Genomic DNA, 57,671 nt, shown 5'->3' on the forward strand with positions numbered 1-57,671 from the left:
TAACAACGGGCAGTTTGCCCGCGTGGTAGAACCCGGCAACCCGGCGCTTGCGCGCCGCATTCAGGAGGCCCAGGCTATGCGCGACCGCGGAAACCCGACCGTGCCCAGCTCCCTCGCCGAGGAACTCCAGACCAACCCCTTCCTGCGGGTCGACGCCCCCGGCGTGCTGGCGAGCCTGTCCGCCCACCTGGGTCGTCCGCCGATCGACCGGGTCGACGCCTTCGCGCAACTGCGCCTCTGGAAAGACGGGTTCGTCGCATGATCCGCCGGACCGGCGTCCTGTGGCTGGCGATGGCGCTGGCCGCGCCCGCCTGTGCCCTGGAATCAGCCCCCGACGCCGCTGCCCCGGTCGCCCCGATGGGCGCCGCGGCCGACGAGGTCTCCGCCGCGCCCGTAGCGGCTGAAGTCGAGGCCTCCGCCGGCAGCCGGAGCGGACGCGAGATCTACCAGCGTTTCCGCGAGGGACTGGCCGAGCCCGGCTGCGATGGGGGAGCCTCCAGCGCCCGCTGGCGCGCCCATTTCGCCCATGCCCCGCGACAGCTGGCGACCCATGATGGCGATGTACTGCCGCTGTTCGGCTACGTCGTCGACGCCCTGCGCGCGGCCAGCCTTCCCACCGAGTACGCGCTGATCCCGTTCGTCGAGAGCGGCTACAAGCCCGGCGCGCGCAGCCCGCAGGGGCCGGCCGGCCTGTGGCAGATGATCACGGTGACGGCGCGCAACCACAGTGTCTCCATCCGCGCCGGCTATGACGGGCGGCTGTCGCCAGTGGAATCCACCGCCGCAGCCGTGAAGTACCTCAAGACCTTGCATGGCATGTTCGGCGGCAACTGGCGGTTGGCGGTGATGGGCTACAACGCCGGCGAGTACCGCGTCCTGGGCGCCATCAAGCGCAACGGGCAGACGGTACGTACCGCCCGGCCGGAATCCCTGCCCGGCCTGTCGCCGATCACCCAGGCGTACGTACGCAAACTGCACGCCCTGTCCTGCCTCATGGAACAGGCCCACGCGCGCGGCGAATGGGCCGGCGTGGAAAACAAGCCGGTCCCGCGCCTGGAAGAGGTGACCCTGCCCGAGGCCACCCAGGACGTGGCCGAATGGGCACGCCGCAACGGCCAGGATGCGTCGCGCCTGCTGCGGCTCAATCCCGCCTATCCGCAGGGACGGATCTCCCGGGTCAATGGCAAACCCGCGCGACTGCTCGCGTATGGGGTCGTCGACAGCCTGCCCGCCTCATCGGCCGCGGTGGGCGCGGCCGAACTCGCCGCGGACGCCTCGGTCAGCGTGGCCGCCGTCGAAGACGCCCAGCCGTTGATCCTTGCCGATGCCTCGGCGCCGCTCGTCACCGATGCACCGGCAGCGGACGCGCCGGGCCCACGCCGCCATACCGTGGTGCGCGGCGAGAATGCTTCGCGCATCGCCGGCCGCTACGGGATCCGGGTGGCCGAACTGCTCGAGCGCAACCGGCTCGCCCCACGCAGCGTGCTGCAGCCGGGCACGGTCCTGCTGATCGATGCGGACGTGGTGGCCGGCGTCCCCGCCGCGGGCACGCGCTGACAGTCGCCGCCGCCGCGCCCGCCGGCACGCGGCACGCCACCGCGCCCAACGCGGGCAGCCGGACCCTGCGCGTCACCCGGTACACTAGAGCCTTTGCTCAGCCGCCCCCACGCGGCCCACTACGAGGATGAGGCAATGGGTTTCCTGCAAGGCAAGCGCGCCCTGATCACCGGCATCGCCAGCGACCGCTCGATCGCCAGCGGCATCGCCGAGGCAATGCACCGCGAAGGCGCGGAACTGGCGTTCACCTACCAGACCGAGAAACTGAAGTCGCGCGTGGAAAAAGCCGCGTCCGAGTACGGCAGCAACATCGTGATCCCGCTGGACGTGGCCAGCGATGAGCAGATCGAGCAGTGCTTCCAGCAACTGGGCCAGCACTGGAGCGACGGCTTCGACATCCTCGTGCACGCCATCGCCTACGCGCCACGCGAGGCCATCGCCGGACAGTTCCTGGACGGCCTGACACGCGAGAACTTCGCCATCGCCCACGACATCTCGGCCTACTCGCTCGCCGCCATGGCCAAGGCCGCCCGTCCGATGATGCAGGGCCGCAAGGGTTCCATCCTGACCCTCAGTTACCTGGGCGCCGAACGCGCGCTGGTCGGCTACAACGTGATGGGCGTGGCCAAGGCCAGCCTGGAATCCACCGTGCGCTACCTGGCCTACAACCTCGGCCCGGAAGGCACGCGCGTCAACGCCATTTCCGCCGGTCCGATCAAGACGCTCGCCGCCGCGGGCATCGCCGGCTTCCGCAAGATCCTGGGCCACGTCGAAGAGAATGCACCGCTGCGCCGCACGGTGACGATCGAGGACGTAGGCAACGTCGCCGCCTTCCTGTGCTCGGACCTGAGCGCGGGCGTGACCGGCGAGATCACCTACGTGGATGCCGGGTACAACATCCTGGGCATGACCGGGCTCGACACCGCGGAGTAACCGCGGCGCTCACGCAAGCAAGCGAAGGCCTGGCCCATGCCAGGCCTTCTTGTTTGCGCGGGTCGCGTGCTACGGCAGTGGCGTTCCCTGGTCGGCGATCGCGAGCCAGCCGTTGCCGTCGTGGGTGTAGGTGACGCCGGTCATGGCGCGCTGCCGATAGCCGATGGAAGGCAGCTCGTAGACGGTTTCGTACAGGATGAAGGCCGAGCGGCAGCCATCGACCACGCGATAGCGTTCCGTCCAGATCCAGACCCCTTCGCGTCCGCGGAAGTGCGAGGCCAGCGCGGCCATCACCGCCTCCAGGCCCTGCCGGCGGGCGCCGCTGGCGAACACGGTCACGGCGTCCTGGTGGTGCACGGCGCGGAAGGTCTCCGCGTCGTAGTCGCGGAAGGATTCCATGTCCATGCGCTGGGCACGATCGAACTGCCGCGCGCAGCCTGCGGCATCCTGTGCCCGCGCGTCCATGGCCCACAGCGCCAATACGGCGCACGCGATCATCGTCCTGCTCTGCATCGTCGACTCTCCGATCCCGGGATGATTCCCGGGCCCGATGCTGCGCGCGCGCCGCGAAGGCCGGGAGGTCCACTGCGATGCAATCGGCGAAGGCCACTTGCCTGCATGCCGCCAACAAAGAAAAAGCCCGGCCGGAGCCGGGCTTTCGGAGAATCCTGTCGCCGCCGGTCAGAGATTGCTTTCGACGCGCACGATCTTCATGCGCTTGCGCAGTGCCTGCACGACAGTCTTGATCTCGTCGTCGGCCGCCAGGCGACCGAGCTGCTGGGTCATCATCTCGCGCTGCGCCGGCGGCATCTGCGTGGCGTCGCCGGCAGTGACCTTGTCGACGGTGAACAGCACGATGTTGCCGCCCGGCAGCGGCGCCTTGCCCGGCGTCGGCTTGCCCGCGGCGGGGGGAGCGACGGTGAAGATCGCCTCGGACACGCTGGGATCCGGGATCGGCATGCCGCGCTGGATGCCGGGGTTGACGCTCGGCGGCGGCAGTCCCTTCTCCGTTGCGATGGCGGTCAGCGTCTCACCCTTGCGCAGGCGTTCGAGCAGCGCGTCGGCCTGCTGTTCGGCGGCCTTCGCGGTGCGGTCGTTGCGGACGGCGGCGATCACCTGCTCGCGGACCTGCGCCAGCGGACGCGGCGCCTCCGGCGTGTGGGCGACGACGCGGATCAGCACGCTGTGGTTGGTACCCAGTTCGATCGGATCGCTGACGGTGCGGTCGCGCACGCGCACCTCGTCGAAGGCCTGACGCTTCACCAGGGGCGAGGCGAGGATGCCTTCGTTCGCGTTGCGTGCGACCGGGCCCAGGCGCTGCACCGGGAGCTTGAGCTGCTGCGCCGCCGGGGCGAGCGAGGAAGGATTCTTGAGCACGAGGTCGACCAGCTGTCCGGTGACGTCGTTGAAGGCGCGCTCGCGGTCGGCCTCGGTCTGGTCGCGCGCCAGCTGCTCGCGCACCTGTTCGTAGGGCTGCTGCTGAGCGCCCTTCACTTCCCGCAGCTGGATCACGTGCCAGCCGAACGAGGTCTTCACCGGCTCGCTGACCTGGCCCGGCTGCAGCGCGAACATGGCGGCGTCGAACTCCGGCACCATCACGCCCTTGGCGTTCCAGCCCAGGTCGCCGCCGTTGGCCTTGGAACCCGGATCGTCGCTGTTGGCCCGCGCCAGGGCGGCGAAATCCGCGCCCGGCGCCTTGGCCTTTGCGGCCAGGTCACGCGCCTTGGCTTCGGCGGCCTTCTGCGCGGCGGCGTCGGCCTTCTCGTCGACCTTGATCAGGATGTGCGAGGCCAGTCGCTGCTCCTGCTCGGTGAAGTTCTTCTTCTGTTCCTCGTAGCGCGCCTGCAACGCCTTCTCGTCCGGCGCGGGAACGGCCAGGTCGGCGGCGTTGAGTTCGACGTATTCCAGCGTGACCGTTTCCTGGGCGCGGAAGTCGGCCGGGTGAGCGGTGTACCACTGCTTGATCTGCGCCTCGCTGACCGGGGCGGTGTCGGGCGCCGGCGGCGGCAGCATGACCAGGCTGGCATCGCGGGTTTCGAACATGAGGCGGATCAGTCGATCCATCTCCGAACCGGTGACGAAGCTGCTTTCGGCCAGCGCGCCGGCGACCAGCGTCTCCTCCAGCCTGTCGCGCTGCATCGCCTCGTACTGGCGCTCGCTCTTCTGCTCCGACGCGAGCGCCAGGCGGTAGCGGTCGATGTTGAACTTGCCATCGGCCTGGAAGGAGGGATCTTCGCTGATCGTCTTCTTGAGCAGCGAGTCGCTGATGACGACGCCGGCGTGGCGCGAGGCGAGCTTCTGCACGCGCAGGTCGATCAGCTGCTCGAGGACCTCCCGCTTGTTCTCCAGCGTGTCGAACTGGCGAGGATCGTAGGCTTCACCCTGCTGCCTGCGGACCTGCTGGCGCGTGCGCTCGAACGCGGTCTTGAATTCCTGCGCGGAGACTTCCTCGCGGTCCCACAGCATCGTGACCGGCCAGAAGGCGGGCGCGGACGGCCACCACGCGGGGGGGCGCTTCGACCTTGGCGGCGAAGCTGTCGGACCGCTGGTAGATGTAATCCTGGATGCCGAAGAACGAGAAGGAAATGATCACCACGCCGAGAATGGCGGCGGCGATCCAGCCTGAGGTCTTGTCGCGGAGTGCTTGCAGCATGGCGGCCGGGGAGTCGATTCGATAGCCGCGCAGTTTAGGGCCGGTCTCGACCCCGCGTCGAGCGCCCTGCCCTGGACGCGCCGCCCGGGGGGCCGCGACGGGCGGCGGCGGTGGCCGGACGGCAAAAAGCACAACGCCCGCAAGGTGCGGGCGTTGTGCTTGAAAAAATGGCGGAGTGGACGGGACTCGAACCCGCGACCTCCGGCGTGACAGGCCAGCATTCTAACCGACTGAACTACCACTCCGCGCTGAGAAACGAAATCATACAGCCCGATTTACGATCGCGCAACACCTCGACAGTGACCGCGCAATGGTGGGTGCTGAGGGGATCGAACCCCCGACCCTCTCCGTGTAAAGGAGACGCTCTACCGCTGAGCTAAGCACCCCGGGTCAGGGCGAAATTATATATGCCCTCACGCAAAAAGCCCGGCTTGCGCCGGGCTTTTCGTTGCAATCGTGGCAGTCGCCCGGGTCAGTTGACCGCATCCTTGAGCGCCTTGCCGGCCTTGAACGCAGGGTTCTTCGACTTCTTGATCTTGATCGTTTCGCCGGTCTTGGGATTGCGACCCTGGCGGGCGGCGCGCTCACGCACCTGGAAGGTGCCGAACCCGACCAGCGTCACGGTATCGCCCTTCTTGAGCGACTTGGTGATGACGCTGATCACCGCGTCGACGGCGTTGGCGGCGTCGGTCTTGGACAGTTCCGCGGCCTCGGCGACGGCGGCTACAAAGTCGGCCTTGTTCATTCGTATTGACTCCATTTGCGGCGGGAACGCCGCAGTGTGCAGATAGCCGGACCAGCGCCTGGGTGCGGGCGGGATCCGGATCGAGGTTGCCGCTCAAGCGCGCGCCGGAACCGGCCGCGTTGCGGGTTGCGAGCGTTATACCAGTGGCATTTTGCGGTCGCAAGGCCGAAAGCCTGCAATGGCAAGGCTTTCAGCGCAATGGGCCCATGTGCGCGGACGTGCGGTGTCAGTGCTTGACGTCCGCCTGGGTCGCTGCCTGCACGCTGTCGGGTACCGGCAGCTCGCCGGGAGGAATGGCCGGCGTGGGCGATACGGGGCGCTCGAGCGCGAGGTCGAGCACCTCGTCGATCCACTTGGCACTGACGATCTTCATGCCCTGGCTCACGGCCTTGGGCAGGTCGACGAGGTCCTTCTTGTTCTCGTCGGGAATGATCACCGTACGGATGCCGCCACGCAGCGCGGCGAGCAGCTTTTCCTTCAGTCCGCCGATGCCCAGCACCTTGCCGCGCAGGGTGATCTCGCCGGTCATGGCCACGTCGGCACGAACCGGGTTCTTGGTCAGCATCGACACCAGCGCGGTCACCATCGCGATGCCGGCGCTCGGACCGTCCTTGGGCGTGGCGCCCTCGGGCACGTGCACGTGGATGTCGTGCTTCTGCAGGAAGTCCAGGTCGATTCCCAGGCGCTCGGTCCGTGCCCGCACGACCGACAGCGCCGCCGACGCGGATTCCTTCATGACGTCGCCCAGCTGGCCGGTGAGCAGCAGTTGTCCCTTGCCCGGGACGAGCGTGGCTTCCACCTGCAGCAGGTCGCCGCCCACTTCCGTCCAGGCCAGTCCGGTGACCAGGCCGATTTCGTTCTGCTCCTCGGCGCGACCGAAGTCGAAGCGGCGCACGCCCAGGTACTTGTCCAGGTTCTTGGAGGTGATGGTGATCGGCTTGGGCTTGGTGGGCTTCTTCTTGGGACCGCCCAGGGCGATCTCCTTGACCACCTTGCGGCAGACCTTCGACACCTCGCGCTCGAGGTTGCGCACGCCCGATTCGCGGGTGTAGTAGCGCACGATGTCGCGCACGACGTCCTCCCCCACCTTGATCTCGTCGGGCTTGAGGCCGTTGGCCTTGATCTGCTTGGGCAGCAGGTAGCGCATGGCGATGTTGAGCTTCTCTTCCTCGGTATAGCCCGGGATCCGGATCACTTCCATGCGGTCCAGCAGCGGACCGGGGATGTTGAGCGAGTTGGAGGTGGCGACGAACATCACCTCGCTCAGGTCCAGGTCCACCTCGAGGTAGTGGTCGTTGAAGGCGGTGTTCTGCTCGGGATCGAGCACTTCCAGCAGGGCCGAGGACGGATCGCCGCGGAAGTCCATCGACATCTTGTCGATCTCGTCCAGCACGAACAGCGGGTTCTTGCTGCCGATCTTGTTGAGGTTCTGCACGATGCGGCCGGGCATCGAGCCGACGTAGGTGCGGCGATGGCCGCGGATCTCGGCCTCATCGCGCACGCCGCCCAGCGACATGCGCACGAACTTGCGGTTGGTCGCCTTGGCGATCGACTGCCCGAGCGAGGTCTTGCCCACGCCGGGCGGGCCGACCAGGCACAGGATCGCGCCACGCATCTTGGTCACGCGCGACTGCACGGCCAGGTATTCCAGGATCCGTTCCTTGACCTTCTCCAGGCCGAAATGGTCGGCGTCGAGCACGTCCTGGGCGGCCTTGAGGTCCTTGCGGATCTTGGTGCGCTTCTTCCAGGGCACGCCCAGCAGCCACTCCAGGTAGTTGCGCACCACGGCCGCCTCGGCGGACATCGGCGACATCTGCTTGAGCTTGTTGAGCTCGTTGCGCGCCTTGGCTTCCACCGGCTTGGGCATGCCGGCCTCGGCGATCTTGCGGGCCAGTTCGTCGACGTCGTTGGGCGCGTCGTCGATCTCGCCCAGCTCCTTCTGGATCGCCTTCATCTGTTCGTTGAGGTAGTACTCGCGCTGGCTCTTCTCCATCTGCGACTTCACGCGGCCGCGGATGCGCTTCTCCAGCTGCTGCACGTCGATCTCGCCGTCCACCAGCCCCACCAGCTGCTCCAGCCGCTTCCCGATCTCGTGGGTCTCCAGCAGCTTCTGCTTGTCGCTCAGGCGCACGCCCAGGTGCGCGGCGATGGTGTCCGACAGCCGGCCGGGCTCGTCGATGCCCGCAAGGGTCTGCATCAGTTCCGGCGGCAGCTTGCGGTTGGTCTTGACGTACTGCTCGAACAGGCCCATCAGCGAGCGGGTGATGGCGTCGAGCTCGCGTTCGTCCCGGTCGATGACCGGATCCACGACCTGCGCGCGGCCGGCCAGCGCGCCGTCGGCCTCGCCGACCTGGTCGACGCTGACGCGGGACATGCCCTCGACCAGCACCTTGATCGTGCCGTCGGGCAGCTTGAGCAGTTGCAGCACGTGCGCGAGCGTGCCGGTTTCGTAGAGGTCCTTGCCGGTCGGGTCGTCGGTCTCGGCGGACTTCTGGGCGACCAGCAGGATGCGCTTGTCGGACTCCATCGCCAGGTCCAGTGCGCGGATCGACTTGTCGCGGCCCACGAACAGTGGAATGACCATGTGCGGAAAGACGACCACATCTCGCAGCGGCAGCACGGGCAGGTTCATCGTTTCGCGGTCTGAGGAGACGGTCATGGCAACTCCGGGAACAGGACGCGGCGCAGCGTCCGGAAAGGGGCTCGCGGCCTGGGGCCGCCTTGGCATCGGTTATGGGGTTATGCGCCCTAGGATGCAAGCGACGCCGTTCACCGTGTGTCGATTCGGCATGAACCGATGGCCAGGCGGCCGGCCTCACCCGTCAGGGGGCGGGACGGCGGTCACGGTCGCGGCCACGGGGGTGCGGCGCGGCCGGTCGCGCCAGCCGGGCACCGCACGGCCAGGTCGCGGGCAGCGGTCCGTCCGGTGGCGGCGTGAAGGCGGCCGGGGAGCCCGCCCCGGGAAACACAACGCCCGGGCGGACCCGGGCGTTGGTGGATTACTCGGCGGTGACCGGCCGGCGGCCGGACTACTCCGCGGCGGCGATCTTGGGCGCGGCCGGCGGCGTCTGGTAGATCAGGTACGGGTCGGACTTGTGCTCGACCACGGACTCGTCCACCACGACCTTGCTGACGTTTTCCAGCGAAGGCAGGTCGTACATGGTGTCCAGCAGCACGCTCTCGACGATGGTCCGCAGGCCGCGGGCGCCGGTCTTGCGCTTGAGCGCCTTCTTGGCGATGGCGGTCAGCGCGTCGGCGCGGAACTCCAGCTCGACGCCTTCCATGTCGAACAGCTTCTTGAACTGCTTGGTGATCGCGTTCTTGGGCTCGGTGAGGATGGTCACCAGGGCCGCCTCGTCCAGTTCCTCGAGCGTGGCGACCACCGGGAGGCGGCCGACGAACTCGGGAATGAGGCCGAACTTGATCAGGTCCTCGGGCTCCACCTCGGCCAGCACCTTGCTGGTGTCGGCCTTGCGGGCGCTGCTCTTGACCTTGGCGCCGAAGCCGATGCCGCCGGCCTCGGTCGAACGCTGCTGGATGATCTTGTCCAGGCCGGCGAACGCGCCGCCGACGACGAACAGGATGTTGCGGGTGTCGACCTGCAGGAATTCCTGCTGCGGATGCTTGCGGCCACCCTGCGGCGGGACGCTGGCGACCGTGCCTTCGATCAGCTTCAGCAGCGCCTGCTGCACGCCCTCGCCCGACACGTCACGGGTGATGGACGGGTTGTCGCTCTTGCGCGAGATCTTGTCGATCTCGTCGATGTACACGATGCCCTGCTGCGCCTTCTCGACGTCGTAGTCGCACTTCTGCAGGAGCTTCTGGATGATGTTTTCCACGTCCTCGCCGACATACCCGGCTTCGGTGAGCGTGGTGGCGTCGGCCATCGTGAACGGCACGTTGAGCAGCCGGGCCAGGGTCTCGGCCAGCAGCGTCTTGCCCGAGCCGGTGGGGCCCACGAGCAGGATGTTCGACTTGGCCAGTTCGACGTCGTCGTTCTTCTGGCGGCTCTCGATGCGCTTGTAGTGGTTGTACACCGCCACGGCGAGCGTCTTCTTCGCACGTGCCTGGCCGATCACGTACTGGTCGAGGACCTCGAGGATCTCGCGGGGCTTGGGCAGGTGGCTGCGGGCCGACTGCGCCTTCTCCTCGAGCTCCTCACGGATGATGTCGTTGCACAGCTCGACGCACTCGTCGCAGATGAAGACACTCGGGCCTGCGATCAGCTTGCGTACTTCGTGCTGGCTCTTGCCGCAGAAGGAGCAATAAAGAATCTTGTTGCTGTCTCCGCGGCCCTGTCGTTCGTCGCTCATGCCCCTGCCTTGCGTGTTGCTGGCTGCCGGTCGACCGGCAGCCCGAGAATACCACAGCGTCCGAGCCGGTCTGTGGCCCTACTCCATGCCAAATTGTGTGCGAAATCAAGGATTTCGCCCGCCGGTCATCCCCCGGCTCAGCCCGCCTGGATCGATTCTTCCGGCCGGCGCTCCAGCACCTGGTCGACCAGTCCGTATTCGCGGGCGGCCTCGGCGCTCTTGAAGTTGTCGCGCTCGGTGTCGCGGGCGATCGTTTCCAGGGCCTGGCCGGTGTGCTTGGAGAGTACTTCGTTCAGGCGCTGGCGCAGGGTGAGGATCTCGCGGGCGTGGATGTCGATGTCGCTCGCCTGGCCCTGGAAGCCGCCCAGCGGCTGGTGGATCATCACCCGCGAGTTGGGCAGCGCATACCGCTTGCCCTTGGCGCCCGAGGCCAGCAGGAGGGCGCCCATCGAGGCCGCCTGGCCGACGCAGATCGTGCTCACGTCCGGCTTGATGTACTGCATGGTGTCGTAGATGGCCATGCCGGCCGTGACGACGCCGCCGGGCGAGTTGATGTAGAGGCTGATGTCCTTCTCGGGGTTCTCGGCCTCCAGGAACAGCATCTGGGCCACGATCACGTTGGCCACGTGGTCATCGATGCCGCCGACGAGGAAGATCACCCGCTCCTTGAGCAGACGCGAGTAGATGTCATACGCGCGCTCGCCGCGGCTGGTCTGTTCGACCACCATCGGCACTAGGTTGAGGGCTTGGGTGCGGTTGTTCATCCGGGCGATACCTGTGGCGTCTGGTCGATGTGTTGCAAGTTGGGGCCTGCCGACCCCCAGTGCAAGTGGCGGGCGCTGGCGGCCCGCGCTCCTGAGCCGGAAATCCGAAACGGCTCGGGCGCGACCATGGCCGCGCCCGAGGATTCCCGCGTCCGGCTGGCGGCTGCGTTACTGGCGGATCGCCTCGCTGAAGGACAGGGCCTGCTCGGTGTGCTGGGCGCGCTCGGCGATCCAGTCGATCACCTGCTCCTCCATCACCCGGCCCTGCAGGCCGGTCATCAGCTGCTGGTCGTTGCGGTAGAGATCGATGACCTGCTGCGGCTCCTCGTAGGTCGAGGCGATCAGCTTGAGCGTCTCGTTGACGCGGCGCGGGTCCAGGCGCAGGTCGTTGCGGCGGGCGATCTCGCCCACCAGCAGGCCGACCAGGACGCGCTTGCGCGCGGCGTCCATGAAGCCCAGATGGGCGTCGGCCGGGATCTGCGGGATGACCTGGCCCTGGCGGCGGGCCTGCTCGACGGCCTGGCGGGCCATGTCCTGGGCCTCGGCCTCGACCAGGCGGGGCGGCATCTCGACCGAAGCGTAGGCGGCGATCAGCTGTTCACCGACCTCGCGACGCAGCCGGGCCATCAGCGCGCCCTTGAGCTCGCGCTCCAGGTTGCTGCGGATGTCGGCGCGGAACTGTTCGGCGTCGCCGCTGCGGATGCCGAAGCTCTTGATGAAGGTCGCGTCCACTTCCGGCAGCACCGGCTCGGACACCTTGGTGACCTTCAGGTGCACCTTCACCGACTTGCCGGCGAACTGCGGGACGCGCCAGTCGGCCGGGAACTCGACGTCCAGCGACTTTTCCTCACCGGACTTCATGCCGGCCAGGGCGGTCTCGATCGCCTCGAACATGTTGCCCGAGCCCAGCAGGGCCGCGCCGCGCTCCACGCCCTCCGCGGGCACGCGTTCGTCGCCGGCCTGCGACCAGGTTTCCATCTCGACCGCGTCGCCTTCCTGGGCGGCGCGCTCGACCTCGCGCCAGGTGCGGCGCTGCAGGCGCAGGTTCTCCATCATGGCGTCCAGGTCGCTTTCGCCTACCTCGGCCGTGTGGCGGGTCACGTTGAGCTTGGTGACATCGATGTCGCCGAAGTCCGGCACCACTTCGAACGTGGCGGTGTAGGCCAGTTCACCGTCCTGGCCGCTGGCCGGCTCGATGCGCGGGTTGCCCGCGATCTTCAGCGAGTGCTCGCGCACCGCGTTGCCGAAATTCTCGCGCAGCATCGCGTCCAGGGCCTCGGCGCGCACCTGCTGGCCGAAGCGCTGCTCGATGACCTTCGAGGGCACCTTGCCGGGACGGAAGCCCTTGATCTTGGCGCCACGCGCGATCTCGCGCAGGCGGCCGTCGACCACGCTTTCCAGCTGGTCGGCCGGAAGGCTGAAGGTCAGGCGGCGTTCGAGATTGCCCAGGGTTTCGACCGAGACTTGCATTGCTGACGACTCCTGCTACCGCGGGTCTTACCCGCGGGCCGTGTTTGAGGCTGGATTGGGGGTTGCGGGCCGGCTGGGCTGAAAGCCTCCGGCGGAACGGGCTAGTTTCGCTGATTCCGGGGCCTGGTGCCAGTTGAAAGGACGGCCGGGGCGCTGCTTGCGGCCGTCGTCACGGCATTGCAGCGCCGGTGAGGGTCGACCGGCGCTTCGGAACCCCCGGACAGGTTCCCGAGGCTGGCCGCGCACGTGCCAGCACATGTCCAGACAGCTCCGGGGTCAGGCCCGGCACATGCCCGCATATGTCCGGACAGGGCCCGGAGGCTGGCCGGGCACGTGCCGGCATATGTCCCGACAGTTCCGGAGACTGGCCGGGCACATGCCGGCATATGTCCCGACAGTTCCGGAGACTGGCCGGGCACATACCGGCATATGTCCCGACAGTTCCGGAGACTGGCCGGGCACATGCCGGCATATGTCCAGACAGTTCCGGAGACTGGGCGGGCACATGCCGGCATATGTCCCGACAGTTCCGGAGACTGGGCGGGCACATGCCGGCATATGTCCCGACAGTTCCGGACACTGGCCCGGCACATACCGGCATATGTCCAGACAGTTCCGGAGACTGGCCGGCCACATGCCGGCACATGGCCAGACAGTTCCGAAACTGGCCCGGGGAGCAGGGAAAAGCCGATTGGTTCATCGGGCGCAGCGCGCGACGGCGCGTTTATCGGCGCGGGGGCACGCGGGGGCTGGGGGGACAAGCCGCTGTGGCTTTTATCGCGCAGCGCGCGACGGCGCGTTTGTCGGCGCGGGGGCACGCGGGGGCTGGGGGACGCGTTTGTCGGCGCGGGGGCACGCGGGGGCTGGGGGGACAAAGCCGCTGTGGCTTTTATCGCGCAGCGCGCGACGGCGCGTTTGTCGGCGCGGGGGCACGCGGGGGCTGGGGGGACAAGCCGCTGCGGCATTTATCGCGCAGCGCGCGACGGCGCGTTTGTCGGCGCGGGGGCTTTTTTATCAACCTGGCGTGGTGCGAAAGGCGGGACTCGAACCCGCACGCCTTGCGGCACTGGAACCTAAATCCAGGGCGTCTACCAATTCCGCCACTTTCGCTCGGCGGCCATTCTAGCCGCGGACCGCAGATGCACCGCGGATGCCCAAAAGAAAACGCCCGGCGCGAGGCCGGGCGTTCCTGGGACTGGTGGGCCGTCAAGGATTCGAACCTTGGACCTATTGATTAAGAGTCAACTGCTCTACCAACTGAGCTAACGGCCCGGAACAACGAGGAGCGGAATTCTAAGCAAAGCGATCGCAATTGGCAACGCTTCGATTCAAACCCGCTTCACACACACTGGGGTGGCTGAGGGGACTCGAACCCCCGACATCTGGAATCACAATCCAGTACTCTAACCAACTGAGCTACAGCCACCATAAAACCTGGTTTTCCACGGTACTTCTGGCGCGCCCGGCGGGACTCGAACCCACAACCACCGGCTTAGAAGGCCGGTGCTCTATCCGGTTGAGCTACGGGCGCGTGGTGCCATCCTAGCCCACTGGCCCGCTGGCCGTTCCTGCTTCAGTCCGGATGGTCGGGGCAGAGGGATTCGAACCCACGACATCCAGCTCCCAAAGCTGGCGCTCTACCAGGCTGAGCTATACCCCGGAACCGGGACTTCCGTTGCGCGCCAACGCCGCGAAAGGTCGGACATTCTGGTGCCCTGCCCCGTGCGTGTCAATGCTGGCTGAACCACCGGGGGCCTTGTGTATGCTGGCGCGCATCGTCCACCGTCACCAGGAAATCATGATCATGCGCAGCGGCAATCCCGCCCTGAAGGAATCCACCTTCCTCGACCTCGGCAGCGGCGCGGTCGTTCGCGGCGACTCGCAGTCGATGACCCTGAATGGCGCCGTCAACAAGACCGCCATCCTGCTCCTGCTGGCCGTGCTCACCGCCGCCTTCGCCTGGAGCCAGATCGAATTCACGCCGCAGGGGCCGGTCAATGCGATGCCCTACATGCTGGGAGGCGCCATCGGCGGCCTGATCCTGGCGATGATCACGATCTTCAAGAAGGAGTGGTCGCCGGTGACGGCGCCGATGTACGCGATCGTCGAGGGCTTTTTCCTCGGCGCCATCTCGGCCATGTACAACCACGTGTACGAAGGGATCGTCCTGCAGGCCGTCACGCTGACCTTCGGCACCCTGTTCGCACTGCTGTTCGCCTACCGCTCGGGCCTGATCAAGGCCACCGAGAACTTCAAGCTGGGCGTGGTCGCCGCCACCGGCGGCATCTTCCTGGTCTACCTGGCGACGATGGTGCTGGGCTTCTTCGGGATCAAGATTCCGATGATCCACGAGTCCGGCATGATCGGCATCGGCTTCAGCCTGTTCGTGGTGGTGATCGCCGCGCTCAACCTCGTCCTCGATTTCGACTTCATCGAAAGCGGCGTGGAAAGCGGCGCGCCCAAGTACATGGAGTGGTACGGCGCCTTCGGCCTGATGGTCACGCTGGTGTGGCTGTACCTGGAATTCCTGCGCCTGCTGGGCAAGCTGCGCGACTGAGCGCAGCAAACGCTGGCAAACGAAAAGGGGCGCCCAGGGCGCCCCTTTTCATGTCCGAAGCCGGCTCATATCCGAAGCCGACTCAGGCCGCAGTGTCGGCGACCGCGGGAACAGGCGCCGCGGCCCGCCGCGGCCACAACATCACCGCGAGGGTGATCCCACCCAGCAGCCAGCTGTAGTGCACGCTGCCGGCCACGGCCAGTGGCGAGACCGCGCCCAGCGACGCCGCCAGGAGCACCTGTGCGCCGTAGGGCAGCACGCCCTGGGTGACGCAGGCAAAGATGTCGAGGACGCTCGCCGACCGTGCCGGCGGCACGTCGTGGGCCTGGGCGATGTCGCGCGCCAGGCTGCCGCTGATCAGCAGGGCGACGGTGTTGTTCGCGGTGAACACATCGGTGGTGGCCGACAGCGCCGCAATGCTCACCTCGCCGGCGCGACGGCTGCGATGCCCGCGCGCGAAGCGGCCGATCACCTGGGCCAGCCAGGCCAGGCCGCCAGTGGCTTTCATCAGCGCCCCCAGGCCGCCGACCAGCAGCGACAGCAGGATGATCTCCACCATGCTCTCGAAGCCGGCCCAGACATGCCCCGCGTAGGCCGCGGCACCGAAGTCCTCCGCCAGCAGCGCGCCCAGGCCGCCCGCCACGACCAGGCCGACGCTCAGCACCACCAGCACGTCCACGCCCGCCAGCGCCAGCCCGAGCACGATCACGTAGGGCAGGATCAGCCACGGCGAGACCGGGGCCAGGGACTGCGCCGGCTCCGTGTCGCCCATGAAGGCCAGGGCCACGAGGGTGAGGATGGCCGCGGGCAAGGCCAGGCGCAGGTTCTCCCGGAACTTCTCCCGCATGGTGCAGCCCTGGGTGCGGCTGGCCACGATCGCGGTGTCCGAGATCACCGACAGGTTGTCGCCGAACGTGGCGCCACCGATCACCGCGCCCAGCACCAGCACGCGGTCCAGGCCCGAGGCATCGGCCACGCCCAGCGCGATCGGAGCGACGGCGGCGATGGTGCCCATCGAGGTGCCCAGCGACAGCGAGATGAATCCAGCGACCAGGAACAGCCCCGGCAGCAGCAGCGCTGGCGGCAGGTGGCCGACGCCGAGCGAGACGATCGCATCCACGGCGCCGATCGCCTTGGACACTTCCACGAAGCCGCCGGCGAGCAGGAAGATCAGGCACATCAGGACGACGTTCGCGTCGCCCATGCCCGCCAGCAGCGTCTCAAGCGGCTTGATCCGCTTGCGCCAGGCGATCAGCGCCGCCAGCGCGAGCGCCGGCAGGATCGCGACGGGCGCCCGCAGCTGGTAGAAGCCCATGGCCTCCCCATGGGAGGTGAAATACAGGCCTGCGCCGAAGAACAGCGCCAGGAAGGCCAACAGGGGGGACAGCGCCAGGGCGCTCGGCCGGGGAGAGCTATTCATCTCTTCATCAAAATATATGGATACATATATTTTGCCGCCTGAGGGAACCCGCGTCGAGCGCGCCGGCGGAACATGGAAATGCCTGGATGGCTACGTGCCGGCCGAGGACGAGGTCCGCGCCGGCCCGGATCAATCGACCCAGGCCTCCCCCGCACGCGGGGAAGACCACACGGGCCGGCTTGCGCCGTCGCCGCCGGATCAGACGCGGCTGGCAATCGCCTTGGCGAAATCCAGCGTGTTCCCCGTGCCACCCAGGTCGGGGGTCAGGCTGTCGCGGGCCTCCAGCGTGGCGATGATCGCCGCGCGCAGGCGCTCGGCCTTTTCCGGCATGCCCAGGTGGTCGAGCATCTGCGCGGCGCCCAGCAGCAGGGCGCATGGATTGGCGATGCCCTTGCCCGCGATGTCCGGAGCCGAGCCGTGCACGGCCTCGAAGATCGCCGCGTCGGTGCCGATGTTCGCGCCCGGGGCCACAGGCCCAGGCCGCCGACCAGACCCGCGCACAGGTCGGAGATGATGTCGCCGAACAGGTTGGTGGTCACGATCACGTCGAACTGCTCGGGCTTCATGACCAGCTGCATGCAGCAGTTGTCCACGATCATCTCGTTGCACTCGATGTCGGGATATTCGGCCGCCACCGCGCGCGCGGTCTTGAGGAACAGGCCCGAAGTCGACTTGAGGATGTTCGCCTTGTGCACGACCGTGACCTTCTTGCGGCCGATCCGGCGCGCCATGTCGAAGGCGTAGCGCACGATGCGCTCGGAACCCCGGCGGGTCACCTTCTGGGTCAGGACGGCGGTCTCGCCGTCCTCGGACAGGTGCTGGCCTTCGCCGATGTAGGCGCCTTCCGTGTTCTCGCGGACGGTGATCAGGTCCACGCCGGACGGGAAGCGCGACTTCGTGTTCGGGAACGACTTGGCCGGACGCACGTTGGCGTACAGGTCAAAACGCTTGCGCAGCTCCACGTTGATCGAGGAAAAGCCCTCGCCCACCGGCGTGGTCAGCGGCGACTTGAGCGCGATGCGGTTCTTGCGGATCGAGTCCATGGTGGCCGCAGGCAGCAGTTCGCCGTGCTTTTCCAGTGCGACCAGGCCGGCGTCGGCGTACTCGTAGGTCAGCCCAAGCTGCATCGCGTCGAGCACGTGCAGGGTGGCGTCCATGATTTCCGGGCCGATGCCGTCGCCGCGGATGACAGTGATCGTCGTCATTTGAAGGGGTTTCCAGACAGGCGGACGCCACGCGGATGGGCGTGGCGCGCGGGGCGTAAGAACCATTAATTATGACAGATGGCGCCCTGCCCGTACCGGTGCGTAGCGTCAGTCGTGGGCGTGGGCCGCCGGCGCGGCCGCTTCCCCCGCTTCCAGGGTGTCCAGGAAATCCACGGCCCGGCGCAGGTGCGGGATCACGATCGACCCGCCGACCACCAGCCCCACCGAAAAGGCCTCGAACATCTCGTCCCGGTTGACGCCGGCTTCCTTGCACTGGGCGACGTGGTAACTGATGCAGTCGTCGCAGCGCAGGACCATCGAGGCCACCAGGCCCAGCAGCTCCTTGGTCTTCACGTCCAGGGCGCCGGCCTGGTAGGTCTGGGTATCGAGCGCGAAGAACCGGCGAACCACCTGGTTCGGCTCGGCCAGGATGCGTTCGTTCATGCGCTTGCGGAACTGGGTGAACTGCGCGACGCGGTCGTCGCCCGTACTGTCGGTCATGGGAATTCCTTGCGCGGCGCGGCGGGGGCGCGGCGCGGTGGCGTCGTAGGGGAAAAAATCGAAGGCCGGGGCGGAACGGCCGCGCTCAGCCGGCGGCGAGCAGCGGCTCCAGGCCGCCGGCGCGATGCAGGGCGATCATGTCGTCGTAACCGCCCACGTGTTTTTCGCCGATGAATATCTGCGGCACGCTGGTGCGGCGCGCGAGCGTCACCATCTTCTGGCGCTCGGCCGGGTCCAAGTCGACGCGGATTTCCGTCCAGCTCTGGCCCTTGCTCTTGAGGAAGTTCTTGGCAGCCACGCAGTACGGGCAGATCGCCGTGGTGTAGATGAGGATGTTCGAAGCGGCGGTACTCAAGGGAGACTCCGAAACTCGGCAGGGAAACTGGTGTCGAATATGGGTCGTGACCCCGGGCAAATCCAGCCCGGGGCCGGAACGCAGCGCCCCATTGCCGCAGGCAGACGCCAGGCGCCTGAACGGGTTAACCCCCGATTCACACGCCCGGGCCCGGCCCCCGCCATCCTGCCCCCGCCCCGTCAGAGGATTTCCGCTTGCCCCGTCTGCTCCCGCTCGCCGCTGCCCTCACCCTCGCCCTGGCCAGCGTGTGCGCGACGGCGCAGGAATCGCGCCTGCCCGACATCGGCTCCTCCGCGCGCGAGCTGCTGTCGCCGACCCAGGAACGCGAATACGGCTCGATGATGCTGGCGCAGCTGCGCCACTACGAATACACGCTGGAAGACCCGCTGGTGGCCAGCTGGCTGGACACGCTGGGCACCCGCCTGGCCGCCAACAGCGACAAGCCGCGCCAGGCTTTCACGTTCTTCATGATGCGCGACCGCCAGATCAACGCCTTCGCCACGGTCGGCGGCTACGTGGGCATGAACAGTGGCCTGGTGCTGGCGGCCGAACGCGAGGATGAAGTGGCCGCGGTGCTCTCGCACGAAATCGCGCACGTCACCCAGCAGCACGTCCTGCGCGCGGTCGAACGCGCCCAGAAGGACCAGATCCCGATCCTGCTGGCGATGCTCGCTGCAGTGGCCGCCTCGCAGGCGGGCGGCCGCTCCTCCGACGACGCCGCCCAGGCCATCTACACCTCGGCGATGGCGCTGGCCCAGCAGCGGCAGATCGACTACACCCGCTCCAACGAAGCCGAGGCCGACCGGCTGGGCATCCAGACGCTGTCGCGCAGTCGCTACGACACCGTCGCGATGGCCTCGTTCTTCGAGAAGCTCAACGCCCGCTCCCGCGCCAACCGCGCCGGCCTGTACGGCGAGACGCCCGATTACCTGATGACCCATCCGGTCACCACCACGCGCATCAGCGAGGCCAAGGCCCGCGCCGAGCAGATGTCCCACGCCCCGGCCACCTTCAGCGGGGAAACCGGCGGCAGCGACAATCCGCTGCTGCCCACCGGGCTGAAGATCGGCAACGCGCTGGCCTCCGGCGACACCGGGCAGTTCGACTACGCCCGCGAACGCCTGCGGGTGCTCAGCGCCGACAGCCCGGCCGCCGCGATCCGCGAATACGACCAGCTCGCCCGCACCCACGCGCTCGACGACGCCCAGCGCTATGGCCTGGCCGTGGCACGCATCCGCGCCAACCAGGGCGCCGCGGCGATGGCGGGCCTGGCCGAGCTGCTCGAGCGCCATCCCGGCGAGCTGTGGCTGTCATTGGCGATGGGCGAGGCCGAAGCGCGCGCCGGCAAGGCCGCGCAGGCCGATGCGCGGTTCGAGGCCGTGCTGGCCTCGATGCCGCAGAACCGGCCGGCCGTGCTCACCTACGCCCGCGTGCTCAGCGAGCGCGACACCGCCAAGGCCGGCAAACGCGCACAGGCCGTGCTGCGCCCGTTGCTGGGCCAGTCGAGCGAGGACCCGGAATTCCAGCAGGCCTTCGGCCGCGCCAGCGAGATCGCCGGCGACCCGGTGCGCGCCGGCGAGGCCTACGCCGAGGCCGCCTACCTCAAGGGCCGGCCCGAACAGGCGCTGGTGCAGTTGAACACGCTGCTCAAGCGGGACGACCTGGACTACTACGCGCGCTCGCGCATCGACGCGCGCATCGCCGCCATTACCCCGACCGTGCTCGAACTCAAGCGGCAGGGCGTGCGCGACGAGGATCTCCAGCGCCACTGACGGGCGGCGCATGTCACGGCCCGGTCACAAAACGGTAGTGTACTGGCCGGGTCCAGGCGTCATGCCTGCCCCACTGTCGACCCAGAGCGACCCGTGCAGAAACGTATCCTCATCGTCGAAGACGAACCGGCCATCCGCGACATGGTGGCCTACGCCCTGCGCAAGGGGGAGTACGAACCGGTCCATGCCGGCGACGCGCGCGAGGCCCAGGCGGCCATCGCCGACCGCCTGCCGGACCTGATCCTGCTGGACTGGATGCTGCCGGGCACCAGCGGCCTGGAACTGGCGCGCCGCTGGCGCCGGGAACAGCTGACGCGCGAGATCCCGATCATCATGCTCACCGCGCGCGGCGAGGAGAACGATCGCGTGGGCGGCCTGGAAGCCGGCGTCGACGACTACGTCGTCAAGCCCTTCTCCGCCCGCGAACTGCTGGCACGCATCCGCGCCGTGCTGCGGCGCTCGCGCGAAGACGATGAGGACGGCAGTGTCGGCGTGGGCCCGCTGCGGATCGACGGCGCGGCGCACCGCGTTTTCGCCCATGGCGACGGCAGCGAACAGCCGGTGCAGATCGGGCCTACCGAGTACCGGCTGCTGCACTTCTTCATGACCCACCCCGAACGCGTCTACTCACGCACCCAGCTGCTCGACCACGTCTGGGGCGGCAGCGTGTACGTGGAGGAGCGCACGGTGGACGTCCACATCCGCCGCCTGCGCAAGACCCTGGAACCGCACCAGCTCGAAGGCATGGTGCAGACCGTGCGCGGCGCCGGCTACCGGTTCTCCGCGGCCGTCGAGGCCTAGCGGCTTGGGTCGGGCCGCCGCGGGCGCCGGCGTGACCACCGTCCCGGCCTCGTGTGCCGCCGACCCCGCGTTGCCTGCCACGCACTAGACTCGGACCATGCCTCCCCGCGCCCGTTCCGCCTGGTTCCGCACCTTGGGTCAGCTCGCCCTGATCCTGGCCGGCGCCGCCGTGCTCGGGCTGCTGGTCGGCTACCCCTGGCCGGTCCTGACCTTCGCCGCCCTGGGCGTGGTGGCCTGGCACTACTGGCGACTGCGCAAGCTGCTGCTGCGCCTCACCGCCCGCCAGCGCCACACCCCGCCCGTCGGCGATGGCACCTGGAACGAACTCGACCGGCTGCTCCACCGCAGCCAGCAGGAAATGCGCAGCCGCAAGCGCCGCCTGATCGAGATGCTGCGCGCCTACCGCGCGGCGACCGCGGCACTGCCCGATGCGATCGTGGTGGTGGAACGCAACACCCAGCGCATCCAGTGGTTCAACGCGGCCGCGACCGGCCTGCTGTCGCTGCGGCATCCGGCCGACATCGGCGCCCCGCTCGCGCAACGGCTGCAGCCGATGCAGCTGTCCCACTGGATGGCCACCGGCCGCAATGCCGAGCCGCTGGAACTGGTCTCGCCGTGGAATCCGGCGGTCACGCTGAGCCTGCGGCTGATTCCCTATTCCGAACACCTGTGGCTGCTGGTCGCCCGCGACGTAACCCGGCTGCTGCAACTGGAACAGATGCGCCGCGACTTCGTCGCCAACGTCTCCCACGAACTGCGCACGCCGCTCACCGTCGTGCATGGCTACCTGGACATGCTCGATCCCGGCGAGCATCCCGAATGGGCGCCGATGCTGTCGGAGATGCAGCGGCAGTCCCAGCGGATGACCCAGCTGGTGGAAGACCTGCTCACGCTGTCGCGCCTGGAATCGGCCGACCAGCTCTCCGGCGAGGAGACGGTGGGCATGGCCTCGATGCTCAACACGCTGCGGCGCGAGGCCATGGCGCTGAGCCAGAACCGGCACGAGATCACCGTCGAGGACCAGGCCGGCGTCGACCTGTGGGGCTCCAACAAGGAACTGCACAGCGCGTTCTCGAACCTGGTCGGGAATGCCGTGCGCTATACGCCGGCCGGTGGCCGGGTATCCGTCGTGTTCCGCTTCGATCCGGCAGACCGGGCCGATGGCCGCCAGGGCGTGGTCCTGGAAGTGACCGACTCCGGCTACGGCATTCCCGCCCAGCACCTGCCCCGCATCACCGAGCGCTTCTACCGCGTGTCAACGAGCCGCTCGCGCGAGAGCGGCGGCACGGGCCTGGGCCTTTCCATCGTCAAGCACGTCCTCCACCTTCACCAGGCACGCCTGGAGATCGCGAGCGAAGTCGGCAGGGGGGAGCACGTTCTCGTGCCACTTCGGCGCCGACCGCGTCCGCGCCCGCGAGCCATTGGACATCGCACTGCCATGAAGCCAGTCCGCCACGCCCCCGCCGCCGCCATCACCTCCGCCAGCACCGCAGCCAACGCCGGCGCCTTCGACGCACCGGCCGACGTCGACCAGCTGCGCGATCCCGCGCTGTACTTCAACCGCGAACTGTCGCAGCTGGACTTCAACTTCCGCGTGCTCGCCCAGGCGCGGGATCCCTCGATGCCCCTGCTGGAGCGGCTGCGCTACCTGTGCATCTCCTGCACCAACCTCGACGAGTTCTTCGAGATCCGCGCCGGCTCGTTGCGCCACGCGCACGACCTGGGCCTGGCCCCGGGCCCGGACGGGCTGGCGCCGGCCGCCGTGCTGGCGCGCATCCACGACCGGGCGGCGGACCTGGTGGCCGCGCAGTACGAATGCTGGAACGACGTGCTGCGCCCGGCCATGTTCGATGCCGGCGTGCGCGTGCTGGGACGCGATGCCTGGACCCCCGCGCAGGCCGAATGGCTGCGCGGCTACTTCCGCGACGAGATCATGCCCGTGCTCTCGCCGCTGGGCCCTGGACCCCGCCCATCCCTTCCCGAAGATCCTCAACAAGTCGCTCAACATCGTCGTCGTGCTCAAGGGCCGCGACGCGTTCGGCCGCGCGGGCAACCTGGCGATCGTGCGCGCGCCGCGCTCGCTGCCGCGCATCATACAGCTGCCCGAGGACGTCTCCGGCGGCCCGACGGATTTCGTGTTCCTGTCGGCGGTGCTGTCCAGCTTCGTCGATGAGCTGTTCCCCGGCATGCAGGTGCAGGGGGCCTACCAGTTCCGCGTCACCCGCAACTCCGAGCTGCTGGTCGACGAGGAGGAAGTCGACAACATCGCCCTGGCGCTGCGCGACGAACTGGCCGGGCGCGGCTACCTGCGCGCGGTGCGGCTGGAGATCGCCGAGCAGTGCCCCAAGCCGATCGTGCGCACCTTGCTGGAAAACTTCGAACTGCCCGAGAACGCGGTGTACCGCATCAACGGGCCGGTCAACCTCAACCGCGTGATCCAGGTGTACGACCTGGTCCAGCGGCACGACCTGAAATTCCCCCCGTTCCAGCCCCGCGCCCTGACCGGCCTGGACTCGATGTTCGACAAGGTCAGCGAGCGCGACGTGCTGCTGCACCATCCCTTCGACTCGTTCGCCCCCGTGCTGGAACTGATCAGGCAGGCGGCCGAGGACCCCAACGTCCTGGCGATGAAGCAGACGCTCTACCGTACCGGGAAGGAGTCGCAGATCGTCGACCACCTGGTGCAGGCGGCGCGCAACGGCAAGGACGTCACCGTGGTGGTGGAGCTGCGCGCCCGCTTCGACGAGGAAGCCAACCTGGGCCTGGCCGACCGCCTGCAGGACGCCGGCGTGCAGGTGGTCTATGGCGTCGTGGGCTACAAGACGCACGCCAAGATGCTGCTGATCGTGCGCCGCGAAGGAAAGAAGCTGCGCCGCTACGTGCACATGGGCACGGGCAACTACCACAGCGGCACCGCCCGCGGGTACACCGACCTGGGCCTGATCACGGCCGATCCGGACATCGGCAGCGACGTGCACCAGATCTTCCAGCAGATCTCCGGCCTGGCGCCGGCGATCAAGCTCAAGCGCCTGCTGCAGTCGCCCTTCACCCTGCACGCCGGGGTGCTCAAGCGCATCGACCGCGAGACGAAACACGCGCGGGCCGGCAGGCCGGCGCGCATCGTCGCCAAGATGAACGCCTTGAACGAACCGCAGGTCGTGCGGGCGCTGTACCAGGCCTCGCAGGCCGGCGTGCAGATCGACCTGATCGTGCGCGGCGCCTGCACCCTGCGGCCCGGCGTTCCGGGCGTCTCCGACAACATCCGCGTGCGTTCGATCGTGGGGCGCTTCCTGGAACACCACCGCGTCTACTGGTTCGCCAACGACGGCGCCCCCGACATGTTCTGTTCCAGCGCGGACTGGCTCGAACGCAACCTGCTGCGCCGCGTGGAGACCGCCTTCCCGCTGATCGATCCCGAACTGGGCCAGCGCGTGTTCGACGAAGCGCTGGAGAACTACCTGGCCGACAACGTCAGCGCCTGGCAGTTGCGCACGGACGGCGGCTACGACCGCATCGTCCCGCAGGAGGGCCAGGCGCCGCACTCGGCGCAGGCCACGCTGCTGGCGAAGCTGTGCACCTGACCGGGCAGCAGAACAGCGCCCGCGCCTGAAACCCGTTCCGACCAGCCCATCGCGCGCCCACCTCGCCCCGGCTCCCCCCGCATGGGATCATCTGTCCATGAATGATCTCTATCCGAGCACCCGGCTTCCGCTGGAAGACGGGGACCTGCTCGCGGCCATCGACCTGGGGTCCAACAGCTTCCACATGGTGGTCGCGCGCTCGCTGCTGGGGCAGTTGCGCATCGTCGACCGCCTGCGCGAAACGGTCCGCCTGGCCGAGGGCCTGGACGGACGTGGCGGCCTGGATCCGGCCGTGCGGCAGCGCGCGCTGGAATGCCTGGCGCGCTTCGGGCAGCGGGTCCAGGACATCCCGCCGCAGCGGGTGCGCACGATCGCGACCAACACCGTGCGCCGGCTGGCGCAGCCGCAGGACTTCCTGGTCCCCGCGGAAAACGCGCTCGGGCATGCGATCGAAGTCGTGTCCGGCCGCGAAGAGGCGCGCCTGATCTACCTGGGCGTCGCGCACGCGCAGCCCTCGCGCCCCGGCGAGCTGCGGCTGGTGATCGACATCGGCGGCGGTTCCACCGAGTGCATCATCGGCACCGGCTTCGAGGCGATCGAACGTGAAAGCCTGCAGCTGGGCTGCATCGCCACCACGCGGCGCTTCTTCGGCAACGGCAAGCTGTCGCGCAAGCGCTGGCGCGAGGCGCTGACCGAAGTGTCGGCCGAGTTCCAGCAGTTCACCGGCACCTATCGCGCGCTGGGCTGGCATGAGGTGATCGGTTCGTCGGGCACCAACAAGGCCATCGGCGAGATCTGCGCGGCGATGAAACTCACCAAGGGCGCGGTCACCGCCGAGGCGCTGCCGCAGGTCCGCGACAGGCTGCTGCAGGCCGACCGGATCGAGGACATCGACCTGCCGGGATTGTCCGCCGAGCGCCGCCCCGTCATCGCCGGCGGCATCCTCGTGCTCGAGGCCGCGTTCAACGCCCTGGGCCTGCAGCGCATGCAGGTCAGCAAGGCGGCGATGCGCGAGGGCGTGCTGTACGACATGCTCGGGCGCGGCACCGCCGACGACCCGCGCGACGCCTCGGTGGATGCGCTCATGCAGCGCTATGCGATCGACAAGAAGCAGGCCGCGCGCGTGGAAACGAGCCTGCTGCGGCTGTTCGACCAGGTCGCCACCGCCTGGCAGCTCGACGCCGACGACCGCCTCATGCTGACCCGCGCGGCGCGGCTGCACGAACTGGGCCTGGTCATCGCGCACAGCCAGTACCACGTGCACGGCTCCTACGTCATCGAGCACTCCGACATCGCCGGCTTCTCGCGCCAGCAGCAGCAGTTCCTGGCCGCGCTGGTGCGCACCCACCGCCGTGGCATTCCCAAGTCGGCGTTCGACGCCCTGCCCGACCGCCTGCTGGCCCCCGCGCGCCGCAGCGCGGCCGGCCCTGCTGCGACTGGCGGTGCTGCTGCACCGCTCGCACGAGAACGGCGAGATCCCGCGCCTGGAACTGCGCGCCAACGGCCCCAAGCTGGCGCTGACCGTGTCACGCCGCTGGCTGGACGAGCGGCCGCTGGTGAAGGCCGACCTGTCGGGCGAACCGGACGACATGGCCGGCCTGGGAATCGAACTGCAGATCGTCGCGGCCTGAGGCCGCGACGTCATTCCCCCGGCGCCCCGTTTCAGGGCGCTTCGACGGTGTAACCCTTCGCCTGCAGGGTCTCGAGGTAGTTGCCGGGCTTGAGCAGCTCGCGCATGGGCAGCGTCGCGAGCGTCACCTGGTTGCCGGCCAGCGCCTTCTCCGCGGCCTCCAGCCACACCGAACGCATGGCACCCTCCAGGTCGGCCGGGCCGTACTTGCGCAGCGCCTGCGCTCCGGTCAGTGCATCCATGCAGGCTTCGTACTGGTCGCCCTGCGGGACCAGGCGCAACGCTTCGACATCGCCCACCGACCAGGCATTGGCGCGATCGGCCATGCGGTCCAGGTCCGCCTCCAGGTTGTCCAGGGTCTTGCTGAAGCACGCGCGGTCGCCGAGCTGCTCATCGCGGAAACTCTTCAACGCGCGCTTGGGATCGGGGACCTTGATCGTCAGCCGCGGCGCGGTGACCTTGATCTTGCGGCGCTTGACCGCTTCGTTGAGCACCGGATCGATGACGCTGCTGGTCGACATGCCGCGGTCCTCGATCGCTTCCTGGTACAGCTCGGCCGCGGCGAAGACAGGCCGGTACTTCTCCACGCCGGAATCGCGGCCGATGTAGCGCTGCTTGAGCACCAGCCAGCGCGCGTAATCGGCCGGACTCACCACGTCCTTGAGCAGGCGGTCGTCCGGATTCTTGCGCGCGCCGAGCACGTTCGGAAGCATGGCCAGTTTCCCGAAGAAGCCGACGTCGGCATCCACGCGGACGCCATAACCCGTCATCACTTCGTCCGCCTCTTCCAGCACCCTGACCACGTCGCGCGAGGTCCATTCCATGTCGCGGGGCAAGGGCGAGAGCGTCCCGAGCACATACATCGTGTGCTCGCCCTTGCTCACCTTCCACATGCCTCGGCCGGGCAGCGCACCGGAGACGATCACCGGCTCGGCATCCCGGATCGGCACCGACGAGCTGACCGGCGCCGCCACGGCGGAAGTGTCCTGGGCCTGCACGCCGACACAGGGCGCGACCAGCGCCAGGGCGAGCACCGCGACTGCCGGCCGGACTCTGACGGCGGGAAGCTGGCCGGTCACGCGGGAATTCGATTGCATCCTTTGCACTCCTGTTCTGTCGCCGGGGCCGGCGAGTGTCGTTCAGACCGTAGCCGCCCTGTGGAGTTCACCGGCCTCACGGCGCGGTGCGCCTGCCCGCGCACGATCCCATCCCGCATCGCCGGGCCCGGATTGCAGCACAGCGGCAGCCGCAGCGCGGTCCAGCATTGCTGGCGCATCGCGCAGTGCTCGCTTGCCCACGCGCTGGCTGCACGGCAGCACAGATGCATGGCAACAAAAAAACGGCCCACGAGGGTCGCTCGCAGGCCGCTGATTCAAAACTTGATTGATCACAACTTGAATTTGGTCGGGGTAGCCGGATTTGAACCGACGACCCTCTGCCCCCCAGGCAGATGCGCTACCAGGCTGCGCTATACCCCGAGATGTTGCGTGACACGGTTTGATGCGTGCTGCCTCGACGGCAGCGGGGGCCGAGAAGTATATCCGTGCAGCGGCACGGCATCCAGCGCCTTGGAGCCGGGGCGCCTGCCGGGCGCGCGCAAGCCCCTGAAACCGGGCCTAGCGGCGCAGCAGCGTGAGGACTTCTTCCAGCTCCATCCGCACCTGGCGGATGATCTGCGAACTCAGGGCGGATTCCTCCTTCGCCGTGTCGCCCTCCAGCCGCAGGCGGGCGCCGCCGATGGTGTAGCCCTGTTCGTAGAGCAGGCCGCGGATCTGGCGGACCATCAGCACTTCATGGCGCTGGTAGTAGCGGCGGTTGCCCCGGCGCTTGACCGGGCTGAGCATCGGGAATTCGGTTTCCCAGTAGCGCAGCACGTGCGGCTTGACCTCGCACAGCTCGCTGACCTCGCCGATGGTGAAGTAGCGCTTGGCCGGGATCGGCGGAAGCTCGCGGTTGCTGCCGGGGTCAAGCATGCTCGCCTCCCGAATACGCTTCCACCCGCTCCTTGAGCTTCTGGCCGGTGCGGAAGGTGACCACGGTGCGGGCGGAGATCGGAATCTCCTCGCCCGTCTTCGGGTTGCGGCCGGGCCGCTGGTTCTTGCGGCGCAGGTCGAAGTTGCCGAAGCCCGACAGCTTCACCTGGCGACCCTGCTCCAGGGCCTCGCGCAGCGCGTCGAAGAACGCGTCCACGAATTCCTTGGCTTCGCGCTTGTTCAGCCCGACTTCGTCGAACAGGCGTTCAGCCATCTCGGCCTTGGTCAGTGCCATCGTCAAACCTCAACTGCGGATTGCGGCGCCGTGTTCGCGTTCCAGTCCGGCCACCACCTGGGCGACCGCGGAGTCCACCTCACGGTCGGTCAGGGTGCGGGATTCTTCCTGCAGAATCAAGCCCATAGCCAGACTCTTGAATCCGGTTTCCACGCCTTTGCCGACATAGCGGTCAAACAGCACCAGATCCCGCAGGGACGGGCCCGCGGCGGCCCGGACGCTGGCCGAAACCGCCGCCCAGGACGTGGCTTCCGGGACGACGAACGCCAGATCGCGACGGACGGACGGATAGCGCGACAGGCTGGTCGCGCGACGCAGGTCGCGGCGCAGCAAAGCCTCCAGGTCGAGCTCGAACGCCACCACCTCCGCGTCCAGGTCCAGGGCGCGCTGCAGGCGCGGGTGGAGCTGGCCGATCCAGCCGATGGGCTGGCCATCGCGCAGGACGTCGGCGCTTCGGCCCGGGTGGGCCCAGGCAGGCGACGACGGCCGGTACTCGAGCGTGGCGGCCGCCAGCGCGGCCAGGCTGTCCAGGTCGCCCTTGAGGTCGTGGAAGCCGATCGGACGGGACTTGCCGGACCACTGTTCGCCGGCCACGTCGCCACAGGCGGCGGCGGCGATGCGCGGCGTCTCCAGCGGGGCCCGGCCGTCGACCGCGGCGAAGACGTTACCCAGTTCGAACAGGCGCACGCGCGATTGCTGGCGGGCCAGGTTCCGGCCCAGCGCGGCCACCAGGCCGGGCAGCAGCGCGGTGCGCATCATGCCCAGCTCGGCGCTCAGGGGATTGGCCAGCGGGACGGCGCGATCGGTCATCGACCAGCGCGAGAGCAGGTCGGCGTCGACGAAGGCGTAGTTCACCGCCTCCAGGAAATCGCGCGAGGCCAGGTGGCGACGGGCGGTCGACTCCTCCACCCTGCCCTCGCTGGGCGCCACCAGGCGCGCGGCGCCGGTCGGCAGCGTGGTGGGCACGGCGTCGTAGCCATGGATGCGCGCGATCTCCTCGATCAGGTCTTCCTCGATGGCCAGGTCGAACCGGCGGCTGGGCGGCGTGACCTGCCAGCCCTCGCCGGTGGTGGCCACCGCCAGGCCGAGCGCGCGCAGGATGCGTTCGACCTCGGCGTCGGCGACCGTCATGCCCAGCACGCGGGCCAGGCGGGCGCGGCGCAGGACGATGGGCTGCGCCGGCACGAGGTGCTCGGGCAGGACGGCCTCGATGACGGGGCCAGCGGCGCCGCCGGCGATGTCGAGGATCAGGCGGGTGGCATGTTCGATCGCGATGCGCGGCAGTTCGGGGTCCACGCCGCGCTCGAAGCGGTGGCCGGCGTCGGTGTGCAGGCCCAGCCGGCGGCTGCGGCCGATGATCGCCGAGGGAATCCAGTGCGCGGCTTCGAGGAACACGTTGCGGGTCGTATCGGTGACGCGCGTGTCGTAGCCGCCCATGATCCCGCCCAGGGCGACCGGGCGTGCGCCGTCGCCGTCGGACACCACCAGGAAGTCATCGTCGAGCGTGATCGTGCGGCCGTCGAGCAGCTTGAGCCCCTCGCCCGCGCGGCCGGGACGCACGACCACGCCGGCCTGCAGCGTGTCCAGGTCGAAGGCGTGCATGGGCTGGCCCAGTTCGAGCATCACGTACTGGGTGACGTCCACCAGAAAGCTGATCGGGCGCACGCCGCTGCGGCGCAGGCGTTCGGCCATCCAGGCCGGCGTGGCGACGGTGGCGTCGACCCCTTCGACGACGCGGCCGACGAAACGCGGCACGCGCTCGCCGGCCTGCAGCGATACCGTGCGCGTGGATTCGACCTGGGCCGGGACCGCCGGGATGTCCAGCGCCTGCACCTGGCTGCCCAGGGCGGCGGCGACGTCGAACGCGATGCCGCGCACGCTGAAGCAGTCCGCGCGGTTGGGCGTGAGCTTGAGTTCGATGGTGGCGTCCGGCAGGCCCAGGAACTGCGCCAGCGGCGTACCGGGGACGGCATCGGCGGGCAGTTCCAGCAGGCCGGAGGCATCCGGGTCCACGCCCAGCTCCTTGGCCGAACACAGCATGCCGGCCGACTCGACGCCGCGCAGCCTGGCGGCCTTGATCGCGATGCCGCCGGGCAGGTTCGCGCCGACCATCGCCAGCGGCGCCTTCAGGCCCGGCCGCGCATTGGGCGCGCCGCAGACGATCTGCACCGCGCCGGCGCCGGTATCGACCTGGCACACCTGCAGGCGATCGGCTTCGGGATGCTTTTCCGCGCTGAGGATGTGCGCCACCACCACGCCCTCGAGCGATTCGCCCAGCGGGGTGAGTTCCTCGACTTCCAGGCCGATCGCCGTCAGCGTCGCGGCGAGTTCATCGCGCGTGGCCGTGGTGGGAACGTGCTGGCGCAGCCAGTTTTCGGAGAATTTCATCGTTTCAGGTGTCCCGTATCACGTAGCCCGGGGTATTTAACAGCAACGCTGGTCAAGCGAAGCGCGCCCGGGATGCTGTTTCGGCGTTGTCACGGAGAGCCCCGGGTGCGCTTGCGCTGACCCGGGCTACGGCATCTCACGCGAACTGCTTGAGGAACCGCACGTCGTTCTCGAAGAAGCTGCGCAGGTCGTCGACGCCATAGCGCAGCATCGCGAAGCGCTCCACGCCCATGCCGAAGGCGTAGCCGGTGTACTTCTCCGGATCGATGCCGACGTTGCGCAGCACGTTCGGGTGGACCATGCCGCAGCCCAGCACTTCCAGCCAGCGCGTGGAACCGTCCGGCTGCTGCCAGGCGATGTCCACTTCGGCCGAGGGCTCGGTGAAGGGGGAAATAGCTGGGGCGGAAACGCATGTCGAAATCGCGCTCGAAGAACGCGCGCACGAACTGCGCCAGCGTGCCCTTGAGGTCGGCGAAGCTGGCATGTTCGTCCACCAGCAGGCCTTCGCACTGGTGGAACATCGGCGTGTGGGTCTGGTCGCTGTCGCTGCGGTAGACCTTGCCCAGCGCGATCATGCGCAGCGGCGGGCCGCTCTTTTCGGCCACGGCGTCAAGCATGTAGCGCACCTGCACACCGGAGGTATGCGTGCGCAGCAGGCGGCCGTCGGGGAAATAGAAGGTGTCGTGCATCGCGCGCGCCGGATGGTGCGGCGGGAAGTTCAGCGCCTCGAAGTTGTGCCAGTCGTCCTCGATCTCCGGGCCGTCGCTGAGCTCGAAGCCGAGCCGCCCGAAGATGTCGGCGATGCGCTCCATGGTGCGGCTGACCGGGTGCAGGCCGCCGCGGGCGGCGTCTAGGCCGGGCAGCGTGACGTCCACCGATTCGCCGGCCAGGCGCGCGTCGAGCGCGGCATCGTCCAGGCGGGCCTTGCGTTCGCCCAGCGCGGCGGTCAGCGCGTCGCGGGCCTGGTTGATGGCCTCGCCGGCGCTCTTGCGCTGGTCGGGCGGCAGGCCGCCCAATTGCTTGAGCTGCGTGGTGATGCTGCCGTGCTTGCCGAGCAGCGAAACGCGCAGGGCCTCGATGGCATCGGGCGTCTGCGCCGAGGCGATGTCGGCCAGGGCCTGCTGCGTAAGTGATTCGATTCCGGTCATGCTTACCGAACCTCGGTGTTCCGTCGTCATCCCCGCGAAGGCGGGGATCCATGGACCTTGCCGTTGCCCTTTCAGTGGAGATACGGCCAGACAAGGCCCGACGTCCATGGATTACCGGACATTCGTCCGTTAACCACCCCGCCTTCGCGGGGATGACGAACAACAGCAAAGCTTGGGTAGCCAAAAACGAAACAGGGGGAAGGACTTGCGCCCTTCCCCCTGCGTGTACTGCGTTGTGCGATCCCGCGCGGCCATCAAGGCCGGCACGGAGGATCGATCAACTTACGCCGCGAGCGCGCTCTTCGCCTTCTCTGCCAGCGCCGCAAAACCCGCCGCGTCGTGCACGGCGATGTCCGCCAGCACCTTGCGGTCCAGGGTGATGCCGGACTTCAGCAGGCCGTTCATGAAACGGCTGTAGCTCATGCCGTTGATGCGGGCGGCCGCATTGATGCGGGTGATCCACAGCGAACGGAAATTGCGCTTCTTCTGCTTGCGACCGATGTAGGCGTACTGCAGGGCCTTCGTGACCGCCTGCTTGGCGACGCGGAAGACCTTGCGACGGGCGTTGTAGTAGCCCTTGGCCTGCTTCAGGATTTTCTTGTGACGGCGACGCGCCGTAACACCACGCTTAACTCGTGCCATTTTTCAGTCTCCTCACAAATACGGAAGCATGCGGTCCAGACGGCCAGCGTCCTCGGCACGAACGTGGTTCGTCTGCCGGAGGTTGCGCTTCCGCTTGGTCGCCTTCTTGGTGAGGATGTGGCTCTTGTTGGCGTGGCCCGCCTTGTACTTGCCGGAAGCGGTCTTCCGGAAGCGCTTGGCCGCCGCCCGATTGGTCTTGATCTTGGGCATTGCGATGTCCTTTCGGATTTCGATGACTGGCCTAGGCGCCGTTTTCCGCTCTTTGCGGCCGCGTTGCGAAGACCTTCCGGTCCTGCTGCTGCGCCGCGAAGACCAGAATCTGGTCTTTCCGTCCTGCCCGTGCCGGCTTGTAAGTCGCTGATCCGCAAGGGATCACGACAGGTTCCGTGATGAATCAACAGCAAACCCCGGCGAACCGGGCCGGCCATTATGCAGGGCCGGGCAATGCCATGCAAATCAGGATGTTAGGCAAGGCCGGGAGGATGGCGTCGGCGGGGCATCGGGCGCACGGCCTTCCGGGGTGATCCACCAGCTTCCGGAGTCCTCGACGGACTTCCGGGAGTCCTCCGCAGCCTTCCGGAGTCCTCCACGGTCTTCCGGAATCCTCCACGGCCTTCCGGAGTACTCCAGGGCCTTCCGGAGTCCTCCACGGTCTTCCGGTTGCTCCACAGCCTTCCGGAATCCTCCACGGGGTTCCGGAAGCCCGAATCCGCCTTCGCGAAGGCGAAAAAAGCCTTCGTGAATACTCCACGGTCTTCCGGAAGCCGGAATCGGTGTTCGCGAAGGCAAAAAAACCCTTCGGGAATACCGATTTGGTCTTCCGGAGTCCTCCACGGTCTTCCGGAAGCCTGAATCCGTCTTCGCGAAGGCGAAAAAAGCCTTCGGGAATACCCGTTCGGCCTTCCGGAGTCCTCCACGGTCTTCCGGAAGCCGGAATGCGCCTTCGCGAAGGCGAAAAGAGGATTCGGGAATGCCGGTTCGGCCTTCGGGAATCCTCGGCGGCCTTCCGCCCTCCGAGGCATTCATAGGGCGGGTCTTGACCCGCCGCTGCTGCGCCTGCGCGGTGGCGGGTCAAGACCCGCCCTATTGCGCGGGTCGAGATCTGCCGCTGGTGCGCCTGCGCGATGGCGGGTCAAGACCCGCCCTATGGTGTCTTTGGGATGGCGCGGGTTGAGATCCGCCGGTGCTGCGCCTGCGCGGTGGCGGGTCGAGACCCGCCCCATGGCGTGCTCGGGATGGCAGCGGGACGATCACCTGCGCGGCCCAAAACAGAAGGGCCGCCTCGCGGCGGCCCTACCGAACGCCAGGCGGCCGCCCTGCGGCGACCTTCCCGGATCAGGTCTTCTTCTTGGGGGCGATCATCATGACCATCTGCCGCCCTTCCAGGCGCGGACGCGATTCGATGACGATCTCGTCGCCCAGGTCACGCTCGATGCGCGAGGCCATCTCTCGACCCAGTTCCTGGTGGCTCATCTCGCGGCCACGGAAGCGGATGTTGATCTTGACCTTGTCACCTTCCTCGAGGAAGCGGCGGATGTTGCGCATCTTGATCTGGTAGTCGCCTTCATCGGTGACCGGCCGGAACTTGAGTTCCTTGATCTCGACCATCTTCTGCTTCTTCTTGGCCGCGTTCGCCTTCTTCTGCGCCTCGAACTTGAACTTGCCAAAGTCCATGATGCGGCACACCGGCGGATCCGCGTTGGGCTGGATCTCCACGAGGTCCATGCCTTCGTCCTGCGCCATGCTCAGCGCTTCGTCGCGCGTGAGCACGCCGATCATTTCGCCGTCGCTACCAATCACGCGCACGCGCGGTACGCGGATTTCCTGGTTCTTACGGTTCGGCTTTTCGGGAGTACTGATGTTGCGATCTCCAATGAGATAGTTGCCGGCCACTCGATCGTTGTGGCCGGGCCGTTGCCTACACTGCCAATGCGTCGTGCGTAGTTGGCGTCATAGCGCCTGACTGCGCAGCCGCGAGGCGAAATCAGCGACCGACATCGTGCCGAGATCTTCCCCCCCTCGCGTACGCACCGCGACCATGCCGTTTTCCTTCTCGCGGTCTCCAACCACCAGCAGGTACGGCACGCGCTGCAGCGTGTGCTCGCGGATCTTATAGCCGATCTTCTCGTTCCGCAAATCGGACTGGACCCGGAAGCCTTGATTCGTAAGGGATTTCCGAACGTCCTCCACCCAGTCGGCCTGGGCGTCGGTGATGTTCATCACCACGGCCTGGATCGGGGCCAGCCAGGCCGGGAACTGGCCGGCGTGGTGCTCGATCAGGATCCCGATGAAGCGCTCCATGGAGCCCACGATGGCCCGGTGGAGCATCACGGGATGCCGCTTCTGGCTGGTTTCGTCGACATATTCGGCCCCCAGGCGTCCGGGCATCATGAAATCGACCTGCATCGTGCCCAGCTGCCAGGTCCGGCCGATGGCGTCCTTGAGGTGGTATTCGATCTTGGGGCCGTAGAAGGCGCCCTCGCCCGGCAGCTCCTGCCATTCGACCCCGGCCGCCCGCAGGGCCGACCGCAGGGCGTCCTCGGCCTTGTCCCAGGTGGCGTCGTCGCCCAGGCGCGGTTCGGGGCGCAGGGCGATCTTGAGCTGGACGTCGCTGAAGCCGAAGTCGGTGTAGACCTTCATGGCCTGCTGGTGGAAGGCGGTGACCTCGGCCTCGACCTGGTCCGCGGTGCAGAAGATGTGGCCGTCGTCCTGGGTGAAGCCGCGCACGCGCAGGATGCCGTGCAGCGCGCCGGAGGGCTCGTTGCGGTGGCAGGCGCCGAACTCGCCGTAGCGGATCGGCAGGTCGCGGTAGCTGTGCAGCCCCTGCTTGAACACCTGCACGTGGCCGGGGCAGTTCATCGGCTTGAGCGCATAGGTGCGCTTCTCCGACTCGGTGAAGAACATGTTGTCCCTGGTAGTTGTCCCAGTGGCCGGAGGACTTCCACAGCGACACGTCCAGGATCTGCGGGCAGCGCACCTCGCCGTAGCCGGTCTCGTGGTAGACGCGGCGCATGTACTGCTCCACGACCTGCCACACCGACCAGCCCTTGGGATGCCAGAAGATCAGGCCCGGGGCCTCTTCCTGCAGGTGGAACAGGTTCTGCTGTCTGGCGATCTTGCGGTGGTCGCGCTTCTCGGCTTCCTCCAGCAGGTGCAGGTAGCCCTTGAGGTCCTTGTCGTTCAACCAGGCCGTGCCGTAGATGCGGCTGAGCATCTGGTTGTTGGAATCGCCGCGCCAGTAGGCGCCGGCGACCTTCATCAGCTTGAAGGCGCGCAGCTTGTCCGTGGCCGGCACGTGCGGGCCGCGGCACAGGTCGGTGAACTCGCCCTGGCTGTAGAGCGAGAGGTCCTCGGTGGCCGGGATCGATTCGATGATCTCCGCCTTGTAGTGCTCGCCGATGCCCTTGAAGAAGGCGACCGCGTCGTCGCGGGACTTCACGCTGCGCGAAACAGGCTGGGCCTCCTTCACGATCTTCTGCATTTCGGCCTCGATGGCCGGCAGGTCCTCGGGCGTGAAGGGACGCTCGTAGGCGAAGTCGTAGTAGAAGCCGTTGTCGATGACCGGGCCGATGGTGACCTGCGCGCCCGGGTGCAGGCGCTGCACGGCCTGCGCCAGCAGGTGCGCGGTGGAGTGGCGCAGCACCTCCAGGGCGTCGGGGTGCTTTTCGGTGACGATCTCGAGGCTGGCGTCGGCCTCGATGCGGTGACTGGTGTCGACCAGGCGGCCGTCGACCTTGCCGGCCAGCGCGGCCTTGGCCAGGCCGGCGCCGATGGAGGCGGCGACATCGGCCACCGTCACGGGGTTGTCGAATTCACGGCGGCTGCCGTCGGGAAGCGTAATGGCGATCATTGGGGCGGGAGACTTCGGGAGGCCCGCGCAGGGCGGGCGGTGGGACGGAAGCGGCGGGCGCCGCGCAAAAACAAAACGGCGCCACGAGGGCGCCGTCATGCGGACCTCGGGGCGGGTTCAACGATGGGCGGTGGTAGTGCTCATGTCACACGCTCGACCGGCGGTTGCGCCGCGGGCCACCTAGGGCAGGCAGGCCGCTGCGACGCGGCCGGAACGCCCATGGTTGGCGACCTCGCGGTCCAAGTCAAACGACCCGGCTCAGGAGCCCTGCCGGACCGAGGTGGCCGCCGAGGCCTCGCCCGACCGGATCGGGTCCTCGAACAGGCGCCAGGACAGGCCCGCGACCACCGCCCCCACCAGCGGGGCCACCCAGAACAGCCACAGCTGCTGCAGGGCCCAGCCACCGACGAACAGCGCCGGGCCGGTGCTACGGGCCGGATTCACGGAGGTGTTGGTCACCGGGATGCTGACCAGGTGGATGAGCGTCAGCGCCAGGCCGATGGCGATCGGCGCGAAACCGACCGGGGCGCGCGTGGCGGTCGCCCCCAGTATCACGATCAGGAACATCGCCGTCATGACCACTTCGCTGACCAGCGCGGCGGTCATGGAATAGCCGCCGGGCGAATGCTCTTCAAAGCCGTTGGAGGCCAGGCCGCTGGAGACGTCGTAGCCGACCTTGCCGCTGGCGATCAGGTACACCAGCCCCGCGCCCGCGATGGCGCCCAGCACCTGCGCCACCACGTACATCGGCACTTCGCGGACCGGGAAGCGCCCCGCCGTCGCCAGCCCGACGGTGACCGCCGGATTGAAGTGGCCGCCCGAAATCGGGCCCAGCGCGAACGCCGCGGTCAGCACCGTGAGTCCGAAGGCCAGCGACACGCCGAGCAGGCCGATGCCGATGTCCGGGAAGCCCCGCCGCGAGCACGGCGCTGCCGCAGCCGCCCAGCACGAGCCACATCGTCCCCACCCCTTCCGCAAGCAACTTCCTGAACATGTTCCGTTCCTCTTGGCAGTTCGGTCAGGGCAACGCGGACACGCGCGCCGACTTGATCATGGCCGACAGATAGACATGGCAGCCGGTGGTATCCACCGATTCGATCTTGGCCAGTTCGTCCAGCGCCTTGAGCAGGTGCCCGATCGCGGCGTCGCGGTTGCGCGCCTGCAGCGAGCCTAGCGCATCGGCGACAGATTGCTTCACCCGATCGCGGGCGTTGCGCTCCGACGGTGCCAGCACGTAGGCGTCCAGGTCCTGGCCCAGCAGCACCGACAGGTCGCGCGCGGTGGTGACCGGGATGGCCAGGGTCTGGCTCGCCAGCGGCGGCGCCGTCGGGTTGGACGCGAGCAGCAGCGTGGAGGCCAGCGTGTAGCTGCCGGCCGCAGCAGGCAGGCGCAGGCCCACCTGGAACTGCCGGGTCTCGTCCAGGCCCAGGTCGAAGCGCCATTCCGCCAGCGCCGAAGTCAGCGTCTGCGCCTGCGGACGTGCGTCTTCGACACGCAGCGGACTGACCGCGGCATTGCGCAGCAGCAGCTCCACCGGCTTGGCCCAGGTTGTGCACGCGGGTGCGCACGCTCAGGTAGCCGCCCGACAGGCCGTAGGCCGGTGCCGGCGGCATGACCTGCTGCAGGCTGCGGGCCAGCAGCTGCTCGGCCTGCGCCGCCGAACCGGCCCGCATCAGCACCGCGACCAGGTCGAAGCCGGCGACCGCCGATTCGCCTTCGCCGAAGCGGTTGACCAGGAAGGCCGGGGAGCCCGCTGTGGTGTCGAAGCGGCCACGGATGTGCGCGGTCAGCGCGCCGTAGCGCAGGGCGTCGCCGGCCGCGTCGAACGTGCCGACGTCGAACTCGCCCGAGGTCACCGCGGCGTGCTGGTTGCCCGGCAGCTGGCCGTAGAACTTCACGCCCAGTGCGTCGTCGAGGATCTGGTTGCGCGAATCGTGCACGCCATCGACCAGCAGTCCGTCGCCCTGGAACACGGCTTCGCGCAGTTCCTCGGCGAAGGTGTTGGCCAGCTTCTGCGCGCCACCACTGATCCAGTACGTGTCGTAGCGGCCGGTGGCGTACTCGGCGGCGAAGGCTGCCGTCGTGGTCACCACCTTGTGCTCGATGCCCAGGCGGGTCAGCAATGCGTCGACGAACGCCGCGCGCTGCGTGGTGCACGCCGCATCCTCGGCGGCGCCGGTGCCGACGCGGCAGGTCATCAGCACCAGCACGCGGCCGGTGGCGGTGATCTCCTGCTGCATTTCCGCCCGCACCTGCGCCTCGATGACGCGGATCGGGGTCCAGGCCAGGTTGATCAGCCCGGTGGCCACGCGTGCCTGCAGCACGGCCTGGTAGTCGCCCGCGGCCACGCCCGTGGTATCCCACGGCAGCGCGAACGACACGGTGCCGCCGACGGCCAGGTCGTGCGCCTGTGTCCAGCTGGCCAGCACGGTTTCGTTCGCCGGGTCGATGACCGTCACCACCAGCGGGAGGCCGGTGAGGTCGGCGTTGCCCTGGTTGAACACGGCCGACTGCAGCGAGGTCGTTTCGCCGACTTCAATTTCCGCCGGAACCGCGGCGATCGTGCCCGCGAGCCCCGCGCCGCCGGTGCTGGTGGAACGCACCTCGAACGTGGTCGTCCGCGTGTCGAGCACGTCCCCCGCCGCCGACTTGACGAGCTGGGTGACCGTGTAGACGCCGGCCGGCGCGGCCACCAGGTTGAACGGCACCGTCAGCGCGTGTGCCGAGCTGGCGGCCAGCACGTCGATCGGGCTGTCCTGGGTGAACACTTCGTCACCCGCCGGGGAAGTCACCGTCTCGGTGACGGTCAACTGTTCGTAATCGCTGTTCAAGGTCAGGTTGCGGACCTTGCCCAGGATCGCGACGGTGTCGAAGGGATCGTAGACCGGCCGGTCGGTGGCCACGGTCGAATCGAGCTGCGGACCGGGCGAGGTGGTGACGATCTGGAACGGCTGCATCGTCTCGCCCCACACCTGCCCGTCCGGGCCGAGGAGGACGACACGCGCGCGGTAGTCGCCCGCGGGGGCGACGCCGGTGTTCCATGGCTGCGGCAACGTTCGTTCGCTGCCAATGGTCATCCCGGTGAAGGCGACGGTCGACAGCTCCGTCACCGGCACGCCCGTGGCGGTCTCGATGAAGTAGCGCAGGCTGCCGCTGGTATAGGTGGAGCCGTTGTTGCGCACCGTCGGCTGCACCAGCACGTCCTCGTTCGCGTGGAAGATCGCGCGGTTGAGCAGCAGGCTGAGCTGGTACTTGCTGACCGCGTGCACGGTCGGGATCGCGATCGGCGCCTCGACGACTTCACCGTTGAAGCTGTTGATGAAGCGCAGGAACGCGCGCTTGGCGATGGCGCGCCACTCGTCGACCGTCATGTTGATCAGGTTGAGCGAGAAGGTGAACACGCCGCCGGAGCTGTTGATGCGGCCCAGCTTGTAGAACCAGGAACTGGAGCCGTCGGCGTTGATCACGCTGCTGTCGGCGGCGACCGAGGAACCCAGCACCTGCACGTCCGAGCCGAATTCCAGGCCGAGGCCGACGTCGATGCCGCCCAGGCGTGCAACGGCCTTGGGCAGGTAGGCCATGACGTAACTGGTCGCGCCCAGGCGGGTCGAGAAGTACTGGCCGGCCCAGGAACCGTCGCTAGCCTGCTTGCTGAGCAGGTACTGCACGGTCTTGCGCAGCACCGGGTCGGTGGGCTCGGGATTGGTGTAGTCCAGGGCGGTGCCGACGATCGCGGTGATCAGCGGATCGCTCGTCTGCGTGGGCGTGCGGCCCCAGCCACCATCGGCGCGCTGCTGGCCGCGCAGTTGCGTGGCCAGTGCGGGAATGCGCGCATCCACCTTGGCCGCCAGCGTGGCGTCGTTGATGTACGGGCGGGCCTCGGCCAGCATGATCAGGCGGAAGGCCTGTGCCGGCGTGCCGTAGTCGGAATAGGTCTCGAAGTACTTGGCGGCCTTTTCGACCGACGCCCGCATCTCGCCCAGGCGCGTGCTGATCGGCACCGTGGTGAGCGAGATCTCCACCAGCTGGTTGGTACCGAAGTTCAGGCCGAACAGCTTGCCGCCGACGACGGCCAGGCGATCGACGCGCTGGCCACCGGTGAAGCGTTCGACGATGCCGCCCGCGCTCACTTCGTACAGGGCGTCGGTGCCGCCGGAGTAGCCGTGACCCTGGCCGTCCAGGGCCAGGTCGGAACGCTGGTAGATGCCGCCCCGGTGGATCAGCTTCTGGACACCGGCGCGGGTCAGCGAGACCACGCCGCTGGGCACGGTCACGAAGATCGCACCGCCCTGCCCGGCCGTGATGGTGGTCGCGGTGTTGGTGATCAGGTTGGCGCGCGAGATCTCCTGCACGGTGCCGGCAGCGGGGATCGACCACGTACACGACGCGGCTGGCGCGGTTGAGGGCCACCAGCTTGCCGTCGTCGGCGAAATCGATCGACTCCACCAGCAGCGGCATCGTGGCGACCACGCTGCTGCCCGCCGGGCTGAGGCGTTCGATCACCGGCGGCTGCCCGGAGCGCGGCGTGGCGCTCAGGTAGACGGCGTCATCGGTGCCCACGGCGATGCTGTGGTATGTGGCCCCGCGCGTCGTCGATGCGTAGGCCACGTAGGTGCGGGCCACCGGGTCGTAGACGAAGACGCGGCCATCGGTATGCAGCGTGTAGATCTTTCCGCTGGGCGCCGTGGCGATGTCGCGCGCCGAGGTCGCCGCGCGGTTGGCGGGCGCGAACTCGTGGATCTCGGTCAGCCCGAACTGGGCCGCGTCGCGCAGGACGCTGGTCATGCCTTCGACGACGGTGGCGGTCGCGGCCGGGTTCTCGTGGATCCAGCCGGTGTCGTGGTCGTACCACCAGTACACGCCGCTGGCGTTCTCGTTGCGCCGACCGTACAGGTAGTCGGCCGAACGGTACCGCGCATTGAAGGTGCCGCGGCGGTCGGGCCACGCCGTCATGCCCCACAACCCGAGGATGGTCGAGGTCAGGCGGTACTCGGGGTGGTGGGTGTAGATGGAACGGTCGGCCTGGATCGAGGCGCTCTGCGAGTTCTGCAGGAAGGTCGCCGCGGAAGCGTCGATGTCGGCCTTGTCCAGCGAACTGCCCAGGCCGTACAGGCTCTGGGTCTGGATGTGGCAGCCCAGGCAGCCGTTGCTGTTCTGCCAGTTGATGGCGTTGGTGGCCGTGTAGGCGCCACCACGCGTGACCGCTTCGCGCACGAGCTTGAACAGCGGGTCCGCCGCCTGGCCGGTCGGGTTGTTGACACCCTTCACGGTCAGCGTGGCCTCGACGCGCTGGTTGCCTTCGGCGGTTTCCATCGGCGTGACGGTGAATTCGCCGGTGGCGGCGTCGCCGATGTAGAACTCGCCGGTGACCACGCCGCCGACGTCGGGATTGGTGGAGACGACCTGCAGGTCGTATTCGGCACCGGTGGACGCGGGCGCCCAATGGCCGAAGTCGAGTTCGACCAGGTCGCTGGCCAGCAGCTCCGGCATTGCGATGGTGACCGTGTGGGCCACGGCGCCATTCGCGCGGTCGATCACCGACAGCTTCGCCTGGCCGGCCGGGATGAGATCGTTGCCCATGTTGCGCACGGTGGCGGTGAAGTCCACGCCGCTGGGCGCGTTGGGGATCATCACCGGCGGCGACGGCGTCACCAGGCCCTGCAGGCTCAGCGCGGAGTTGATCCGGATTTCACGGCTGGCCATGCCGTACACCAGCCCCAGCGGCGTGTTGCGCTGGATGCTGCCCGGCTGCACCACGTGGATCGCCAGCGTGTAGGTGCCGGTGGGCAGGTTGGTCGCGACCCAGTCGATCGCGAAGGGCTTCACCTGCTTCGCATCGAATGCGTACTCGCATTGCTCCGGCTGGCCGATCGCCTCGGCGCCGCAGAACTGCGCCACCTTCATGCCGGCGCTGTCGAGCAGGCGCACCAGCACGAGACCGGCCTTGGCTTCGGCATTGAGGTTGGCGATGTCGGCGGTGATCCGCATCGTCTGGCCAGGCAGCACCGCCGCCGGGGTGGTGCGCAGGTTGACGACCTGGAAGCTGCCCTCGAGCACGTCGTCGAGCACGGCATCGATGCGGTACGTGCCCGGATTCTCCAGGCGCGTGAACGCGGTGCGCGGCTGGTAACCCGCGGCGGCGAAGGACAGTTCGATCTCCTCGACCACCGCGTCCTCGATGCGGTACGTGCCCGCGGCATCGGTGGTGCCCGCTTCCTGGCCGTTGAGCGTGATCGAGGCGCCATCGATCGGTAGCCCGGTGGCGCTCGAGGTGACGGTGCCGATGATCGTGCGACGGGGCAGCTGCGTGCGGGTGAGCGTGATGCGGCCGAAGTCATTGGCGCCGGCGGCGAGCACGCCGCTGAAGCTCACGCTGTCGAAGCCGGTCGCCTGCACGCCGCCGGTGAATGCACCCACCGGGAGCGACGCGTAGTCGAAGCGGCCCTGCGCATCGGTGAGCGCGCCCTGGCCGTTGACCTGGACCTGTGCGTTGGCGATCGGCGCGCCATCGGCGGCGTCGACCACCACGCCGTGGGCGGTGGCATCGGTCGGCGGCGTCTGGCCTTCGGGCGTCAGCGACGGCGAGAACTTCACCACGCTGCGCGGGGGAAGGTCGGCCACCGCGGTCAGCGGCTGGAAGCCGGCGAGGCTGACCTGGATCGAGTAGTTGCCGGCCGGCAGACCCAGCAGCTCATAGTCGCCGTCGGCGTTGGTCTGTGTCTGGGCGTTGAGCGTACCGGCAACCTGCACGGCAACGCCGGCGAGCGCCTGGCCGTTGGTCGCGTTGGTGATGCGGCCACGCAGGGCCGCCGTGTTGTCGGCCAGGCCCAGTGCGATGCGGCCCAGGTTGGTGGTGCCGCCGGCGTCGACCTGCGCCTGGCCGGCGTAGGGCTGGTAACCGACGTGGGTGATGCTGACGGCATAGCTACCCGCGGGCAGGCCTTCGAGCACGAACACGCCGTTGCCGTCGCTCAGGGCGGCGCCGGGCCGGCCGGCGACGCTGACGATGGCCTGCGACAGCGGCAGGCCCGAACTGGCGTCATAGACCTCACCCACGAGGCGACCGGCGTCGCTGGAAGGCGCGCTCGCCGCGGTCCACAGCGCGCGCAGCGCCAGGGCGGTGACGTAGGGATCGCCATTCCAGCTGCCGTCGCTGCCCTGCGCATTGCGCAGTGCGGCCACGGCCGCGGCCGCGTCGGTGGACGGACCGGACTGGGCCAGCGCGATCGTCGCCACGGCGTTGTCGGTGGTATCGGCGTAGGCGCCAGCCACCTGCTGCGCGATCAGCGCCGCGCGCGTGCGCTGGATCGGCGCGGAAAGGCTGTACTCGCTGCGGAAGCGCACGAAAGCCTGCAGCGCGTAGGCGGTGGCGAAGGTCGACTGGCCGAGGCTGTAGCTGCCGTCGGCATTGGCGGCGCCGCCAAGGTATCCGAACGCGGCCTGCACCTTGACGTCGCGGCTGATGCCGCCGGCGCGCATGGCCAGCAGCGCCAGCGAGGTGTCCAGGGGATTGCTCGGCTGGCCCACGGCACTGCCATAGCCGCCGTCGGCGTTGGCGCGCGGGAGCAGCGCGCCGAGCACCTGCGTGGCGTCCTCGCCGTGCCCGGTGGCACCCAGCGCGATCACGCGACGGGCGAGCAGTTCGGTCGACAGGCCGGAGGTCGCCGACAGGCTCACGTCGGGCAGCGCCGTCGTGCGGCCTGCCTGCGCGAGCGTGTGCGCGGTCTCGGTGCGCGCCTGCTCGACGACGGCCAGGGAGCCCGATTCGGTCGCCAGCGAGCCGTTGCTCTGCACCTGGTCCTGCAACCAGTCCAGGCCGCGGTTGAGGGCGGCGTCCTGCGCCGAACTGCGCACGCCCACCAGCATCGCGATGGACGCGACGGCGATTGCGACTACACCCCTGATTCCCTTCATTTCACGCGCCCCCAGATTCCGATGTCATCAGGCTTTACAGCCGCCTGCCCGCTACGGTTACCGCCCTGCCACCACAACCGGCCTGCCTTGCGCGCGGCCTGTGTCGCGTCGATCACACGGCGCGCGAACCGGCCCGCGGTACGCGCACGTGCCACTCAGTGCAGCCCCTGCGACCCGCTCCGACCGTGCTGCACGTATTGCTTTACGGCCTCGTCCAGGCTCGCGACGGCCGCTTCCTGTTCGGGTACCAGTTCGCCGGCACGCCCGATCCAGCGGGCTGCTTCGTCCTTGTCGCCCTTGGCGCCGGCAACGGCGGCCAAGGCCATGCAGGCCTGGTCGCTGCCACCCTCGGCGGCGGCACGGAACAACTCGATCGCGCGTTCTTCGTCGCGCGCTCCGCCCTGCCCGTAATACATCAAGCGGCCAAGCGAGTACTGCAGGCCCGGAACTGCATCGGGCAGGGAGCGCAACAGGTAGTCGCGTGCCTGCTCCAGGTCCACCGCGCAACCCACGCCATTGAGCGCGCAGCGCGCCACGGCGGCGGCGGCGCGAAGCAGTCCCGCGTCGGCCGCCTTGCGAGCCAGCTGGTAGGCGCGGACTTCGTCGCGCGGACATCCCAGACCCAGTCCGTGGCAGCGGGACAATTCAAAGGTGGACAGCGCATCGCCCGCGGCATCGCCGCGCTCGAAGAGTTCGATCGCAAGCTGCGCAGCGGCGCTGTCGCCCAGTGCGGCGTCGCGCGCATGGATCATTCCCAGCGGGCCATGCGCCGCGGCGCAGCCCGAGAGCAGCAGCCGGCCCAGCAGCTCCTGGGCATCGGCGACGTAGCCGTTGGCCAGGAGCGTGGTCGCCTTCTTGAGCAGCGCATCGCTCATCGGTACGGACTCGTCGTCGGGAAGCCAGGCAGCGGCACGTACGTCGTCGGGTCCTTGTCGCTCTTGCCCCTGTTGCACGGACCGCAGGCGCCGACCAGGTTGTTCTTGTTGATCAGGTAGATGCACTTGCTCAACGAGATCAGGCCCGCCTGGTAGGACTGCCAGCAGTCGCTGACCGACCAGTAGTGGTCCCGCTGCGTGGCCTTGGCCGTACCGCAGTAGACGCAGTTGCCGCTGGGCTTGAGGCGGGAACGGGCGCGGGCGCGCGTGACCCGGCCCAGGTCCTGGCAAGTCTTGATGTCGCTGAACTTCCAAAGCCCGTATGGATCGACTGAACCCACCGGCGAGTCGCCGACGTAGCTGTAGGTGTTCAGCCCACCCTTGAGGCCCACGGGATCGGACTGCACGTAGCGACCGGTTTCCGGCTCGTAGTCGCGGAAGTAGTTGTAGTGCGTTCCGGTGACCGCGTCGTATCGCTGGCCCGCGAACCGCAGGTTGTAGGCGAACACACCCAGGCCACTGGCGTTCTCGTTTGCCGGCGCGTCGCCGTAGGGACCGCTGTCCCAACGCCAGAGCGGCGTGTTGGCGGCGTTGACGATCACGCGCGGCGTGTCGATGTGGTCCGGGTGAACGAAATACACCGCGGCGTTGCCCGAGGTCAGGCCGCCGAACGTCGCCGCCGTCGCGGCCGGCTTGAGCACCGCCACGGGGGTGTCGCCCAGCCAGACGTGTTCCGTGGCCAAGGCGCCGCTTGCCGTGTACTCGCCGACCAGGTGCCCGTCTTCGTCGTACGCGAACTGGACGTAACCGCTGCCCGTCGCGGTGGCGGAGGGGCAACTGGCCCCGCCGGTCGCCGCGCACACGCGCTGGCCAATGGCGTTATAGGTGTACTGGGCCACCGGCACCGCACCCAGGCGCACCGCGATCAGGCGGCCGCGGGCGGAGTGGACCCACGTCTGTCCACCCGCCAGCGAGAGCTGGCCCGCGGCGTCGTACTCACGGCTTGCGCCATCGACGGCCAGCAGGCGGTTGCTCACCGGATCGATGCTGTAGTTCCGGATCGTGCCCGCGGATTCCTGGCTCTTCCGGTTGCCGTTGGCATCGAACGTCCAGGTCCAGCTGCCGCCCCCGGCGGCCAGGTTGGAGGCGTTGGCGAGGCGATCGAGTTCATCGTAGCCGTAACGCCATTCGGGTCGACCCGCCGCCGTCTCGCCGGTTTCGATGATGCGTCCCGCGCTGTCGTAGCGGACGCGACCGGTGGACGCTCCGCGCGAATGCGTGGCGATGCGTCCGTCCATGTCGAAGCTGCGTTCGTAGCGGCCCGCGGAAGTAGTCCAGGCCTTGGGTTCTCCGAACGGGAAGTACTCGATGTCGCGAACGACGGCGACGCCGTTGACCGAGATCAGGTTGACGCGACCATCGGTCCCGTAGCCGTAGCCGAGCCTCGCGCCGGAGGGAAGCACGGTTTCACTTCGCTGCCCGTTGGCGTACGCATGCTCCAGCGTGCGGCGTCCTGCGGCGTTGGCATCGCTGCCCAGCTGCTGCGTGGTCTGCAGCAGTCGTCCCTGCGCGTCGTACATGTGCCGGGTACGGCCGCTGCTGTCGCTGAAGCTGGTCAGCCTGCCCTTGGCTCCCGGACCGCCGGTCGCCTCGTCGTAGGCCAGGCCAAGCGTCTCGTCCGGATAGGTCACCGAGGTCAGGCGATTGCCGGCGTCGTAACCGAACGTCGCCTGCTGGTTGCGTGCGTCCACGCGCGAAGCCACGTTGCCCGCGGCATCGCGGGTGTATCGCGTGGTGCCCGTGTCCGGGCTGGTGACCAGCTGGAGCTCGTTGAAGCCGTTGTAGTCGTACGCGGTGGTCAGCTGCCTTGGGTCGACCACCCGACGCAGGTTGTTCTGTGCGTCGTAACGATACTGCGTCGTGCCCTGGCCGGGGTCGACCGTGGCCATCAGCCGGCCGACGGCATCGTACTGCTGCTCGGTGGCCGTGCCGTGCAACGGCACGCGGATGAAGCGCGTATTGCCGTTGTCGTCGTAGGTGTAGTCGACCGCGTCGTCCTCATTTGCGCCATAGGCGCGTGCCAGCCGGCCCAGTTCGTTGAAGACACGGTGCTGGGTGCGGGCAAGCACGTCGTCGCGGTCGAAGCTGTCGATCCGCGTGCGGTCGCCGGCAGCATTGAGCACGTATTCGACGCGATTGCCGCGGCTGTCCTTGACGCCCACCAGCCGCTGCGCGGGGTCATAGGTGTATTGCAGCCAGTGGCCGCCGGGGAGCGTCACCCGATCCAGCGCGCCGTAGCCGGTGTAGCCGAAGCCGGTGATTTCCACCCCGCCGCCAGGCAAGGTCAGCTTGGACTCGATCAGGCGTCCACGTGGATCGTAACGGTGGTCGGTGACCAGCCCGTTGGGATCGATCATCTGCAGGACGCGGCCATGCCGGTCGTAGTCGGTGTATCGGGTCACCAGGCCGTTCGGATCGCGGACCAGGACACGGTTGCCGGTCGCGGAGTCGTAGTCGTACTCGGTGACGTCCACCACATCCGTACGCGGGCCATCTTCACGGGTGACCTGGCCGGCGTCATTGACCAGGAACGTCCATGCACGGCTCTGGCCATCAACGCTGACGGTCCGCTGGCGGAGATTGCCGCGGTCGTCGTAGTCCAGGCGGGTAACCTTGGGGGTCCCGGTGGCGCCGGTTTCGGTGATGACCGCCGGCAGGCGCCAGGTCGGGTGCCAGGTGATGTTGACCGACTGCGCTTCAGGCTTGCCCAAGGCACGCGTCCAACTCTCGGGCAGGCCGCGGCCGTTGACACGGACCTGGCTCTGCACGCCGTTGTTGTCGGTCACCTGGGCCGGGTAGCCATTGCCGTCGTAGCTCACCTTCGCCGCACTTCCCGAGCCACCGCATCCGTTGCAGGGATCGGTCATTTCGGTCATTCGCAGCGTGTCGAAGATGCGGGTGAAACGGAAGGTCCGTGTTGCGTTGCGCGCGTCGGTGACGCGGGTTTCCAGTTCGCTGTAGCTGAAGGTAGTCCGTTCGGCGCCACCGGCGTGGCTGGACTCGACGACACGGCTCTCGTCGTCGTACTTCCAGTTGGCATAGCGGTGCCCGGACTCGTCGGTGATGCCGGTCAGCAGGGTCGGCCAGCCGGGAACTTCATAGTGGTAGTGGCGCGATGCGTTGCCCGGATAGGTCACGGCCACGAGCGCGCCGTCGGCGTAGGTGTAGGTGGTGCGGTTGCCGTCCGGGTCGATCATTGCCGTGACCTGGCGCGTAGCCGGGTCATGCTCGAAGCGCAGGGTACGGCCGAAGTCGTCGGCGACCGCCGAGAGCAGGCCGTCTGCATAGGTCAGTGCATGCCGAAGGCCAGTGCGGTGCTCCAGGGCCAGCAGCCTGCCGTCGGCATCGTAGATCTCGAGCACATCGTCGAGCGTGCGCAGACGCCAGCCGGTGGTGCGACCCAGGCCGTCGTTGATGCGCTCGATGCGGTCGGACACGTCACCGTTGGCGACATAGGCACCGCCGCTCAGGTTGAACTGACGCCAGCTGCCGTCCTTGCGCTGCGCCATAACAGCCTTGGGCGCCTCCATCGCGGTGGCGTCTTCGGGCAGGATCAGCTTCTGGTGGTAGTCCGCTCCCCACTTGTGGCCAACAGGCGAGCCGTTGGGCAGGAAGCTGACGTAGGTCCGCACGTAGGCCAGAGGGAATGGACCGTTGCCCTCGTAATCCTCTTCCACCTGCGTCTTGACGCCATTGCCGACCGAGACGGGGTTGCCCGCGGTGGGGCCGTTCGCTGCCCCGGACTCGTAGCCCAGGAACGTGGAATTCACCCAGTCGTTCGCGGCCGACATGCCAGGAATCGCGCTGAGGCATCCAGGCAGGTAGTTGCAGGCGTAGTTGTTGATCGCCTTGATGCCCAGCTCCGCCATTTCCTCGGGCGTCAGGTCGATCAGGCCCAGTTCGATCTGCCTGACCCACTGCGTGACCTCGTACGCCGCCTGGAAGATCGTCACCGCGATCAGCACGGCGTTGACGATCGCGAATGCAACACCCAGCGGAGGAGCAACCGCGGAAAGCAGCGCGGTCAGACCCGTACGCGCGGCCAGGCCCAGCGCGAACCTGGCGAGGTTGGTGACCACGATCTGGATGAACTTCTTCTCGCACAGCACCTTGAGCACCACCGCCTTGGCGATGCAGCCCCAGTTGATGGCGCCGTTGAGGCCGCCGTCGACGCGGTAGATGCCGCCGCCGGTGTCCGGGTCGAGGATGACGTAGCCCGCAGCCTGCATGCGCCCCTGCGAGAACTCCTTCTCCGGGACGATGACGATCATGCCGGCGGCCACCGAATTGGCGATCTCCGACTTGACGTCCTGGGTGGTCTGGAGCTTGGGCAGGATCGCGGCGACGTTCTCTGCCGTGATCGCGTGGATCGGCACCTTGCTGCGGTTGGCCCAGGTCAGGATGCTCGACGCCGAGAGCGAGCGGCCCGGCTGCCCGCTGAGCAGCAGGTCCCAGGTCAGGCCTTCGGCCAGCGAGCCGTTCGCGCCGATCTTCTGCGCGATGTGGCGGTACATCGCCGGGTCTTCGTGGACGATGCCCACGCGGTCGGCCTTGATGTCGGTGGCGAAGCCGCCGAACGATCCGCTACGCGGGATCCCGAAGAAATAACGGACCTGCAGCGGCATCGCGAACACGCCGACCGAAGGCGCCCGCAGGAAGTGTCCGCCGGCGCCACGCGCCTCGATGTGCGCGCGGCTGTCGTTGAGCAGCCAGTACTGGATGCCCGCCAGGTGCAGGGCGCGGTCGACCGTTTGGCTGGCCTCTTCCCCCGTGTCCTGGGCGAAGCTGTAGGCCAGTTCCGGCGTCATCCCGCCAAGGTCGGGCGTCAGGTTGATGTGCGAGCCGGCGGCGAACTCATAGGGCTCCCAGGTACCGGAGATATGGCCCTGCAGGTCGACGATGCCTGCTACCCAGAACTGCGGCGTGCCCATCGCCATCGCGCCGGCTTCCGCCAGCACCTGGTCGCCGAGCTTCACCTGCGGAATGACACTGAACGATCCCAGCGGCAGCGATGCCGAGTTGCTGCTCTCGTAGTTGCGCAGCGCCAGTTCCTGTTCAGCGCTCGCCGGCTTGGGGTTGATGTACAGCGACTGCCCACCCAGCGCGACCGTGGCCACGCGCACCGACATCATCGGATTCTCGTACGCGATGTCGCGCTGCGTGGCGAACAGCTGCACGTCCATGTAGTACTTCAGGCTCGCCGGCAACGCGGCATAGCGCGTGCGTGCGGCGCTCACAGCGAACGGCAGCGTGCCGCTGATCACCGGCAGCTGGTGCGGCACGATGGCGTACTTGCCCAGGCCGACCTCGGGGTCGTTCAGGCCCGTGAGGTCGGTGGACTGCGCGATGCGCTCGACCACGGTGTTGCGGTAGTTCGTGTACGCGGTCGTGTTGAGGCCGGTGAAGGAGCCGTCGGCGTTGAACTGCGCGCCGTCCTTGAGCGCGTCAACCGCCGTCTGCGTGTTCCATTGGCCAAGGCCCAGCACGTCCAGTGGCTGCGAGGCCAGCTGGTACTGCTTGAAGCTGGCGTCCATCGGGATCCACGCGTCGGGCTCGCGGTTGATCGCGCCGCGCGACGGGGTGAAGTCGATGAAGGCCTCGACCCACATGTGCTGCAGCCGCAGCGCGTGCGGCTGGCCGTTCATCATCATCAGCGTGCTGGGGATGCCGCCCATCTGCACCAGGCCCAGCGCGTCGTTCATGTTGCGCGCGCGCAGCCACGACACCGCACGGGCGATCGGCACATCGACGGTGCCGTAGACGAAACGCGCGGGAATACCCGAGGCGCGCAGCATCGACACCAGCAGGCTGTTGATGTCGGTGGCGTTGCCCTGGCGGCTGCGCAGGGTGAGGCCGGCGCCCTGGATCGCGCCGTGGCCCGGCACGAAATCGATGTTGTTGTGGACCCAGTTGTAGATGCGGACCGGGTTGTGGCCCAGCTCGTCCGCCAGCGCCTGGATCTGCGGCGTGATGCTGGTTTCCTCGCTCTGCGTGAGTTCCGGGATGGCCTGCGTGCCCACCATCTGGGCGGACGCGGTGCCCGCGACGGCCATGGGCTGCGCGTCGCTGGTGACCGCGAGGTATTCCTGCAGTTCGGCCTTGGTCTGTGCCGGAGCGCGCTTCTCGCGCTTGACGTGCTGGGCGCGCAGGGTGGCCGGATCGAAGGCCGGCCGGCGGGTGACGTCGGTGCGGGCCAGCGTGCCGGCCATCTGGTCCAGGGCGGCGTCGGCCTCGGCCTGGCTGCCCGAGGCGATTGCCTGCTCGACGCGCTCGGCCAGTGGGCGGAATGCCGCCGCGGCCTCGCGCAGGCGGGCCTCGTCGCTCTCGAAGCTCTGGCGCATGCCGGACGGCGTGCGCAGGCGATCCATGTCGGCGCGGTCTTCGGCCGCGGCCTGCTGCAGGACCAGGTCCAGGCTGCGCAGGCCGGCCAGGTGCGGGCGCAGCTTGCGCGCCACGGCGAGGTCATCGGGCGTGTCGCCGCCTTCGTCCCGCCCGCGCAGCTCGCGGGTGATGCGGTCCATGTGCCGGGCGGCCGCCTCCAGGCGGGCCGCAGCGATGCTGGTCGGCGCTTCCGTCGGCGCCGCGGGCGATGCCGGGGCCTGGACCTGGGGAGTCGTGGCCTGTGCGCGGGCCGTGGAATACGGCGTGGCCAGACCAGAAACGAAACAGACAACCGCTATAAAACCAGCAAAGCCGGCGCGCTTGAGCACGTCCATGTCCCCTGTTCCCCCAGAATTTGAAGCGCGCCTACCAGGCCATCGGTGAGATGACAGCTGCCTTGACAACACTGTTCGCGGCCCTTCCCCAGGGTCCGCGCCGGCAACTTAACTTTGCCGGGCTTGGCGCGCAAGCCCTCCCCTGTTGGCCGTCGGCCGGGCGGTGACCGGGCTTGGGCCCCAGAAACGGCAAAAGGCCGGGGTTTTCCCCGGCCTTTTGCCATTTTTCAAACCATCGCACCCGTCGAGGGATGCCACCAGAATCTGGTGGGCGGTACAGGGTTCGAACCTGTGACCCCTACCATGTCAAGGTAGTGCTCTACCGCTGAGCTAACCGCCCCTACCCGCCCCCGGCGATGCTGCTGCCCGGGAAGCAAGGGGCGCGCAGTTTAGCCCGAGACCGGGGCGGCCGGCAACCTTCCGCGCAAAATGCGCGTGCGAAGAAGTGAGTCAGGCGGCGAAGCCCGCTTCGCGCAGGCGGCGCAGCTGATCGCGCACGGAGGCGGCGTCCTCGAACTCCAGATCTCGGGCGTGCTGGTACATCTTCTGCTCCAGCGCGCGGATCCGCGCGGCGAACTGCGCCGGCGACAGCGAGGCGTATTCGGCGGCCTCCTCGGCGGCCTTGCGGGCGCGCCCCTTGGTCTTGAGCGCTTCGGGATCGGCCCGCGCGCCTTCCATGATGTCGACCACCGCCTTGGCCACCGAGCGCGGGGTAATGCCGTGCTCCAGGTTGTACTCGACCTGCTTCTGCCGGCGCCGGTCCGTCTCGTCGATGGCGGCCCGCATCGAGTTGGTGACGCGATCGGCGTACAGGATCGCCTTGCCGCGCAGGTTGCGCGCCGCGCGGCCGATGGTCTGGATCAGTGAGCCGGTGGAGCGCAGGAAGCCTTCCTTGTCGGCGTCGAGGATCGCCACCAGCGAGACTTCGGGCATGTCGAGGCCTTCGCGCAGCAGGTTGATGCCGACCAGCACGTCGAACTTGCCCAGGCGCAGGTCGCGGATGATCTCGACCCGTTCGACCGTGTCCACGTCCGAGTGCAGGTAGCGGACCTTGACCCCGTGCTCGCCCAAGTACTCGGTGAGGTTCTCCGCCATGCGCTTGGTCAGCGTGGTGATCAGGACGCGGTCGCCCATCGCCACGCGCAGGTTGATCTCGCCCAGCACGTCGTCGACCTGGGTGGCGACGGGGCGGATCTCCACTTCCGGATCGATCAGCCCGGTCGGCCGCACCACCAGTTCGGTGATCTGTCCTTCGGAGTGCCGCAGTTCGTATGGGCCGGGGGTGGCGGAGACGAAGATCGCGCGCGGCGAACGCCCTTCCCATTCCTCGAACTTGAGCGGCCGGTTGTCCAGCGCCGACGGCAGCCGGAAACCGAATTCGACCAGCGTCTCCTTGCGCGAGCGGTCGCCCTTGTACATGGCGCCCACCTGCGGAACCGTGACGTGCGATTCGTCCACCACCAGCAGCGCATCCGGCGGCAGGTAGTCGAACAGGCACGGCGGGGGCTCGCCCGGCATGTGCCCGGTGAGATGGCGGGAGTAGTTCTCGATGCCGTTGCAGTAGCCGACCTCGGCCATCATCTCCAGGTCGAACTGCGTGCGCTGGGCCAGGCGCTGCGCTTCGACCAGCTTGTTCTGCGCGTACAGCTGCTCCAGGCGCTCGCGCAGCTCTAGCTTGATGGCCTCCACGGCGTCCAGCACGGTCCGCCGCGAGGTGACGTAATGCGAACCGGGATAAATGGTGAAGCGCGGCAGCTTGCGCAGTGTTTCGCCGGTGAGCGGATCGAACATCGTCAGCTGCTCGATCTCGCCGTCGAACAGCTCGATGCGCAGGGCCTCGGCGTCGCTTTCCGCCGGATGCACGTCGATCACCTCGCCGCGCACGCGGTAGGTCGCGCGCCGCAGTTCGGTGTCGTTGCGCGTGTACTGCATCTCGGTGAGGCGGCGGATCAGCTCGCGCTGCTCGATGCGCTCGCCGCGCACCATGTGCAGCACCATCCTGAAATATTCGTTCGGGTCGCCCAGGCCGTAGATGGCCGACACCGTGCAGACGATCAGTGCGTCCTTCCGCTCCAGCAGCGCCTTGGTCGCCGACAGGCGCATCTGCTCGATGTGCTCGTTCACCGAACTGTCCTTCTCGATGAAGGTGTCCGACGAGGGCACGTAGGCCTCGGGCTGGTAGTAGTCGTAGTAGCTGACGAAATACTCGACGGCGTTGTTCGGGAAGAACGCCTTGAACTCGCCGTACAGCTGCGCGGCCAGCGTCTTGTTGGGCGCCATCACGATCGTGGGCTTCTGCACGCGCGCCACGACATTGGCGATCGTGTAGGTCTTGCCCGAGCCGGTCACGCCCAGCAGGGTCTGGTGCGCCAGGCCGCTCTCGAAACCCTCGATCAGCTTTTCGATGGCCTGGGGCTGGTCGCCGGCAGGCTGGTACGGCGACACGAGTTCGAAAGCGGTGGGACGGGTCGGTTCGTTCATCGGTTCGCGGGGGCGACGGACATCACCCAGTGTAGCCAGTCCCGGTGATGGGGACGGATGCGGCGTTTTCCTACCCATCGCGGCGACGCGCGCCCGCCGACGGCGCGCGCGCAGGGCCCACAGCATGCGGGACATCCCTGCAGGAGCCCTGCCGTGCGCCTTTCCCGTGGATTCACGCTGTTCGAACTCATCGCCGCCATGGCTGTCGCGGCGATCCTGCTGGGCATCGCCCTGCCCGCCTTCAGCCACGCCAGGGCTGCGGCCAGCGCCGGTTCGGTACGGGCCGACCTGGCAGCCACCCTGATCGATGCGGTGCGCCATGCGTCCGTGACGGGGACCGAGGTCATCGTCTGTCCGTCCGGGGGTTCACTCCAGTGCAGCGGCCAGACGCTCTGGGACGCGGGATGGATGGCGTATGCCGACCTGGACGGCGACCGCTCCCGCGACCCCGGCGAAACCCTCGTGGACCAGGTCCACGCGATCGACCAGCGGGTGCACCTGCGCTCGACGCGTGGCCGGACGAAGCTGGTGTTCCAGCCCAACGGCAGCAATGCCGGTTCCAACGTCACCTTCACCCTGTGCGACGCCCGGGGAACGGATTACGCGGTGACGCTGGTCATGTCCAATGCCGGCGTGATGCGCACGGGCACGCCGACGGCCCAGGCCGCGCAGGATTGCATGTCGGGCGAAGGCTGATCGCAGCGGCGCATTGCGTGCGCCCGGTGCCGCATTCGCCGTCCAGGCGATGCCCTTGGCGGTGCAAACCCGGCACCTGAACCGGGCTGGCGCTGCCGCGCAGGCAAAAAAGAAGGCCCACCTTGCGGTGGGCCTTCTCGTATCACTGAATCCTGGCGCCCGAAGTTGGACTCGAACCAACGACCCCCTGATTAACAGTCAAGTGCTCTAACCGGCTGAGCTATTCGGGCGGGGCCGCATATGATCCGATGTCGGCCCCGTCCCGTCAACCACCTTTGGCGCTCAGGGTTGTGTCCATGGGCGAGTCCACTCAATTTCGGAGATCGTGCCCGGGTTGTTGCCGGTGATCTTGCAGCTTGCGAGCGTCGCCGGAACGGGGCTGCCCTCCTGCTGGATCGTGACGGTGACCACCGCGCCCGGAATCAGTTCGGGGCCAAACGTCGCCGTGGTCTTCTCGGTGATCTTGCCGTTCGGGGTGCCCAGGCTGAGCGTCAGGGCATTCGCGATTCCGATCTTGGCCGAGACGACTTCGTAGTTGTAGAACGTCGGCACCGCGACGTTGAACGTACCGGTCTTGTTGCCGCAGGTCATGACCTTCGACTGGGTGATGGACTGCTCGATCCAGTAGTTGCTGATGACCACGCTGCCGCCCGAGAAGGCGTCGGTGTTGGTCGCGCACCGGAACGGATCCACCGGGCTGGCGCGCAGGCACTCGCCCGTATCCGTGCCCGCCACCGTGTAGAAGGTGTCCGGATCCTGGGTCGTGACGCCCGCGATGTTGACGCTGAACTCGTCGCCCGAGCTGGGCGGCGCGTTGGTACCGCCCACGTCGAATACCTGCGTGTCGGTGCCCTGGGCCGCGACGTCGACGTCATCCACGCCAAGCTGGTTCAGGAACTTCGGATCGCTGGACGCGGCCAGGCCGAAGTTGCTCATGTTGATCTTGACGTTGTTGTCGGCCACGCCCTTCTTCAGGCCCGCCGTGCGGCCGCCCGAGGGCTGCTGCGGGGCCGAGCCCAGCTGGTTGTTGCTGTTGACGCTGAGGATGGTCGTGTTGCTGGCCTTCCACGTCGCCAGCTCGGTGGCGTTGATGGTGGTGAACGGCAGGAACGGCAGGATGCACTCGGCCCTGTCCGAACCGGTCGGGCATGCCCCGTTGGGTCCGGTGTCGGCCAGGATCTTGGTGATCTTGGCGCGCGCCTTGGCCTCCATGAAGTCCAGGTACAGGCCGCGACCGTGCAGATAGCGGAAGTCCTGGGAATTGGGCAGGTTGATGTCGACGTCCGCCGGCTCGTTGAGGCCGCGGGGGGTCTCGTCGAACTTGGCCTGGGCGTTGGTCGGCGGCGAACCACTGCTGCCCGTGATCTGCTCCAGGTAACTCTTCACGAACGCCTGATAGTTGGTGACCGTGGGCACCGGCGAGGCGTTGTTCGGCAGGCCGGTCGCGGCCTCCTTGCCGTTGACCGTTTCGGTCGCGAGCAGGCCGAACTGGCGGGAATACATGTCCGCCGCGGTGCGCCAGAAGCCGTCGACGCGGATCAGGCGGCAGGACTCCACGTAATCGACATCATTGGCCGCCATCTGGGTGAGGACGCCGGCATTGGTGATGGTGAAGTGGTTGTGCGGGCCGCCGCGCTCGGGATCGAACTTGGCATGGGTGGTGGACGTGCCGTCGAAATGGTCACGGCAGCAGTCCATGCAGTACGGGCTCTGGTCGACGTTGGGCTTGGGACCGGAGTTCTGGCCCTGTCCGGGCGGCGTCGCGGCCGGGCTGGGCGTGTAGAGGTCGTAGCGCTCGCCGGTCCAGATCGCGGGCCATTGCGACTTCTGGTAGATCGTGGGCAGGTTGGCGCCGCCGGCACCCAGGCGGCACTGGCACTTGATCACTTCGGTTTCCACGCGGCGCTGGATGACCGACGGACCGGTGATGCCGCTGTAGGTCAGCACGTCGAAGCGCGTGCCCACGACGGTGGTGTTGTTGTTCTTGCCGATGACTTCCGGACGCGGGTTCGAGGCCGCCGTGGCGTCACCACCACCCACCGCGACCGGGATGACGCCCGGGCCGGCAGGGTTGTCGGTGCGCACGATCGGGCCGCCGGTGGGCGTGTTGGACGCCGGAGGCGGTGGCAGCAGGGAATCGCGCAGCGCCAGCGAGCTGAACTCGGAGGTCATGGCGAGCGTGTGGTCGGTGGCGCCCGAGTCCTGGGTGCGCCAGGTCGCGTTGAGGGTCACCCGGATGAACTCGGGCACGCCCTCGGTCGTCGGCCGTGCGTTGACCTGCGAGAAGCTGGCAGCGCCCACGGCGCTGGTCCACATCTGGTTGGTCTGGTTGACGTCGAGCCGGACCAGGTTGGCCTGCACCCGGGCGCAGTCGAT

At 68.1% G+C, this 57,671-nt stretch carries 28 protein-coding genes, 10 tRNA genes and 8 pseudogenes (2 of these 46 only partly in view); 10 read left to right on the forward strand and 36 right to left on the reverse strand.

The window, feature by feature from the left end:
- The 3 genes from gloB to I8J32_RS16650 all read left to right on the forward strand — a co-directional run.
- On the forward strand, nucleotides 1-262 hold the 3' portion of the coding sequence (gene gloB, locus I8J32_RS16640) for a hydroxyacylglutathione hydrolase (RefSeq protein WP_200614447.1). Its footprint begins 506 nt before the window's first position; only the last 262 of its 768 coding nucleotides appear in the window; the start codon falls outside the window, past its left edge; it ends in the stop codon at nucleotides 260-262.
- Nucleotides 259-1,557: a lytic transglycosylase domain-containing protein gene (locus I8J32_RS16645; protein WP_200613774.1), complete on the forward strand. Its 1,299-nt coding sequence runs from the start codon at nucleotides 259-261 to the stop codon at nucleotides 1,555-1,557. Before gloB ends, I8J32_RS16645 begins: the two co-directional genes overlap by 4 nt.
- Before the next feature lie 135 nt (nucleotides 1,558-1,692).
- The gene (locus I8J32_RS16650; protein ID WP_200613777.1) at nucleotides 1,693-2,490 is read left to right on the forward strand and encodes an enoyl-ACP reductase FabI; all 798 of its coding nucleotides are present in this window, start codon (nucleotides 1,693-1,695) and stop codon (nucleotides 2,488-2,490) included.
- Between the two features lie 69 nt (nucleotides 2,491-2,559).
- Here the strand turns inward: I8J32_RS16650 and I8J32_RS16655 are convergent, their stop codons facing one another.
- From I8J32_RS16655 to I8J32_RS16720, 14 genes and pseudogenes are all read right to left on the reverse strand, one after another.
- Nucleotides 2,560-3,003, reverse strand: a complete 444-nt coding sequence (locus tag I8J32_RS16655; RefSeq protein WP_200613780.1) for a Cif family virulence factor — start codon at nucleotides 3,001-3,003, stop codon at nucleotides 2,560-2,562.
- A gap of 168 nt (nucleotides 3,004-3,171) precedes the next feature.
- Nucleotides 3,172-5,143 (reverse strand): annotated as a pseudogene (locus tag I8J32_RS16660) (peptidylprolyl isomerase).
- 168 nt (nucleotides 5,144-5,311) lie between these two features.
- A tRNA-Asp gene (locus I8J32_RS16665) sits at nucleotides 5,312-5,388 on the reverse strand.
- A gap of 66 nt (nucleotides 5,389-5,454) precedes the next feature.
- Nucleotides 5,455-5,529: transfer RNA gene (locus I8J32_RS16670), tRNA-Val, on the reverse strand.
- Nucleotides 5,530-5,615: 86 nt separating this feature from the next.
- Entirely contained in the window at nucleotides 5,616-5,888 is a 273-nt protein-coding gene (locus tag I8J32_RS16675) for an HU family DNA-binding protein (protein ID WP_200613786.1), read from the reverse strand.
- A gap of 226 nt (nucleotides 5,889-6,114) precedes the next feature.
- Nucleotides 6,115-8,547, reverse strand: coding sequence for an endopeptidase La (gene lon / locus I8J32_RS16680; protein ID WP_200613788.1), 2,433 nt, complete (start codon nucleotides 8,545-8,547; stop codon nucleotides 6,115-6,117).
- 370 nt (nucleotides 8,548-8,917) lie between these two features.
- Nucleotides 8,918-10,201 carry an ATP-dependent Clp protease ATP-binding subunit ClpX gene (clpX, locus tag I8J32_RS16685; protein WP_200613790.1) on the reverse strand — a complete coding sequence of 428 codons (1,284 nt, stop codon included), beginning with the start codon at nucleotides 10,199-10,201 and terminating at the stop codon, nucleotides 8,918-8,920.
- A 137-nt stretch (nucleotides 10,202-10,338) separates the two neighbouring features.
- Nucleotides 10,339-10,965: an ATP-dependent Clp endopeptidase proteolytic subunit ClpP gene (clpP, locus tag I8J32_RS16690; RefSeq protein ID WP_200613793.1), complete on the reverse strand. Its 627-nt coding sequence runs from the start codon at nucleotides 10,963-10,965 to the stop codon at nucleotides 10,339-10,341.
- A gap of 168 nt (nucleotides 10,966-11,133) precedes the next feature.
- Nucleotides 11,134-12,435: a trigger factor gene (tig, locus tag I8J32_RS16695; RefSeq protein ID WP_200613796.1), complete on the reverse strand. Its 1,302-nt coding sequence runs from the start codon at nucleotides 12,433-12,435 to the stop codon at nucleotides 11,134-11,136.
- Nucleotides 12,436-13,460: 1,025 nt separating this feature from the next.
- Nucleotides 13,461-13,545: transfer RNA gene (locus I8J32_RS16700), tRNA-Leu, on the reverse strand.
- Between the two features lie 86 nt (nucleotides 13,546-13,631).
- Nucleotides 13,632-13,707 (reverse strand) — tRNA-Lys (locus tag I8J32_RS16705).
- A gap of 77 nt (nucleotides 13,708-13,784) precedes the next feature.
- A tRNA-His gene (locus tag I8J32_RS16710) sits at nucleotides 13,785-13,861 on the reverse strand.
- Nucleotides 13,862-13,889: 28 nt separating this feature from the next.
- Nucleotides 13,890-13,966: transfer RNA gene (locus I8J32_RS16715), tRNA-Arg, on the reverse strand.
- A gap of 52 nt (nucleotides 13,967-14,018) precedes the next feature.
- A tRNA-Pro gene (locus I8J32_RS16720) sits at nucleotides 14,019-14,095 on the reverse strand.
- Nucleotides 14,096-14,233: 138 nt separating this feature from the next.
- Between I8J32_RS16720 and I8J32_RS16725 the strand changes: the two genes are divergently transcribed.
- Entirely contained in the window at nucleotides 14,234-14,992 is a 759-nt protein-coding gene (locus I8J32_RS16725) for a Bax inhibitor-1/YccA family protein (RefSeq protein WP_200613798.1), read from the forward strand.
- An 82-nt stretch (nucleotides 14,993-15,074) separates the two neighbouring features.
- Here I8J32_RS16725 and I8J32_RS16730 read toward each other — a convergent pair whose 3' ends face one another.
- The 4 genes and pseudogenes from I8J32_RS16730 to grxC form a co-directional block, all read right to left on the reverse strand.
- Nucleotides 15,075-16,412 (reverse strand): Na+/H+ antiporter NhaC family protein, encoded by a 1,338-nt coding sequence (locus I8J32_RS16730; RefSeq protein ID WP_200613801.1) that lies wholly within the window; start codon nucleotides 16,410-16,412, stop codon nucleotides 15,075-15,077.
- 198 nt (nucleotides 16,413-16,610) lie between these two features.
- Nucleotides 16,611-17,617 (reverse strand): annotated as a pseudogene (locus tag I8J32_RS16735) (isocitrate dehydrogenase).
- A gap of 108 nt (nucleotides 17,618-17,725) precedes the next feature.
- Nucleotides 17,726-18,118 carry a carboxymuconolactone decarboxylase family protein gene (locus tag I8J32_RS16740; RefSeq protein ID WP_200613806.1) on the reverse strand — a complete coding sequence of 131 codons (393 nt, stop codon included), beginning with the start codon at nucleotides 18,116-18,118 and terminating at the stop codon, nucleotides 17,726-17,728.
- A gap of 85 nt (nucleotides 18,119-18,203) precedes the next feature.
- Nucleotides 18,204-18,473, reverse strand: coding sequence for a glutaredoxin 3 (gene grxC, locus I8J32_RS16745; RefSeq protein WP_200613809.1), 270 nt, complete (start codon nucleotides 18,471-18,473; stop codon nucleotides 18,204-18,206).
- A 194-nt stretch (nucleotides 18,474-18,667) separates the two neighbouring features.
- Between grxC and I8J32_RS16750 the strand changes: the two genes are divergently transcribed.
- The 5 genes and pseudogenes from I8J32_RS16750 to ppx all read left to right on the forward strand — a co-directional run bounded on the left by I8J32_RS16750 (nucleotide 18,668) and on the right by ppx (nucleotide 26,258).
- Nucleotides 18,668-20,245 (forward strand): M48 family metalloprotease, encoded by a 1,578-nt coding sequence (locus tag I8J32_RS16750; RefSeq protein ID WP_200613812.1) that lies wholly within the window; start codon nucleotides 18,668-18,670, stop codon nucleotides 20,243-20,245.
- A gap of 93 nt (nucleotides 20,246-20,338) precedes the next feature.
- Nucleotides 20,339-21,046, forward strand: a complete 708-nt coding sequence (gene phoB / locus I8J32_RS16755; RefSeq protein ID WP_200613815.1) for a phosphate regulon transcriptional regulator PhoB — start codon at nucleotides 20,339-20,341, stop codon at nucleotides 21,044-21,046.
- Between the two features lie 97 nt (nucleotides 21,047-21,143).
- Nucleotides 21,144-22,488: pseudogene (phoR, locus tag I8J32_RS16760) on the forward strand (phosphate regulon sensor histidine kinase PhoR).
- Nucleotides 22,489-22,517: 29 nt separating this feature from the next.
- A pseudogene (ppk1, locus tag I8J32_RS16765) lies at nucleotides 22,518-24,627 on the forward strand (polyphosphate kinase 1).
- A gap of 97 nt (nucleotides 24,628-24,724) precedes the next feature.
- Nucleotides 24,725-26,258 (forward strand): annotated as a pseudogene (gene ppx / locus I8J32_RS16770) (exopolyphosphatase).
- A 31-nt stretch (nucleotides 26,259-26,289) separates the two neighbouring features.
- Here the strand turns inward: ppx and I8J32_RS16775 are convergent.
- From I8J32_RS16775 to uvrB, 16 genes and pseudogenes are all read right to left on the reverse strand, one after another.
- On the reverse strand, nucleotides 26,290-27,354 hold the full coding sequence (locus tag I8J32_RS16775) for a TraB/GumN family protein (protein WP_207526688.1): 1,065 nt from the start codon (nucleotides 27,352-27,354) through the stop codon (nucleotides 26,290-26,292).
- A gap of 304 nt (nucleotides 27,355-27,658) precedes the next feature.
- Nucleotides 27,659-27,735, reverse strand: a tRNA-Pro gene (locus I8J32_RS16780).
- Nucleotides 27,736-27,873: 138 nt separating this feature from the next.
- A complete protein-coding gene (locus tag I8J32_RS16785; RefSeq protein WP_200613827.1) occupies nucleotides 27,874-28,230 on the reverse strand; it encodes a MerR family transcriptional regulator in 357 nt (118 codons plus the stop codon).
- Nucleotides 28,223-28,525 (reverse strand): integration host factor subunit alpha, encoded by a 303-nt coding sequence (locus tag I8J32_RS16790; protein ID WP_200613828.1) that lies wholly within the window; start codon nucleotides 28,523-28,525, stop codon nucleotides 28,223-28,225. The genes I8J32_RS16785 and I8J32_RS16790 overlap by 8 nt, the downstream gene beginning before the upstream one ends.
- A gap of 9 nt (nucleotides 28,526-28,534) precedes the next feature.
- The gene (gene pheT / locus I8J32_RS16795; RefSeq protein WP_200613830.1) at nucleotides 28,535-30,913 is read right to left on the reverse strand and encodes a phenylalanine--tRNA ligase subunit beta; all 2,379 of its coding nucleotides are present in this window, start codon (nucleotides 30,911-30,913) and stop codon (nucleotides 28,535-28,537) included.
- A gap of 136 nt (nucleotides 30,914-31,049) precedes the next feature.
- Nucleotides 31,050-32,061: pseudogene (gene pheS, locus I8J32_RS16800) on the reverse strand (phenylalanine--tRNA ligase subunit alpha).
- Nucleotides 32,062-32,343: 282 nt separating this feature from the next.
- Nucleotides 32,344-32,703 (reverse strand): 50S ribosomal protein L20, encoded by a 360-nt coding sequence (gene rplT, locus I8J32_RS16805; protein WP_200613833.1) that lies wholly within the window; start codon nucleotides 32,701-32,703, stop codon nucleotides 32,344-32,346.
- A 12-nt stretch (nucleotides 32,704-32,715) separates the two neighbouring features.
- Nucleotides 32,716-32,913 carry a 50S ribosomal protein L35 gene (gene rpmI / locus I8J32_RS16810; RefSeq protein WP_056132915.1) on the reverse strand — a complete coding sequence of 66 codons (198 nt, stop codon included), beginning with the start codon at nucleotides 32,911-32,913 and terminating at the stop codon, nucleotides 32,716-32,718.
- A gap of 1,125 nt (nucleotides 32,914-34,038) precedes the next feature.
- Nucleotides 34,039-34,578, reverse strand: coding sequence for a translation initiation factor IF-3 (infC, locus tag I8J32_RS16815; protein WP_200614449.1), 540 nt, complete (start codon nucleotides 34,576-34,578; stop codon nucleotides 34,039-34,041).
- Nucleotides 34,579-34,653: 75 nt separating this feature from the next.
- Nucleotides 34,654-36,553: pseudogene (gene thrS, locus I8J32_RS16820) on the reverse strand (threonine--tRNA ligase).
- A gap of 258 nt (nucleotides 36,554-36,811) precedes the next feature.
- Nucleotides 36,812-37,547: pseudogene (gene aqpZ, locus I8J32_RS16825) on the reverse strand (aquaporin Z).
- Between the two features lie 2,645 nt (nucleotides 37,548-40,192).
- A complete protein-coding gene (locus tag I8J32_RS16830) occupies nucleotides 40,193-44,467 on the reverse strand; it encodes a carboxypeptidase regulatory-like domain-containing protein (protein ID WP_207526689.1) in 4,275 nt (1,424 codons plus the stop codon).
- 155 nt (nucleotides 44,468-44,622) lie between these two features.
- Nucleotides 44,623-45,342 (reverse strand): tetratricopeptide repeat protein, encoded by a 720-nt coding sequence (locus I8J32_RS16835; protein ID WP_200613838.1) that lies wholly within the window; start codon nucleotides 45,340-45,342, stop codon nucleotides 44,623-44,625.
- The gene (locus tag I8J32_RS16840; protein ID WP_200613840.1) at nucleotides 45,339-52,118 is read right to left on the reverse strand and encodes an RHS repeat-associated core domain-containing protein; all 6,780 of its coding nucleotides are present in this window, start codon (nucleotides 52,116-52,118) and stop codon (nucleotides 45,339-45,341) included. Before I8J32_RS16840 ends, I8J32_RS16835 begins: the two co-directional genes overlap by 4 nt.
- A gap of 265 nt (nucleotides 52,119-52,383) precedes the next feature.
- Nucleotides 52,384-52,458 (reverse strand) — tRNA-Val (locus I8J32_RS16845).
- A gap of 110 nt (nucleotides 52,459-52,568) precedes the next feature.
- Nucleotides 52,569-54,599, reverse strand: coding sequence for an excinuclease ABC subunit UvrB (uvrB, locus tag I8J32_RS16850; RefSeq protein WP_200613842.1), 2,031 nt, complete (start codon nucleotides 54,597-54,599; stop codon nucleotides 52,569-52,571).
- Nucleotides 54,600-54,752: 153 nt separating this feature from the next.
- Here uvrB and I8J32_RS16855 point away from each other — a divergent pair, with 153 nt between their 5' ends.
- Nucleotides 54,753-55,295, forward strand: coding sequence for a GspH/FimT family pseudopilin (locus tag I8J32_RS16855; RefSeq protein ID WP_200613844.1), 543 nt, complete (start codon nucleotides 54,753-54,755; stop codon nucleotides 55,293-55,295).
- A gap of 153 nt (nucleotides 55,296-55,448) precedes the next feature.
- Here the strand turns inward: I8J32_RS16855 and I8J32_RS16860 are convergent.
- Nucleotides 55,449-55,525, reverse strand: a tRNA-Asn gene (locus I8J32_RS16860).
- Nucleotides 55,526-55,577: 52 nt separating this feature from the next.
- Nucleotides 55,578-57,671: the 3' portion of a type IV pilus modification PilV family protein gene (locus I8J32_RS16865; protein ID WP_200613846.1), read on the reverse strand. It continues 288 nt past the right edge of the window; only the last 2,094 of its 2,382 coding nucleotides appear in the window; its start codon lies off the right edge, out of view — the gene reads right to left on this strand; it ends in the stop codon at nucleotides 55,578-55,580.

The sequence above is a fragment of the Lysobacter solisilvae genome (assembly GCF_016613535.2).
In the GTDB taxonomy this organism is placed as follows: domain Bacteria; phylum Pseudomonadota; class Gammaproteobacteria; order Xanthomonadales; family Xanthomonadaceae; genus Agrilutibacter; species Agrilutibacter solisilvae.

Bases quoted from the DNA above. Each gene is read 5' to 3' on its own strand.
- I8J32_RS16645 (WP_200613774.1), top strand. From the start codon at position 259: ATGATCCGCCGGACCGGCGTCCTGTGGCTGGCGATGGCGCTGGCCGCG.
- I8J32_RS16650 (WP_200613777.1), top strand. From the start codon at position 1,693: ATGGGTTTCCTGCAAGGCAAGCGCGCCCTGATCACCGGCATCGCCAGC.
- I8J32_RS16655 (WP_200613780.1), bottom strand. From the start codon at position 3,003: ATGCAGAGCAGGACGATGATCGCGTGCGCCGTATTGGCGCTGTGGGCC.
- I8J32_RS16675 (WP_200613786.1), bottom strand. From the start codon at position 5,888: ATGAACAAGGCCGACTTTGTAGCCGCCGTCGCCGAGGCCGCGGAACTG.
- lon (WP_200613788.1), bottom strand. From the start codon at position 8,547: ATGACCGTCTCCTCAGACCGCGAAACGATGAACCTGCCCGTGCTGCCG.
- clpX (WP_200613790.1), bottom strand. From the start codon at position 10,201: ATGAGCGACGAACGACAGGGCCGCGGAGACAGCAACAAGATTCTTTAT.
- clpP (WP_200613793.1), bottom strand. From the start codon at position 10,965: ATGAACAACCGCACCCAAGCCCTCAACCTAGTGCCGATGGTGGTCGAA.
- tig (WP_200613796.1), bottom strand. From the start codon at position 12,435: ATGCAAGTCTCGGTCGAAACCCTGGGCAATCTCGAACGCCGCCTGACC.
- I8J32_RS16725 (WP_200613798.1), top strand. From the start codon at position 14,234: ATGATCATGCGCAGCGGCAATCCCGCCCTGAAGGAATCCACCTTCCTC.
- I8J32_RS16730 (WP_200613801.1), bottom strand. From the start codon at position 16,412: ATGAATAGCTCTCCCCGGCCGAGCGCCCTGGCGCTGTCCCCCCTGTTG.
- I8J32_RS16740 (WP_200613806.1), bottom strand. From the start codon at position 18,118: ATGACCGACAGTACGGGCGACGACCGCGTCGCGCAGTTCACCCAGTTC.
- I8J32_RS16775 (WP_207526688.1), bottom strand. From the start codon at position 27,354: ATGCAATCGAATTCCCGCGTGACCGGCCAGCTTCCCGCCGTCAGAGTC.
- I8J32_RS16785 (WP_200613827.1), bottom strand. From the start codon at position 28,230: ATGCTTGACCCCGGCAGCAACCGCGAGCTTCCGCCGATCCCGGCCAAG.
- I8J32_RS16790 (WP_200613828.1), bottom strand. From the start codon at position 28,525: ATGGCACTGACCAAGGCCGAGATGGCTGAACGCCTGTTCGACGAAGTC.
- pheT (WP_200613830.1), bottom strand. From the start codon at position 30,913: ATGAAATTCTCCGAAAACTGGCTGCGCCAGCACGTTCCCACCACGGCC.
- rplT (WP_200613833.1), bottom strand. From the start codon at position 32,703: ATGGCACGAGTTAAGCGTGGTGTTACGGCGCGTCGCCGTCACAAGAAA.
- rpmI (WP_056132915.1), bottom strand. From the start codon at position 32,913: ATGCCCAAGATCAAGACCAATCGGGCGGCGGCCAAGCGCTTCCGGAAG.
- I8J32_RS16830 (WP_207526689.1), bottom strand. From the start codon at position 44,467: ATGAAGGGAATCAGGGGTGTAGTCGCAATCGCCGTCGCGTCCATCGCG.
- I8J32_RS16835 (WP_200613838.1), bottom strand. From the start codon at position 45,342: ATGAGCGATGCGCTGCTCAAGAAGGCGACCACGCTCCTGGCCAACGGC.
- I8J32_RS16840 (WP_200613840.1), bottom strand. From the start codon at position 52,118: ATGGACGTGCTCAAGCGCGCCGGCTTTGCTGGTTTTATAGCGGTTGTC.
- uvrB (WP_200613842.1), bottom strand. From the start codon at position 54,599: ATGAACGAACCGACCCGTCCCACCGCTTTCGAACTCGTGTCGCCGTAC.